Here is a 56,172-nt window from a genome sequence, read left to right as displayed (position 1 = left end):
GCGGCCGGGGTTGCGAGGTTGATCGAGTTCCTGCAGCTCGGCGATGGTGCAGCCGGGCTCCGCCGCCGGCGCCAACGGCTCGTAGTCGCCCTCCTCGGCCCCGATCCGCTTCGACGGCATGCCGAGAACGACGCTGGCCCCCGACGATGCCGCCGCCTCCCAGCGCGCCGCCATGTCGGCGTCGGCTGCGCGAGCGGTGGGCACGAGGATGGCGTCGTACCCGTCGACCGGATCCTCGGCGTCGATCACGGCGACCCGTGTGCCCAGCGCTTCGGCCAGGTCGACGGCGATCGACAGGCCGCCGGGCCCGGTGGTGTCCGGGTCGTAGGCATCACCGTCGGCGGCCTGACCCCCGGCGATGACGACCACGAGTACCAGGGCCACCACGCCGACGAGCATGCCGACACCGCGACGGCTCACAGCTCGACCACCTCGGCCGGGCGGTCCTCGTCCATCGGGGAGGGCGCCCTTCCGGCCGCGATGGCGGCTGCGGTCACGGTTGCACCGCAACTGCCGGCCTGCTCGACGATGGAACGGTCAACGTCGACCGCGCCGAACCAGGCGGCTTCAAAGCTCGTCGTCAACGCTGCGAAGTCATCGGCAACGTCGGCCAGGCCGGCGCTCACGTCGCCACGCAGTTCGCCGGTGGTGCGCGCCCGGCTTCGCGGGACCCGGTTGCGGGCCACCAACTCGGCGACGGTCTGGCGATACGTCGCCAGCAGCGCTTCGCGGTACCGGCGCTCGGCCAGCAACGCCTCGACCTCGGACGCCAGGGCGTCGGGATCGTCGAGTTCCTCGGTGACGATCGTCGGGCCGTCCTCGTCGATCCGATCCCTTTCCGGCAGCGACACCCAACGGCGCACCGCCAGAACGATCAGGGCGATCAACACCACGACGAGCACCCCGATAATGACGTAGCCGACCGCGCTGATTCCGCCGGAGGCCACGTTGGGGTTGTTGACGCTCGGCGACGGCATCCGATCGCCGAGCCAGTCGAAGAACCGTCGAAACGGATCGAGCGCCCGGTCGAGCAGCGACCGTTCGGGAAGCACGCCGGCCAAGGCCTCGCGCACCTCACCTGCGGACGGCGGCGGACCATCGCCGAGCACGCTCACGATGCGGTCCCGTTTGGTGGCGGAAACTCATCGGCCATGCGTGACAGCAGGTCCCAACCCTCACGCCGGCAGCGGAGGTCGACGTAGGTGGTGAGTGCGATCGAAACCGCCACCGTGCTGGCCGCCGCTGTCGCCAGCAGGCCGGCGGCCGCCTTGGGTATCCATTCCCAACCGGTCGGTAGCGTGGTGCCCGCCAACAACTCGACGATGAGATCGACCACGTTGGGCGGCACCGCTGAGAGCAGGGCGGTCAGCAACGTGGAGGCCACGACGACCCCCAAGATGGCAAAGAACCGGGTCTGGGTGAGCGACGCCGACCGGGTGAACCCTCGGAAGCCCGCGTCCTCGACGCCGATCACAGGCCCGATCACCAACAACAGCGTCATCGGGACGAGCACCCCGACACCGCACGCGAGTAACCCGAACCCCAGGGCAACCAGGTGCAACGCCCACGCGCCCGCCCCGCCCCCGAGGCGTCGAAGCGTGCCATCGAGCAGCATTCGCACCGACACCGGCTCACCGGCCAGACGAGCCCGCAACAACAGCCCGGCGTAGATGCCCAACGCCAGGGTGCCCAGCGACAGCCACAGCGATGCGGCGACCGAACCGAGCGCCGACCACCCCGACCCGACGCCGGTGCCGGTCGGATCGTTGTTCAGATCGGCGCTCAGAACGGTGAACATCGTCGCTTGGCGCGCCACCACCTGTGCGAGCAGCGACGGCGGCAACACCAGCACGACGGCCCCGAGAAGCATCGCCGACAGCTCGAGACGAAGAAACCCGAACGCACCGTCCAGCTTCTGGACGAAGTTCATCGGTCCGACGACGAAGCCGACGGTCGTCGGCTCGGAGCCGGTCCGGGGAGGCGCTGCGGACGCGACCCGGCCCGCTTCGGCACTCGTGTCGGTGGTCGGGACCGGAGCGTTCACGCCGTCCAAGTATGGCCGCTGGTCACGACGTTCTCGTCCACCAGGATCACGGCGGTACCTTGCCCGGCATGGGAAGCATCGAACTCAGCGTTGACGTCGCCGCCGACGCACGGACAACGTGGGCCGTGCTGGCCGATGTCGGACACCACCACCGCTGGATGGAGGACGCGGTCTCGATCCGCTTCGAGGGCGAGCAGCGCCGAGGTGAGGGCACCGTGTTCTTCGCCGACACCCGCGTCGGCCCGCTGCGCACCACCGACCGCATGATCATCACCGCCTGGACCGACGAGCGCGAGATGTCGGTCCGCCACGAGGGAGCGGTCACGGGCGAAGGCACCTTCACCCTCGAGCCTCGGGCCGACGGCGGCACGAGGGTGTTATGGCGCGAACGGCTGAACTTCCCGTGGTGGTTCGCCGGGCGTCTGGGTGAGGTGGTGGCCAAGCCGATCCTGGTGTGGGTGTGGCGACGCAACCTGACCAACCTGGCCCGCCTGGTCGACGCCGGCCCCGCCGAGTAAGCGAGACGAAGCCACGAACTTGGGTGGATCATGATCCACCAGGTGAACCAAAGTCCACCCAAGTCGGCGGGCAAGGGCTAGATCGCGCCTACCTTCGCCGACGCTGAGGCGATGGTCAGGCCGAAGAGCAGCACCGCACCGGCGCCGACGATCGCCACCCGGGCGGCGCGTGGCAGGTCGGCCCGGGGGGCGGCGAACAGCACACCGCCGGCGAGGATGCCGGCGGCGAAGCCGCCGAGGTGACCGCCGACGGAGATCGAGCTGCGGAACGCGAACGTGATGATCAGGTTGAGCATCACCAGGCCGCCCAGCCCCGAACTCCACAGGTTGGTGCGCTGGGTGATCTGCAATACGACCAGCGCGCCCATCAACCCGAAACCGGCCCCCGAGGCGCCGACGGTGATGCCGAGCGGGTTGGACAGCCAGACGACGCCCAGAGCGCCGCCCATCAGCGAAGCCGAGTACAGCGCAACAAACCCGGCTTTGCCCAGCCGTTGCTCCAGCGCCGAACCAAACACCCAGATGAACAACATGTTCATGCCCAGGTGGAACACCCCGTCGTGCAGAAAGGCGCCGGTGATGACCCGCCACCACTCGCCCGCCGCCACCGCCATCGTGGCGTCGCCGAAGCGCAACCAGGCATCGGTGCCGCGGGCGTTGCCCGAGAAGATCACCGAGGCGACGAAGGCGGCGACGTTGAGCCCGATGATCACCTTGGTGGCAACGGGGTCGCCCGCCCGACGCACGGGCACCGTGCGCTGGGCTCCGCTCTTCAGGCAGTCCGGGCAATGGAAGCCGACCGAGGCCGACGTCATGCACGAGGGACAGATCGGTTTGTCGCAGCGTTGGCAGGCGACGGCGGCGGCCCGGTCCGGGTGCCGGGTGCAGGTGGCGGTTGCTTCCATGGGTCGCTCCAGCTTGGCGCAACGCCGCTCCCGGCGCCCGTCGGCAGCAACACCGAGCTGAGAGCCGTGCCGGGAAGACCGGCGCTATCTACCCCAGGGGGATTCGTGGGTTTCGGGCATCACCCGGGTCAGCTGGTGTTCCAGCTCGAAAATCCTCAGCAGCGCATCCCGGGCCTCGCCGCTGCTCGGGAGCAGACGGTGCACCTCGTCCACCGAGGTGTAGCCCGCGATCAGGTGGCTGGCCGCCCTGTCCTCCCACGCCTCGGCCAACACTTCAAGCTCGCGGTCGCGCTCGGGATCGTCCTCCAGGTAGTGCTCGGTCATCTCCCGGGCCGCCCACCCCAGCGACACGGCCAACCGGGCCAGGTCCCGCAGCGGCGAGATCGGCTGGCGCAGCTCGTCATAGGGGCGCCCGTCGCCCTCGAAGTTGTGGGGGATCCAACCGCTCGTGGTGCGGCCCATGTTGCCCAGGTGGAGGGCGCCGTGGGTGCGGATGGCGCGACCCAGATCGTCAGCGCCCCGCAGGCGAGCGAGCACGCCCTCCAGCCGGTCGAAGCGGATGCGCCCCGAGCCGAGGCGATACAACGGGGCCAACAGCAGCTCGGCCCAGGCGGCACCGTCGGCCGGCTCGCTGTCGAGCGCCACCGCCAGTGACACGTGCAGCTCGGCTGCGCCCACGCCGATCTGTTCCACCTCGGCTGCGGCGTCGTGGCGGGCCTGGCGGGGCGGGACCCGCAGGTCGAAGAGCTCCTTGAGGCTCTTGGTCGCCAAGTCGAGGCCGTCCATGCGGCTGCGCAGGGCAGGCCGGAGGGTCATGGCCACCTGCCCGCGACGGGTGACCTGATCGACGATCGGCGAGATTCGACCGACCTCGGCCTGGGCCATCGCCGCCGGCAGCTCGATGTCCGGGTTGGGCAGATCGCTCACCTGGCGGTGTGCCTTGAGCTCCCAGCGACCATCGATGAGCACCGTGGGCGAGATGCCGCCCCATGGGCCGATCTTCAGTGCATCCGGGGCGACGGCAACATCGATCACCTCGGGCATCAAGGCCCGCGCCACGCTGAGCGCGCCGGCTCGCCAGGCCATCGCCTCGAAAAGAACCAGCGGTCGACCGTCGAGCTCGATCTCCCCGATGACGGCATCAGGGTCGATGCCGGGCGGCAGCTCGGCGCGTACCGCAACGACCAACCGGAGAAGATCGCTGACATCCCCGGCGAACATGGCGCGGACATCGACCCACCCCACCGTCGGATCGCGCACGATCGATTCGGTGTCGAGCACCTCCACGCCCAGCAGGGTTGCCGCCGAGCGCGACAACCAAGCCTGGCGGCGCAGCCAGGTCGGCAGCACGCGTGCGAGCCCGGATGCGAACCCGGTGTCGACCACGGGCATCAGCGACCGCTGAACGCGGCCTTGCCGGGCCCGTGTCGTCGGAAGGACCCCACGCCGACGGCGGCGTCGTCGGTTTCGAAGACGTCGACGAAGGCCTGCTCCTCCACATCGAGGCCGGCATCCAGGCTGCCCTGTCCGCCATCGTTGATCGCCGCCTTGGCCAGCGCCATGGCCCGCCGGGGCCCGCCCGCCAGCTCGCTTGCCAGCTCCATGGTCCGCTCCCGCAACCGGTCGTGGGCCACCACCTCGTCGACCAACCCGATCCGGTGGGCTTCGGCGGCATCGACCTGGCGCCCGGTGAAGATGAGGTCCTTGGCCCGAGACGGGCCGATCAGACGGGTCAGGCGCTGGGTGCCGCCACCGCCCGGGATGATGCCAAGCAGGATCTCGGGCTGGCCGAATACCGCCCGGTCGGACGCGATCCTCAGGTCGGCGGCCAGCGCCAGCTCGCAGCCACCGCCCAGCGCATAGCCCGACACCTCGGCGATGACGGGGCAACCGAGGGACTCCAGGGCCTGGCCCGCACGACGGAACGAGCGGGCGATGGCCCGCACGGCGTCGCCATCGACCAGCGTGTCGGCACCGCTCGACCTCGCATCGTTCTCGCCGGACTCGTCGCCGGCGGCAGCGACAAACTGATCGATGTCGGCGCCGGCGGCAAACAGCTTGGGTCCGCCGGTCAGCACGACCGCCCCTGGCGGGTCCTGCGCCCACTCGGCGGCGGCGTCAGCCACGGCGTCGAGCACCCGGTTGGACAAAGCGTTGACCTTGCCGTTCCGCAAGGTGGCGATCACCACGTCGTCGTCGGTGCGCACCACCTCGAGGGGAACGTCGTCCGCTTGGGACATGTCATGGGCTCCTGAACTCGGGGACCCCGGAAAGCTACTCCCCCGGTGGGCTCGGGCGGCCACCCGGTCACTCTCTACCGTCGGTCACCACGCCCACCGAATCGGGCGAGTCGACGCCGATTGAGCACAACCAGCCCCGCGCCGACGCCGAACAGCACCGCTCCAACGATCAGAAATCCACGAGGTTCTGCACCGGTGCTCGCCAGCCCCGACCGGCCGGACTGGCCAGGCGTCGACTGATCCAAGCCGCCCGACGCGCCGCCCGGGTACGACTGACCGACTGCGCCCTGGGTGTTGGCCGCCGCGACCGGCTCGGCAACCACGATGGGAACAGGAGGAGGAGTCGGCGTGGCGGTCGGCCGTACAACGACCGCTCCGGTCACCGTTGGCCGGGTGGACGTCTTCTGTGGCACCAGCGACGGGGGCGGTGTCTGCACCGGCGCCGAGCCCGGGCCGGGGAGGCTGGGCGTCGTTGTCGCCTTCGGCACCTCGGGACCGGTGTCGGCTGTGCCGGGCGGCGCGGTGCCTGGCGGCAGGGTCGTACTCGGCGGCGCCGTCGTCGTGGTCGAGGTGGTGGCCACAGCCGCTTCGCACCGCTCGGTCAGCTCGGCATCGATCGCCTCGGAGACCAGCCCACCCATGGCGATCATGGCGGTGTCGGTGAGGTGGTACAGGGTGTAGACGGACACCCACGGGTCGCTTGAGCACGCGTCGTGGCCGATGCTGGGCGTGTAGGTATCCACGTAGTGCACTCGGGCGCCGGCCGCGTCGACCCGCAACTCGATCTCGGCATTGAGCGCCGCCTGCACCTGCCGCAGATCATTCCGCTCGGCGTCGGAGATGAACAACGAGGTCGGCTCGCAACTCTGCTCCCACGTCGATCCGGTCGGGGTGGCAGGAAGCAGGTCGGGGTAGCCGAGTACGAAGATGTCGGCGTTCGGGGCATGGGCGGCCGAATCCTCCATCGCCTGCTGGATGCTGTCGCCGACCGACCCGGCGATTTTGGCCGTCAGCTTGGGCATGCCCGGGCCGCCGTAGGCGTCGCGGCAGTCATCCATCAGTGCACAGATGGCGAGGATGCTGGTGAACCCCAGGTCGTTGCCGCCAATGGTGAAGGTGACCACGTCGGTGGTGTCCGACAACGCATCAAACTGCGGCGGGCTGGAGTCATTCTTGGCGGTGGAGAAGTGCTCGGTCTTGGCCCCGGAACAGCTGACGTCGGTGAAGCTGCCGAAACCCTGATCCTGCTGGATGCGGTTCGGGTAGTTGTAGCCGGTTGAACGGTTGCACTCGCCGGTGGCGTCGGGGAGGCCAACGCCGCTGCTGTAGGAGTCGCCCATCGCCACATACTCCAACGTGGCGGTCGGGTTGCACGGCGCGGCCGCAGCGCCGACGACCAGGCCGAACACGACGACGAGGGCGCCCAGGCCCATCGCACCCAGGCTGCTCAGCATCCGCCACCGCCCGGTTGGCCTCGAACGTCGCGCCGCATCGCTCATGCCGTTCGGTCCCCTCTTCGCGCTCGGCCCTGGTCGACCAGCCTTCGATTCCAACGTCAGTGTGACACCTGTTGCACCCGGCGACAGCGACAAATTGCAACCGGTGAGATTCCTCACTTCCGCCCTTCCCCCTCTCCCCCGCCCTCGGTGAGCGAGTGTTCGGTCAGTCTGGCCGCTCCAGTTCGGCAGGCAGCCGTTCGAGCAGTCGGTCCGCCGCACTCCACGGGTCGGTATAGGCACCTTCGACCTCGGTGCGCAGCGAGGCCCCCCACTCGGTGCGGAGCAGGCGGTCGAGGGCCGCTCCCACCCGACCGGCGGCCACCTCACGCAGGCGTTGGGAGCGGTTCGCCGCCCGGCGCCGGGCCAGCTCTCCGGTCGCCCGCTGGTGGGCGGCGTGGGCGTCGATCGCGTCGACCAACTCGGCCACCCCCTCACCGGTCGTGCCGACGGTGGATACGACGGGCGCCCGCCAGATCGGCTGTGGTTCGGCTCCAGGGCCGTCGTGCTCGTCCGGCCGGGACATCATGCCGGAGATGTTCAGCATCGACTCCAGATCGGTCACCGTTTGGCGGGCGCCATCGCGGTCGGACTTGTTGACGACGAACACGTCGGCGATCTCCATCAGCCCCGCCTTGTTGGCCTGGATGGCATCGCCCCACCCCGGGTTGACCACGACGACGGTCGTGTCGGCGGCGTCGACGATGTCGGTCTCCACCTGACCGACCCCAACGGTCTCGACGACGACCCAATCACGCCCGGTCGCCCCCAGGACGGCGACGGCATCGTTGGTTGCCCCGGCGAGCCCACCGAGGTTGCCCCGGGTCGCCATCGACCGGATGTACACGTCGTCGTCGCCGGCGACGTCGCCCATCCGCACCCGATCCCCCAGGATGGCGCCACCGGAGAACGGACTGGACGGATCGATGGCGAGCACCGCCACCGACCGGTCGCGCCGGAGCAGCTCGCCGCACAGCGAGGCGCTCAGCGTCGACTTGCCCGCGCCGGGCGCGCCGGTGATGCCCACGGTGAAGGCCTGCTCCGGTGCCCCGTCGCCTCTGCCCTGGACCCAGGTGGCCCGGATGAGCGCCGCACCGCTGGGCCCACCCCGCTCGACGATCGACAGGGCTCGGGCGAGCGCCCGGCGGTCGCCGTCGCCGGCCCGCTGCAGCAGTTCGTCGGGGTTGGTCGGCAGTGGGGCCATGATCAGCGGTCCTGGGGCTCTGGGTTGGTCGGGGCGAAGGAGATGAGGGGGCCCGGGTCTCCCAGGCTGCTCAGACCGTCCAGGCAGGTCAAGACCGGGGGTCGGTCGGGCGTGCGCCTCACAGGGTGACGGCGGTGCCGCAGTCCTCGGCCGGCACCCCACACCCGCCCACCAACTCGACCGCGCGAACCTCCGGCACCCGATCGGCGAGGATCCGCTCGATGCCCCCGGAGCGGGCGTCAGGCTGGCCCGAGCATCCTGCGCAGGTTCCGCTCAGCTCCAACTGGACGACACCGGTGGTTTCGTCGACCGACACCAGCCGCAGGTCGCCACCGTCGGCCTGGATTGCCGGTCGAAGCACTCCGATCGTCGCTTCGACCGCTTGTCTCATCGCACTCCAGGAGGTTCGCCTGCCCCGCCGAGAACATCGACAGGAGCCTCGGGCAGCGATCGACGCCGACCGCCAACTCGTGCCAACCTACCGCGGCGAACCGCCGCCCTCGGCCGTGCTCAGCTCGCTCCCCCGCCCCGGTCCCCGACGACAGCGCAGCCATGTGAAAAGCCTCACGACGACCCGAACGATGTCAGCCGAAGACGCCGAGGCGTGGGCGGCGCCGCGCGACGATCTGATGGTGCTCGAGGAGGTGGCCCCGGACGGAACGCTCCGCGACGCCGAGGGCGCCTGGGAGCACTGGAACCGCAGCGTCACGATCCGGCCCACACACGATGACGACCGGGTCGAGCTCACCGAACGGGTGGACTTCACCCCGGCAATCCCGGTCTTCGGCCCGGCCTTCGCCCTCCTGATCGCGTCGAGCTTGCGCAAGGGGCCGCTGCGCCACGGAAAGGTGCCCTGGTGGAGCCCACCGGCGCGCATGGACACCGAGTCGATCGCCGCGCTCACCTCGGCCTGCCTGATCGGCATGTGCGCCGGGTTCCTCTCGACGGTGGTCACCCGGGTGCTCACCTTCGCCGCCGACGATTTCGGAGTCGCAACGGCCGGCCCGCAGTCCGCCGCCCTTGCCGTCATCCGCAGCGGGGTGGTCCTCACCCTGATCGTGTTGGCGCTGGCCGACCGCCAGGGCCGACGGCGCCTGGCGCTCGCCTCGTTGTGGGTGGCGGCAGGCGCCTGCGTGCTCACCGCCTTCAGCCCGGGCCTCGGGGCCTTCACCGGAGCCCAGGTGCTGACCCGCAACCTGTCCGGCGCCGCAGTGCTCCTTGCCAACGTGCTCGTCGCTGAGGAGGTTCCCAGCCGGGTTCGGGCCTACTCGGTCGGGCTGCAGTCGATGTCCTTTGCCCTCGGCGCCGGCGTGGTGCTGTTGTTGTTGCCGTTGGCCGACCTGGGCCTCTGGGGTTGGCGGCTGGTGTGCGGTGGCGCGGTGCTGCTCGTGCCCCTTGTCGTCGCCGTTGCCCGCCACCTCCCGGAGTCGAAGCGTTTCGAGCGCACCCACGACCGGCCCGACAGCGTGACGGCCGAGCGCTTCTCCATGCGACGCCTGTGGATCCTGGTGGCGCTCGGGCTGGCGATCAACGTGTTCGCTGCGCCCGCCAGCCAGCTGCAGGCCGACTACCTCAGGACGGACCGGGGGTACTCGGCCTTGTGGGTCACCCTGTTCATTGTCGCCACCAACACGCCGGCAGGGCTCGGGGTGGTGCTCGGCGGCCGCTGGGGCGACTCCTGGGGCCGGAAACCCGTGGCAGCGATCGGCATGGTCGGCTTTGCGGGCACAGCGGTGATGTTCATGGTCTCGGGTGCGCCGATGTGGTTCGCCTCGCTGGCCTCGGCGGTGGTCGGCGGGCTCTCGGTGGCGACGATCGGCGTGTACGGGCCGGAGATGTTCCCGACCGCCCGGCGGGGGTTCGCCAACGGCCTTCTGTCCGCAGCGGCGTTGGCCGGCGGGTTGGTCGGGTTGCTGGTCGCCGGCCAGCTCGCCGACGCCTGGGGGTACGGGCCGGCGTTCGCGTTGCTGGCGATCGGGCCGCTCGTCGCAGCGGTCATCGTCGTGATGCTGCTGCCCGAGACCGCCGGCGTGTCGCTCGAGGAGCTCAACCGCGACGACCGCAGCCCCCGACCATCGCCGAAGCGCCCGGGTTAGCTTGGCCCTATGAGCGAGACCTTTGACCTGGCCTTTCACTGGGACCCGATGTGCCCCTTTGCCTGGCTGACGTCGCTGTGGATGGACCAGGTGATCGAGCAGCGGGGCCTCAACGTCGATTGGCGCTTCATTTCCCTGCGGATCCTCAATGCCGACGTCGACTACGAGACGGAGTTTCCCCCCGAGTACATCGAGGGTCATGGCGCGGGATTGCGCCTGCTGCGGGTGGCCGCCGCCGTGCGCGACGCCGAGGGGCCGGCCCCGATGCGGCCGTTGTACAAGGCGATGAGCGCGCCGCTGTTCGAGTGTCCGCCGCCGACGGACAACAGGACGATCCCGCCCGCGGCCGAGCCCGACCGGGTGAGGGCCCTGCTCACCGCGTGCGGCCTGTCGCCCGACTACGCCGATGCGCTCTCCGACGACCGCTGGGACGCACTCGTCGAGGCGGATACCGAACAGGCGCTGGCCGCCACGGGTCGGGACGTCGGCACCCCGATCATCCGCTACCGGCCACCGGATGGGCCCGCCTTCTTCGGCCCGGTCATCAGCCGGGTGCCCGACGACGACGAGGCCGGTCCGCTGTGGGATGCCGTGTTGTACCTGGCCGGGTTCCCGGGCTTTGCCGAGCTCAAGCGCAGCCTGCGCGAACGCCCGCAGCTGCCGGTGTATGCACCGGCGCCTGAGGAGCCAGGCGACGGCGACGGTCGCACCGGGTGATGGGCTGGCGTTCGGGCCTCCACGCCAGCGGCCTGCGTGCAGTCGACCGTCGCTCGGTCGGCATCCGCTTGGTCGGCATCCGCCCGGTCGGGTTGACGGCCCTCGTGGTGCTGGCGTTCGTCGTGGCCGCTTGCGCCGGTGACGATTCCGGGCGGGACGCCGCAGGGCCGGCGGGCACCAACGACCGGGTCGAGAGCGTCTCGGCGGGCGCCGCCGCATCCGGCCTTCCCAGCTGGCGCAGCTACGTCGCCACCGGCGGGGACTCGCTGGCTGCGATCGACGTGTTCGAGTCGCCCGGCGGCCAGCCGCTGGCGGCGGTGCCCAACCGCCCTGCCGAGGGCCTCCCGGCCGTGTTCCTTGTGCGCCAACTCGATGTGGCCGACACCGAGGACGGCGGCTGGTATGAGGTGTGGCTGCCGGTGCGACCCAACGGTAGCCACGGCTTCATCCGGGCCGGCGATGTCTCGCTGAGCTACCACGATTACCAACTGCGGGTGAAGCTCTCCGATCACGAGGTGGAGCTGTACACCGCCGGCGTTCGCACCGATACGTTCCCGGTCGGGGTCGGGGAGGACCGCACGCCCACCCCGGGCGGCACGTTCTACACCAAGGAGCTACTCAAGCCGACCAATCGTGGCGGGCCCTACGGCACCTATGCCTACGGGCTATCCGGCTTCTCCAACACGCTGACCGACTTCGCCGGGGGCGACGGGGTGGTCGGGCTGCACGGCACCGATCAGCCCGACTCGGTCGGCCGCGACGTCTCAGCCGGGTGCATCCGCATGCGCAACGACGACATCGAGCAGTTGGTGGAGCGCCTGCCCCTCGGCGTACCGGTCGAGATCATCGCCTGACACGGTTCGGCACCACCCCGCTGCTCTCACCCAGCCAACTCACAACTCGGCACCACCCCGCAACTCGGGAGCCCACACGACCGCCAGACCGACCGCTGCACTCCCCAGTTCGGCACCACCCCGCAACTCGGGAGCCCAGCCGACCGCCAGACCGACCGCTGCACTCCCCAGTTCAGGACTGGGCGGGATGGTCAGCGCTCGAGCCACGCGGCGACACGGGCGGCGACGTCGGCGTTGTCGGCCACCCGGCTCAGCTCGTGACGTCCTCCGGTGATCCACTCGGCGGTCACCGGGCCGGTGACCAAGGCATGCGCAGCCTCGAGTTCGTCGGGGGTTCCGAACGCGTCGCGGTCGCCCGAGACGAACAGCGTGGGCACCGCCACGCCGCCCAGGTGATCGATCCGCAGCCGATCGGGGCGCTTGGGGGGATGGAGCGGATAGGAGACCAGCACCAGGCCGGCGGCGTCGATCGCACCCTCGGCGAGCGCCATCGACGCCATGCGCCCACCCATCGACCGACCCCCGATCACCAAGCGGGACGGGTCGCTCCCCCACTGCGCCGCCGCCCGCTCGACCGCCGTGGCCACCTCGGGGATCAGCTTGGGGGCGCGGTCGGGGAAGCGTCGGCCCTCCAGACGGTAGGCGAAGTCGACCCGGCTGACCGGCAGCGGGTCGACCGCTGCTTCGATGGTGAACAGGCTGGCGTGGTCGGCACCGGACCCGGCGCCGGGGAACAACACCATGCCGTCAACCGACCTGCCGTCCAACGCCCTGCCGTCCAACGCCCTGCCGTCAACCGCCATGCGGTCAGCCGGTGGTTGCCAGCAGCACGCGACGGGCTTCGGACAGGTCGCTGATACGTCCCGCCGCGCCGACGGTTGCTCCGCCATGATCGGGGTGGGCTGCGGTGACGAGCTGCCGGAACGACAGCTGCACCGAGCGGCGGGTGACATCGGCCTCGGGATCGAAACCGAGCACGTGACGGGCCCAGCTCTCCGGATCGGCGAGGGCCTCCAGCTGCGTGCCGTTGCGGCGCCCGGTGACCAGCGCAGCGAAGCCTGCATCGACGTCGCCCGGCCAACGCAAGCCAACCCGGATGGCGGCAAACACCCCCCGTCGGTCCGCCAGCGGCAGCTGCGCCGCCGCATACAGCGCGCACAGCACGTGCTGCTCGGCAGTGCCGGTGTGGTCGTCGATCTCGAACAACAGCCGATCATCGACGACCGACAACCGGTGGTGACAGCGCTGCAGGCCGATCCGGTCGGTCTGGAAGCGGTGGCGCAACCGAGGCTGGGTGACCCGGTGGCCAGCCTCCAATTCGGTGATCAGGTGAAGCTGATCGTCGATCAGGTCGGGGTTGATGCGGTCGGAGAAGTGGGCGACCACGCCGGCGAGCAGCAGCCCGCCCGAACCCGGCGAGGGGTTGGACGGAAGGTGCGACGCACCGAGCGCCACGCGACGGGTGGGGGCATATGGGCGGGAGATGAAGATCTCCTGCTCGGCTAACAGCACCGGGTCAAGCTAACGCGGCCTCGCTCTCCCGAGGATTCGGGCGCGGCCGCTACACCAGACGAACGAGCCGGTCGCGCAGCTGCGCCGATCGGGCGGCAAAGGACTCCAGCGCCGCCTTGAGTTGGGCCGCTTCGTCCACCTCCGCATCCGCCGCGTCCGCATCGTCGACATCCGCTTCACCGTCGCCGGACACAGCGCCAACCTTCCCCTCGATGGTCATGGTGTCGCCATCGCCGTCGCCATCTGGGGATTCGTCCTCGATCGTCGCCGACGTCGTGCGGTCGATCTCGTCGCGCAGGTCGCCCGCCCGCTCGACCAGGTCACGCCACTGTGTGGCATCGAACCCGAAGGGCACGGCCAAGCGGTCCATACGATCGGCTGCCTCGACCACGTCGAGGCGCGCACCGGGGATCTTGGGGTTGTCCTTGAGGCGGTCCACCGCGGCGTAGAGCTGGGTCAACAGGTCCTGCACCTCGGTTCCCTCCGCCTCCTCGAACACCTCGTCCGGGTCGGGCATCGCTTCGAGGATGGCGTCGACCGCCGCCTCGTCACCGACGGCGATGTGCAGGTCGGCCAGGTCGTCCCATCCGGCGGCGATGCCGGCGACCAGCAATGATTCGGCCAGCGAGTCCCGCAGCACCCTCGGCCACTCGCCCACCTCGTAGACGATCTGATCGGTGTCGGCCGCCAGATGGGCCTGGCCGACGCCGAGGTCGTCGAAGGCCTCCTCGACCAGGTGCTCGTCGAGCAGCCCCACCACGAGCTCGGGCCCCTGCCACACCCGATCGATCGAGGACCCACCCAGGGCGGCGTCCAGAGCGGCCCTGTCGTCCCGACTCCATGCGCTGCAGTCGAAGAGGAGCCGGGCGTCGCTCAGCTGCTCCACCGGCGGACGCGGCAGCATGTCGATGTGGTCATCGCCCCGGTCACCGCTCTCGCCGGCGACGCCGTCGGCCTCATCAGCCGGATCGTCCGCCCCGCCAGAGGCATCGTCGGCCTCGGCGGGAAGGTCGTTGGAATCTCGGGAGCCTTGACGTCGACGAAGCACGGGGACGAGTCTTCCAGTCGCGGGCTCTCCGTGCCGCACCGGCGCCGGGCTTCAGCACCCGGCCGTCCTCGCCACTAGATTGGCCGACCATGAGCGACGCACAGGCCCCCGATCGAAACCTCGCAATGGAGCTGGTGCGTGTCACCGAGGCTGCTGCGCTCGCCAGCGCCCGCTGGCTGGGGCGCGGCGACAAGAACGCCGCCGACGGTGCGGCGGTCGACGCCATGCGCATCATGTTGTCGACCGTTCAGATGCAGGGCGTCGTCGTGATCGGCGAGGGCGAGAAGGACGAAGCGCCCATGCTGTTCAACGGCGAGGAGGTCGGCAGCGGCCATGGCGCCGGGGCAGATATTGCCGTCGACCCGATCGACGGCACCACGCTGACCGCCCTGGGACGCCCCAATGCCCTCTCGGTAATCGCCGTGTCCGACCGGGGCTCGATGTTCGATCCGGGCCCGTGCGTGTACATGGAGAAGATCGCCGTCGGGCCGGAGGCCGCCGACGTGATCGACATCACCCAGTCGGCGACCGAGAACATCAACCGGGTCGCCGAGGCCAAGGGCGCCAAGCCCCGCGACCTGACGGTCGTCGTGCTCGACCGGCCCCGCCACGACGACCTGGTGGCCGAGATTCGCACGACCGGCGCCCGCATCCACTCGATCTCCGACGGCGACGTGGCCGGTGCCATCGCCACCGCCTGGCCCACCTCCTCGGTCGACATCCTCTTCGGCATCGGCGGCACGCCCGAGGGCGTCATCTCCGCCGCCGCCATGAAGTGCATGCGGGGCTCCCAGCAGGGTCGCCTGTGGCCCCGCAACGACGCTGAGCGCACCGCAGCGCTGGAGGCCGGTTACGACCTCGACCAGGTGCTCACCCAGGACGACATGGTGCGGGGCGACAACTGCTTCTTCGCCGCTACCGGCATCAGCGACGGCGAGCTGCTCGACGGGGTGAGCTTCTCGCCGGCCGGCGCCAAGACGCAGTCGCTGGTGATGCGCTCGACCTCCGGTACCGTGCGCCTCGTCGAGACCCATCACCGAGCCGACCGCATGCACGTCTAGGAACCTGCGCATCCGGGTACGCGCACGGCGGTGATCGTCACCATCCACGACCAAGGGGAACCGTCATCGACATCGCTCCGTACCGCTACGACCCCTCTCAGCCCGTCGAGCTGTCCCAGTGGGACGGCGACGACGACGGCGGGCTGTCCAAGGACGACACCAAGGACGCCACCGCCGAGCTGTCCGAACGGCTCGTCGAACTCCAGCACCGGCTGTTCGCCCAGAAGGAACACCGCGTGCTCGTCGTCATCCAGGCGACCGACACCGGCGGCAAGGACTCGACGATCCGGCGTGTCTTCGGCCCGCTCAACCCGGCCGGGGTGAGGGTGACCGGGTTCACGAAGCCTTCGGAGGACGAACTGGCCCACGACTACCTGTGGCGCGTCCACCCCCACGCCCCCGGCGACGGGATGATCGCCGTGTTCAACCGTTCGCACTACGAGGACGTGCTCGTCGTGCGGGTACACGACCTGGTGCCCGAGGCCCGGTGGCGCCGCCGCTATCAGCACCTGCGGGAGTTCGAGCGGATGCTGACCGACGAGGGCACCACCGTCATCAAGTTCTTCCTGCACATCACCGCCGATGAACAGCGCCAACGGCTCCAGGATCGCATCGACGACACGACGAAATGGTGGAAGTTCAACCCGGCCGACCTGACCGAGCGCGAGCGCTGGGACGACTACCAGGCCGCCTTCTCGGAGATGTTGTCCCAAACCTCGGACCCGGTCCCATGGTGGGTGATCCCGGCCAACCACAAGTGGTTTCGCGACTACCTGGTGTCGAAGGTTTTGGTCGACACCCTCGAGGGACTGAACCTCACCTACCCGGAGCCGGAAGAGGACCTCACCGGGGTCACGATCACCTGACCATCGAGTGACGCCCGGCGCCAACCGTTCGGCCTGATCGGCGACGGCTCAGCCCACCGCTGCGCCACCAACCGGCATCTCGTCGATCACCGGCCGGTCGTGGTTGAGGTCAGCATCGACCTGCAGCGAATAGGTGCCGTCTTCGCCCAGGTTGGGTTCGCCCATCGCCGCCAGCGCTGTGTGCACCAGCTCGACCACATCGAAACGGCGGTGCATCTCCGTTTTCGCCACCATGTCCTCGATGATCGCGATCACGTGCCCTCGAATCCTGTCGTCCAGGTTGCCGACGCGCTCGGCCAGGTTGAGCTTGCCCCCGCCGTCGGTCTCCACCTCGATGTCGGCCGGATCGGGGGTCTCAACCTCCACGACCAGCGCCAGTGGGCGCTCCACTCGGCTGGTCAACATCAGCGGAAATCGGCCGGTGACGGTGTAGCTCTCCTTCTTGACCGCCAAGTTCAAGCGAAGCGAGAGGTTGAGCTCGACCATGGCCCGGTGGCGGCGAACGGTCGACATCTCGTCGGCGCCCTGCTCGACCGCCTCGATCGACCCGACGGTGGCGGAGCCCCGCACCGACGCCCTGACGACCGCGATCTGCTCGGTCACCTTGATCGCCTTGGGCAGCAACGCCTCCAACCGCGGGCCGATCACCTCGGGCACGAGCACCAGGCGAGCAAATTCGTAACCAAACTCGGCAAAGTCCATCGGTTCGCTGTCCGCCCGTTCGGGCGTGGCGGGCGTAGTAGCCATGGAACTCCTCGGACTGGCGCCGTGCGGGCGGCGAACTGACGCTCACGGTGACTGGCGTCCCATCGTACTGAGTTGTTCGCTCGCCGTACCGGCCCCTCGGTCGACGCGGTCGAGGTCCGCCATCTCGCCTACCCGCCTGACCGAGCGTTCATCAGCGGCAGCTGGAGCGCAACGCGCTCAGACGCCGAGTTCGCCTAGACCCCCAGCTCGGCAGCCTTGGCCTCGATGCCCGCTCGCTCGGCGCCGATCGTGGTCGACTCGCCGTGGCCGGTGTGCACGACGGTGTCGTCGGGCAGCGCCAACAGCCGGTCTCGGATCGACGCCACGATCGTCGGCTCATCGGAGTAGCTGCGGCCGGTCGCCCCGGGCCCACCGCAGAACAGCGTGTCCCCGGTGAACACCACCTCGCTGCCGGCGTCGTAGAAGCAGCAACATCCAGGCGAGTGCCCGGGCGTGTGCATCACGCCCAGCTCGTGGCCGGCCACCTGGAACGATCCGCCTTCGGCCAGCTGACGGTCGGGCGAGTCGTCGGGCCAGACGACGTCCCACAGCATCGAGTCGGCATCGTGGAGCCAGATCGGGGCATCGACGGCGTCGCGCAGCGGCACTGCGGCGTTGATGTGGTCGTTGTGGCCGTGGGTCAACACGATGCCCCGTACCTTGCGGCCGTTCGCTGCATCGACGATCGCCTGGTGATCGTGGGCAGCGTCGAACACCAACACCTCGTGGTCGTCGCCGACCAACCAGATGTTGTTGGTCACCTCCCACTCACCCCCATCGAGCGCGAAGATTCCGTCGGTCGTGATCAGTTCGATGGCCATGTAACCCACCGTAGTGACGGGCTCGCGGGGTGCCCACACCGCACGGCCGACGGCTGACCGACCGAACTCTGTCGCTAGAACGTCGTAGAGCGCGCGATAGCGGCAGAGTTCGTGTTTCCGGTTGGCAGTTAGCGCTTGGTAGCGGCCTCGGCGACCAAGATGCGCACCTCGGCGCGACGCAGGGCGGCCGAGGCCACCTCGTCGTCGGCGTCGGCCCGCAGGGCTTCCTCGGCGCGTTCCTTGGCGCCCCGAGCCCGGGCCAGGTCGACGTCCTCCGCCAGCTCGGCCATGTCGGACAGCACCGCCACCTTGGTGGCACCACCGTCGGTCGGGGTCACTTCGACGAAGCCGGAGTGAACGGCGATCTGGCGCTCGGGCTCGCCGTCAGCGATCACCCGAACGACGCCGGTGGCCAACGCCCCAATCATCGGGATGTGGCCCTCCATGAAGGCGGCGTCACCCTCGAGGGTGCGGGCGATCACCATGTTGGCCTCGCCCGACCACACGATCGCCTCCGGCGAAACCAGCTCGACCTGCATCGCCATGATCAGCCGTTCTTCTTCAGGTCGTCGGCCTTCTTCATGGCATCCTCGGCGCCACCGACGTTGAGAAACGCCTGCTCGGGCAGGTGATCGAGGTCGCCGTTGACCAGCATCTCGAAGCTCTCGATCGTTTCCTCGACCGGCGTGAAGATACCGGGCAGGCCGGTGAACACCTCGGCGACGAACATCGGCTGGGAAAGGAACTTCTCGATCTTGCGGGCCCGGTCGACCGTCACCCGGTCCTCTTCGGACAGCTCGTCGAGGCCGAGGATGGCGATGATGTCCTGCAGCTCGTTGTAGCGCTGCAGCGACTCCTGCACCTGACGGGCCACGTTGTAGTGGCGATCGCCGACGACCTGCGGGTCGAGGATGGTCGAGGTGGACGCCAGCGGGTCGACCGCCGGGTAGATGCCCTTGGCGGCGATGTCGCGGTTCAGCTCGGTCGTGCCGTCGAAGTGAGTGAACGAGGTGAACGGCGCCGGGTCGGTGTAGTCGTCCGCAGGCACGTACACGGCCTGGAGCGAGGTGATCGACTTGCCGCCGGTCGAGGTGATGCGCTCCTGGAGGGCGCCCATCTCGTCGGCCAGGGTGGGCTGGTAGCCCACGGCGGACGGCATGCGGCCCAGCAGAGTGGACACCTCCATGCCCGCCTGGGTGAAGCGGAAGATGTTGTCGACGAACAGCAGCACGTCCTGGCCCTGAACGTCACGGAAGTACTCGGCCATCGTCAGCGCCGACAGCGCAACCCGCAGGCGCACGCCCGGCGGCTCGTCCATCTGACCGAAGCACAGTGCGGCCTTGGTCAGCACCGACTGGTCGGTACCGCCCAGCATGGTCTCGCCCATCTCGATCAGCAGGTCGGTGCCCTCACGGGTGCGTTCGCCCACCCCGGCGAACACGGACACGCCGCCGTGGTTGGAGGCCACGCGGTTGATCATCTCGGTGATCAGCACGGTCTTGCCCACGCCGGCACCGCCGAACAAACCGATCTTGCCACCTTGAAGGTAAGGCGTAAGGAGGTCGAGCACCTTGATACCGGTCTCGAACATCTGGGCCTTCGGCTCAAGGGTGTCGAAGGCCGGCGGCTGGCGGTGGATCGGCCAGCGGTCGGTCGCCTCGATCGAGTCGACGTCGAGCGGTTGACCGATGACGTTGAACACGTGGCCGAGGACGGCGTCGCCGACGGGCACGGTGATCGGGCCACCGGTGTTGCGCACCTCGGTGCCGCGGGTCAGGCCGTCGGTCGGCTTCATGGCGACCGCACGCACGCGGCCCTCGCCGATCTGCTGGGCCACCTCGGCGACGACGGTCACCACCTCGGTGTCACCGCCGATGGTGAGATCGAACTCGAGGGCGGTGTTGATCTCGGGGATCGCCCCGGAGGGGAACTCGACGTCGACCACGGGGCCGGCGATGGCGACGATCCTGCCCGACGGGTGATCGCCTGCAGAGGTGTCGTCGGCTGGGCTGTCGGTTGCGAGGGGCTCGGTTGCGGTCATCGTGGCTCCTGGGTGTTCGTGGGAGAAGGGTGTGTTGGGTGGGTGCGCAGGGTCGCCGGTCGGCGCTGCACTAGCGGTGCGTCTGGTGGTTGAAGTGCTCGTGGGCAACGTGCTCAAAAGACAGGTGCTGGGCGGCCAGGTGATGGGCGGTGTCGCCTTCATCGTCCTGGTCGTCGTTGAGTGCCTCAGCACCGGAGATGATCTCGGAGATCTCGGTGGTGATCGCGTCCTGGCGCACCTGGTTCATCTTGCGGGTCAGGCGCAGGATCATGTCTTCGGCGTTGTCGGTGGCCGACTTCATCGCCCGCTGACGGCTGGCGTGCTCGGAGGCGGCGGCGTCCAACAGCGCCGAGAACAGGCGGCTCTCGACGTAGCGGGGCAAGAGCGCTTCGAGCACCCCGGCGGCATCCGGCTCGAACTCAAAGCCTGCTCGGGCTTGGGCGTCGCCGACCGCGGCGATCGCCTCGCTGGGTTGCAGCGGTAGGAAGCGACGCACCCGCGGCTTCTGGGTGCCGAGGCTGACGAACTCGGTGTAGGCCAACATGATGCGCTCGACGCCCTCTGAGAGGAACATCGCCGCCACCTTGCCCGCCACCTCGCGGGCGTTGCTGTAGACCGGGGTGTCGGAGATGCCCTCGAACTCGGCATCGATCGTGTAGCCGCGGAAGCGGAAGTACGAGCCGGACTTCTTGCCAATGCACACCAGCCGGTACTCACGGCCTTCGGAGCGGGCCGCCTGCACCTCCCGTTCCGCAGCGCGGATGACCGAGGCGTTGTAGGCGCCCGCCAGTCCTCGATCGGAGGCCAGCACGACCACCCCGACCACCTTGGGGTCCTCGTTTTGGCGAAGCAGCGGATGGTCGACCGAGGTGCCCTGCGCGGACAGGTCCTGAATCACCTTGGTGATCTCGGTCGCATAGGGACGGGCCTCGCGGGCCCGCTGCTGCGCCTTTGTCACCCGGGTGGCCGAGATCAGCTCCATAGCCCTGGTGATCTTTTTGGTGTTGCCGACGCTGCCGATGCGGCGTCGCAGCACTCGTTCCTGTGCGCCTGCCATGGATCAGCCGTCCCGCTTGGAAGGCTGGAACGTCGCCTCGTCGCGATCGACGTCCTCTTCGGGCAGGGTGACGTCGGAATCGACCACCCGTGAGTGCTGGTCGCCACTTTCCCCGGCGTCGGGCTCGTGGACGCCCTCGGCACCGGGATCGAACTCGCTAGCAAAGCGGGCGATGGCGGCCTCGAGCGCATCCTCGTCGGGGATCTTGCCGTCGCTGCGGACCCCATCGAGGATGTGGCCATGGCGGGCACGGAAGTATTCGAGCAGCTCGTCGGCGAAGCGGCCGACCGACTCGACCGGAATGTTGTCGAGGTGGCCGCGGGTGCCGGCGTAGAGCACCACCACCTGCTCCTCGACCGGCATCGGCTGGCCGACGCCCTGCTTGAGCAGCTCGGTGAGGCGGTAGCCCCGCTCGAGCTGGGCCTTGGACACGGCGTCGAGGTCCGAGCCGAAAGCGGCGAAGCTCTCGAGCTCACGGAACTGCTGCAGGTCGGACTTGAGCGTGCCGACAGCGGTCTTCATCGCCTTGATCTGGGCGGCGGAACCCACCCGGCTGACCGAGATGCCCACGTCGATGGCGGGCCGCACGCCCGAGCGGAACAGGTCCTCCTGCAGGAAGATCTGTCCGTCGGTGATCGAGATCACGTTGGTCGGGATGTAGGCGGACACGTCGCCGGCCTTGGTCTCGATGACCGGCAGGGCGGTCAGGCTGCCCGCACCGCGCTCGTCGGACAGCTTGGCCGCCCGCTCGAGCAGGCGGCTGTGCAGGTAGAACACGTCGCCGGGGTAGGCCTCGCGGCCCGGCGGGCGGCGCAGCAGCAAAGCCATCTGGCGGTAGGCCTCGGCCTGCTTGGACAGGTCGTCGTAGATCGCCAGGGCGTGGCCGGAGTTGTCCATCCAGTGCTGGCCCATCGCACAACCGGCGTAGGGGGCCAGGTACTTGAACGGCGCCTGATCGGAGGCGGGTGCCACGACGACCACCGTGTACTCCATGGCGCCGGCCTCTTCGAGCCGGGCGACGGTCTGGGCGACGGTGGAGGCCTTCTGGCCGATCGCCACGTAGATGCAGTTCACGCCGAGGCCGGCCTGGTTGAGGATCGTGTCGACCGCAACCGTGGTCTTGCCGGTCTTGCGGTCGCCGATGATCAGCTCGCGCTGGCCACGGCCGATCGGGATCAACGAGTCAATCGACTTGATGCCGGTCTGGAGGGGCTCCCCCACCGGCTGGCGGCCGGTGATGCCCGGCGCCTGAATCTCCATGCGGCGCTGCACGACGTTGGTCAGCGGGCCCTTGCCGTCGATCGGGTCGCCCAGGGCGTTCACCACGCGGCCGAGCATGCCGTCGCCGACCGGCACCGACAGGATCTCACCCGAAGCCCGAACGGCGTCGCCCTCGGCGACCTCGTCGGCCCCGCCGAGGATCACCGCACCGATCGAATCCTCATCCAGGTTGAGCGCCAGGCCCCGCACGCCGCTCTCGAACTCGAGCAACGCGTTGACCGGGCAGTTGGGCAGACCGGCGATGCGGGCGATGCCATCGCCCACCTCGGTCACCCGGCCGACCTGGCTCTCGGTGAGGTCGGGCGTGAAGCCTTCGAGGTTGCTGCGAATGGCGTTGGTGATCTCGGCTGGATCAAAGAGCTGGGTCACTTCTGAGTCTCCTGGTGCTGCGGTGCTTGTGCTGGCGCTCTAGCGGGCGGCGGGCTTGGCGGGTGGGCGGGGGCGGACGGGTGTGCGCCGGGAGGCGCAGGGGCAGTGCCTTAGAACAGCTCGCGCAGCTGAGCCAAGCGGGACCTGACGGTACCGTCGATGACCTGATCACCGATCTCGGCGTGAACACCGCCGACCACGTCGGGGTCGACGAGGAACTTCGGGGCGATCGGGCGGCCGGCGGCCGCCTCGAGAGCGGCGGCCAGGCGCTGCTGCTGGTCGGGGTTGAGGGCCACCGCGGTGCGGATGGTCGTCAACGCCTGTCCGGCGTCGCCGGCGGTGCGCTCGGCCAGCTGCTGAGCGATGGCGCCCAGCTCGTCGGCACGCCCGGCGGCGACGACGGCGGCCAGGGCGGCCAGCGTGGCCGGTGCCACCTTGCCGCCCAGCACGTCGGTGACCACCTTGGTGCGGCGGTCGGCGGGCAGGGCGAGATCGGAGAGGGTGGTGCTGAGCTCGACGTTGTTGTCGATCTCGCGGGCCACCCGGTAGAGCTCGTCGGCCACGACGGCCTCGGCTCCCTCGGCTCGGGCCAGGCCCAACAGGGCTTCTGCGTAGTTCTCGGTGCGGGTGTCGCTCACGTGGTGCTCCTAGGACCTGGCGCCCAATTGGGCGATGTACTGGTCGATCAAGTCGGCCTGAGCGGCGTCGTCAAGCGACTCGCCGACGACGGCCTCGGCGGCACCGAGCGACAGGCGGGCCAGCTCGGCCTGGATGTCGGCGCGGGCCTGACGGCGGGCGATCTCGACGTCGCCGCCACCGCGGTGACGGATCGCCTTGGCCTCGGACTCGCCCTTGGCGATCAGGTCGGCCTCCACCTTGGCGGCGGTCGCTTCGGCGTCGGCGTGGATACGGGCCACCTCACGCTCGCGGTCGGCGAGTGCCGACTTGATCTGGTCCCGTTCGGCCTCGGCGCCCTGACGGGTCTCCGCAGCCTGGTCGAGATCCTGTTGGATCCCGTCGGTGCGCTTGGCCATTGCCCCCTTGATCGCAGGGCCGGCCTTCCACCAGATGATGCCGACGACGATGAAGAACGCGGCCGAACCGCCGAACACCTCTCCGATGTCGTGGGGAAGCCAGTAGCCGTTGCCTTCGGAGGCGAGCAGCAATGCGAGTTGGGTCATTCCAATCCTCAGTTCTCAGAAGGTGCGAGGTAGGTCTCGGCGATGCGCTGGGCGACCGCCGGATCGACGGTGCGTCCGAGCACCTTGGACGCTGCCGTACCGGCGAGCTCGGCCACCTGGGTACGGGCGCCGGACAGGGCCTCGGCCCGCTCGGCATTCAGCTCGGCCAGCGCAGCCGAACGGATCTCGGCGGCGTCGGATTCGGCGGCGGCGGTCAGCTCGGCCCGGCGGGCCTCGCCCCGTGCACGGGCCTCGTCGACGGTGGCCGACGCCTGCGTCCGGGCCTCGGCCAGGGTGGCGTCGTAGTCACGGCGCACCTTCTCGGCCTCCACCTTGGCCCGCTCCGTTCCCTCCTCGTCGGCCAGGCGCTGCTCGTCGCGCTGGCGCATCACGGCGCGCACGGGTGGCAGCAGCACGTACCGCATCAGGATCCACAGCGCCGCAAAAAACAGCGCTCCCCAGAAAAGCTCAGGGCCGGTCGGCAGGACCGGGTTGACCGTCTCCGCAGCTTCCTCGCCGCCTTCGGCGGCCAGGGACAGGATGGTTGCCAGCATTCAGGTACTCCTCACGTGGTGATCGACGAGGCGTTCCGGCGGGGCCAGAACGCGGGTGGTCCTCAGACGAACTTGAGGAGAATGAACACAACGAAGCCGATCAGTGCGAGGGCTTCGGTGAAGGCGATGCCGAGGAACATCGTGGTCTGCACCTGGCCGGCGGCCTCGGGCTGACGGGCGATGGCCTGGACGGCCTGGCCGACCAGGTAGCCGATGCCGATGCCGGGGCCGATGGCGGCAAGGCCGTAGGCCGCACCGGCGCCGGACGCGCCGGCGATGGACTTGGCCTCATCGGCGGTGAAGTCGCCTGGCGTCGCCTGCTGGGCGATTTCGATTGCGTGGTTTGCTGCGTGGGACAGAACGCTCATCTGGGTGTTCTCCTTGTCGGTGGGGCCTGGGGCCCATTTGTTGTGTCCCCGCTGTGCGGAAACAACATCTGTGGTTGGAACGAAACGGGGATCCGGTGGCCTGGTGGCCGGCCGGGGTGGTGATCAGCGGCCCTCGTGGCCGAACCGATCAGTGGGCCGGGTGCAGTGCGCCGCCGATGTACACGCCGGCGAGCAGGGCGAAAATGTAGGCCTGCAGGAAGGACACCATGATCTCGAAGGCGGTGAAGGCGACCAGCCCGAAGAACGGGGCGATCGACAGCGGCACCAGGGCGAACTGCATCGTCTCGGCGAGCAGCAGCGACAGGGTGAGCACCGAGAAGGTGACCAACAGGATGTGGCCGGCGAGCATGTTGGCGAAGAGCCGCACCGCCAGGGAGAAGGGCCGCACCAGGAAGGTGGAGATGAACTCGATCGGCGTCACCAGGAGGTAGAGCGCCTTGGGCACGCCCGGGGGGAACAGTGCGTCCTTGAAGTACTTCAGGCCGTTGTGCTTGACGCCGACGCCGATGAACATCGCCCAGGTCACCATGGCCAGCACGAGCGGGTTGGCCATGCGGGCGTTGGCGGGCATGTGGGAGGTGGGGATGACCTCGAAGATGTTGCCGATGAAGATGAAGAAGAACATCGCCGTGAGCATCGGCAGGTAGCGCATGCCGTCGGGGCCGATCGTCGGCAGGACGATCTGCTTCTCGACGAAGTCGACCGAGGACTCGACGACGTTCTGCACGCCGCGTGGCACCGGGTTCTTGGCGCCCTTCCTGGCGGCGAGCCAGAACAGCACCGTCGGGATGATCACGGCGAGCAGCGAGATGAACGCAATCTTGTTGAACGCGAAGAAGGTGCCTTCGCCGAACCAATCAGGCCAGACGACGATTTCTTCGATCGATGGAAACTCAAGCGCGAACACGGGTAGTGGCTCCTAGGTTCAGGACGTCGCGGTGACGGACTGCTCGGGGTCGACGGGACTGGCGGTGGGGGGTGTGTCGGTGGCGGGTGTAGCGGCGGGCGGTGTAGCTGAGGTGCCGGAGACCGAGTCGGCTGCCGGGTCGAAGGCGTGCACCGTGACCTGTGCCGGGGACTTTCCGGGGCGGGGTTTGATGCCCGGGTAGGCCATCGAGCCGGAGACGTAACGCAGCTCCCAGAACAACAGCCCGAGGTGGGTCACGATCAACACGATGCCGAAGGCGACCGGGTCCAGCCAACCCTGGTCCTTGACCAACAGGACGACGACGAGGATCAGGCCCAACCGGAGGAGATAGCCGAACAGCGCCGCACCGGCCATGACGGCGATCGAGATACGGCCGCCGACCTGCAACATCCAGGCGGACAGCAGGAAGTTGACGACGACCAGGCCCAGCGCCACCGCTGCGGAGATCGCGCCGTTCGTGCCCCAGATGGCAGCGGAGCCGAACAGTGCGATCGGCGCCCAGATCACCGCCCGACGCAGCAGGTCGACAGCGACCTCCATGGCGGGCGATGGGCCCTCCAGGCGGGTCATCAGGCCGGAAGTGTTGTCGCTCACGCCGAAACCTCGGGCTTGGCGACAACCACATCGACGCTGGCGCCGGAACGGGCCGAACTGCGGGCAACGCCGGCGGCGACCATCTCGGTTCGATACGAGTTGATCACCTTGTAGAGCGCACCGCCGAGGCCGTAGACGCCACCGACGATCATGAGGATCGGGGCCCAGCCGAGGATTCCGTCGAGCCACCATCCCAGCGTGGCGAACAACGCCGGGGCGATAACCAAAAGGTATCCACCGTGGCCGCGGTCCATCTGCTCGCTCCAGCGCGCGCCGGACGGTGCCGATGCGCCGCTGGACGGCGTGACCTTGGGAGTCACCTGGAGGAACGACACGGAAGGACTACTCACCTTGGATCGGACGGCGCACGGGGGGGTGCGGGACGGAGGCGACGGCACGGGTGCGCCGACCGGACCGGTGGGGCCGGAAAACCGCATGGATTCAGCTCGTGAATCCGTGCACGAACTCTAGGAAACCAACGCTGGGCACACAAGTTGGCGCGCCACGCCCGCCGGTAAAGCAGGTTGGAGACTGTTCAGAACCTAGTCGTTGCGGGCCGACGTGCGTTCGAGCGCCTCGACGACCCGGTCGGTCTGGGCACGCTGCTCGTGGATCAATCGGATCATCCAGAACCGCAGGTAGCGGCCGAACGAGTAGCGGATGAACAGCGCCGCACCGACGATCACGATGATGTTGCCCAGCCAGAACGTCTGCGAGGCGTAGGCCCGCTGGTCGGCGGCGTCCGATGTCGACATCACCAACAAGATGCCGACGATCGCCATGACGATCGGGATCGCCAGGCCGGCGATCCCCAGCTTCAACGCCCGGGCCTCGGTGTCGGCCGAGGAGCCCGAGAGCTTCAGCTGGGAGATCTCCCGGGTGAACTCCTCGGAGCGTCCGCCCATGCCCCCGCCCCCATCGGTGGCGTCGACCTGGTCGGCGCTGCTTCCGAGGCCCTGAGCATCGTGTTGTGCCATGTTGTCTTCTCTCCTGGTTTCGATCACTGCCCACCGAGGTAGGCACTTGACAACTCCGCCTCGATCGCGGCCGGCTCGCCGACCGCGCGGATCTTTCCGTGCACCATGATGGCGGCCCGGTCCGAGACACCGAGCACCGTTCGGGCGAACTGCTCGACGACCACGATCGACACCCCACCTTCGGCGATGGCGGCGACGACGCCGTACAGTTCCTCGACGATCAGCGGCGCCAGGCCCATCGACAGCTCGTCGAGGATCAGCACCGCCGGGTCGGTGGCCAGGCCGCGTGCCATGGCCAGCATCTGCTGTTCGCCGCCCGACATGGTGCCGGCGACCTGGCTGCGACGCTCACCGAGGCGCTTGAAGCGCCCGTAGGCCACCTCTTCGAGCTCGGACAGCTTCTTGCCGGTGAACGTGGCCATCCGAAGATTCTCCCGAACGGTCAGGTTGGGGAAGATGCCCGTCCCTTCGGGAATCATCGCCAGCCCGGCACGGGCCAGGTCCTCCGCCTTCGACCCGGTGACGTCGCGCCCTGCGATGATCACCTTGCCGGCGGTGGGCGCCATCAGCGCGCAGAGGATGTTGAGCGTGGTCGTCTTGCCGGCCCCGTTGGGCCCGAGCAGGGCATACACCTCGCCCGGTCGAACCGACAGGTCGACGCCGTGAAGCACCTCGATCGAGCCATAGGCGGCGCGGATGCCCTGCAGCTCGATGATGGGCTCGACCGACTCGATCGGCTCCGCCGGTCCGGTGGGAGTGCCAGCCGGTGTCGCCATCATCCGGCCTCCCCGATCGCCGAGCCCAGGTAGGCGTCGAGCACCGCTTCGTTGGACTGAATCTCGGTCGGGGTGCCGCGGGCGATCACCTGGCCGAAGTCCAACACGACGATCCGTCCACACACCCGCATCACCAGCGGCACGTCGTGCTCGACCATCAAGATCGCCATGCCGTCGGCGGCCAACTGCAACAGAAACTCGCCGAAGCGCTCGGTCTCGGCCTCGTCCTGGCCTGAGGCGGGCTCGTCGAGCAACAACACCTTGGGCTGTGTCGCCAGTGCCCGGCCCACCTCCAACAGGCGTGCCATGCCGGTGGAGATCCCGGCGGCTGAATCGTCGGCGACATCGGTCAGCCCCACCTGCTCGAGGATGGTGTCCACCTGTTCGGCGGTGTCCTTGGATCGCAGCTCGGCCGCCATCTGGACGTTCTCGCGCACCGTGAGCGAGGTGAACACCTCCAGCCGCTGAAAAGTGCGCGCCAAGCCGTGCTGGGCCCGGCGAAAGGTGGGCCAGCCGGTCATGTTTCTTCCGTCGAGCGAGACCGAACCCGACGTTGGGGTCAGCATGCCGGTCAAGGCATTGAACGTTGTCGTTTTACCCGCCCCGTTGGGGCCGATCAGCCCGACGATCTGGCCGGCCTCGACGGTCAGGTCGACCTCGCTCACCGCGAGGTTGCCACCGAAGCGCACCGAGATGTTGCGGGCCTCGAGCAGGCTCATGCTGCACCTCCGCGGCCGGCGAGAACGGCCTCTCGGGAGGCGTCCAGCTCGTCCTCGATCAGCCCGATCTCGGCGTCCGCCTCGATGATGTCGCCGCGGTTGAACCCTTGGTGCACCCCGATCAGGTCGGGCGAGGGCGCCACGCGGGTGTCCTCCTCGGTGAGCGGGCCGTAGATGCGCGCCAGCACGGCGCCGACCACACCGGCGAAGGCGACGATCATGACCACCCGCCAGCCGTTGCTCTCGGTGATCGATGCGACCGGCACGGCCACGGCGATCACCGTCGCCACCGCTCCGCCGAGCATCAGCGGCACCCGCTGGGACGGATGCGGGCCTTCGAACAGCAGCGGGGTGAGCGGCGTCACCGCAAACGCCCAAACGACGACCCCGGCGGTGAACTGCCAGCCCGAGACGACGCCGCCGGCCGCCAGCGTCCAGATGGCGACGACGCCGAGCACGCCGAGGATCAGCGCCTCGGTGCGCTCGCCGACCGCGCGAAACCCCACGCCGACCCGGCTCATCGCGCCGCTGGGGTTCTGGCCCAGGCTGATGCCCATCAGGCCGGGGGCAAACGTGGTGAGCTTGGCGATCGAGATGCTGATGGCGGAGAAGTAGCCGACCGCGTTGCCCTTGAAGATCGGCCCGAGGATCGACTGGAAGCCACCGAGCAACATGCCCCCGAAGAAGGCGCCACCGATCAACCCGACGCCACCGACGACGGCGAGCATCGTGACCGCCAAGCTGTTCTCGAAGGAGAACTGGTCGACCCGGGCGGTGCCCGAGAGCAGGGCGCCCCCCAGGCCGGCGATGCCCGCCGACAGCGCAAAGACACTCAGGTTGGTCTTGGTCAGGTTGAGGCCGAGGGTGGCGCAGGCGGCCGGCGAGTCCTTCATCGCCATCAGGCGCCGACCGAAGCTGGATCGGCGCACCGCGACGACGAGGATGCCGACCAGGGTGAAGACCACCGCCGACACGATCATGCGAGCGGTGGCGGTGCTCCACGAATCCCTCAGCGCAGGCACCGACAGGTTGCCCTGGGGCATCACCTTCTGCTGGGACAGCACGAGCTTGGACAACATCAGGGCAAAGGACGCGGTCAGCAGCGCCAGGTAGATGCCGGAAAGCCGCAGGGCGGGCAGCGACACCAGAGCGCCGACCACCGCAGTGACCGCAACGGCGGCGACGACGCCCAGGATCGGATTGTTGACGCCGACATTGCCCATGACGACGGCGCCGATGCCGGCGAAGCTCATCTGGGCAAGCGAGATCTGGCCGGAATAGCCGGCGAGCGGCACCAGCGACAGGGTGACCAGCGCCAGGGCGTAGCCGCCGGCCAGCGAGAGCTGAAACGTGTCGGGCACGATGACGGTCAACATGACCGTGGCCAACGGGAAGAGCACCGCGCCGATCACGGTCACACGCCACGTCGGAATGCGAAACTGGTCGCGGGTGGTCGACAGGCTGTGGCTGCGCTGACGATCGGGCCGGATGAACAACATGACGATGAACAGCACGATCGCCGGCATGGCGGTCTGAAGGTTGGCCAGCGTCCAGCCGGTGGTCCGCTCGAAGCTGGACATCGCCTGCTCGATCACGTTGGAGTCGCCCGCCTTGACGAAGCTTGAGACGTAGCTCTGGGCCAGGCCCAGGACGATGGCGCCGAGGAAGGTGAGCGGCACCGACTTGAGGCGGCCCATCACCGGTGCGGCGTAGGCGTTGAACACCAGCAGCGTGAGGGTGACCGCCTCCAGCGTGCTGATCGGGGCGCCGAGCACCCCGGCGAGCGCGGCCAGGCCGGCGCCGAGGCCCCATGATGCCATCGACGTCAGCCCTGGACGGGCACCGTTCAGCTTGGCGAGCGAGCGGTCGTCGACCACCGCCCGCATCGCGATGCCGGTTCGGGTGTTGTATAGGAACAGGCGCAACCCGATCGCCACCAGGATCGCAGCGACGAAGATGATGATGCGGTGGATGCTGACACCGACGCCGGCGATCGTCACCGGTGGCGTATCGGCGAAGAACTCGGGCACCGATCGCCCGACGGTCGGGTCCCAGATGATCGGCGCCAGGCCGATCAACGCCAGCAGCAGGCTGACCGTGACCACCATCTTGATCAGCTCGGAGGTGCCCTCCAGGCCGCGCATCAACCCCCGCTCGATGATCGAGCCAAAAATCGGGGCGACCACGCCGACCACCAGCAGCAGGGCCAGCCAGGTGGGCAGCCCCCAGGCCTCGGTGAACTGCCAGTAGGTGAACGCCGCCATCATGCCGAACGCCCCGTGGGCGAAGTTGAACACCCCCGAGGTGGTGTAGGTGACGACCAGCCCGGAGGCGGCGATCGCATACAGGGCGGCGGTCACCAGCCCGGCCACCGTGGCGGTGAGGAACTGATTCCACAGGTTGGGCGTCTGGGCCAGCAGCGACACGGTGTTCATCGCCGGGCGATCTCTCTCATCGGTCGGCTCACTCAGTCCACATCGATCTCGACGGTGGAGTTCTTCTCGGGGCAGTAGTAGCCGTCCTCGTTGGCATCCTTGCTGCCGACCTCGGGGAACTTCCGGGCGAACTTGTCGCCGTCGATCGTCATCACGATGACGCACTCCGACGGCGTGTTCTTACCCGGGTTGCCCGGCGAGTGGAGGCCACCGCCGGTCCACTCACCGATGTTCTCCACCTCCTTGCGGACGCACTCGCGGCTGATGATGTGGTCGTCGGACTCGGCGCAGGCGGTGGCCGCCTCGGTGAAGAGCAACCACGACGACATCGACTGGATGCCCAGCGCAGCGGTCTTCGCCTTGGGGTCCACCTCCTTGCGGGCGTCCATCAGCTCCTCGAACTTCTGGATCGCCGGGTAGTCGTCGGCCTCCTCGAACGGCGGGTGGGGAATTCGGATCAGCACGTCTCCCAGCGGGTTCGAGCCCTTTTCGAGGAGCACCGGGTCGTACTGGTTGGCCTCGGCGAACATCGGGATGTCCACCCCGTCCTCCTTCAGCGAGCTGAGGAACAGCCCCGAGTTGCCCGGCTCACCGATGAAGCTGGTCATCGTGGCACCCGAGCCCTTGACGCTCTGGGAGGTGAGCTTGAAGTCCTGGCCCTGCACGGCGTAGGCCACCTCGTCGCCGACCTTAAACGGCTTGCCGAGCTTCTCGAGCACCGCCACGGTCTGATCCTTGACGAACCGGATCGAGTCCAGGTCGCCGTAGGCGATGGAAATGTCCCCGGATTCCTTCGGGTAGGCCTTCGCCAGGTAGCTGAACAGCGAGGCGGGCCGGACATTCGCCGGGTTGGGGACCGCGGCGATGTACGTATCGGTGGCGTCGGCCTTGGCCTTGGTGACCGTGAAGCCGGGCATGTCCAGCTGGCCGCACTCCTTCAGGCTGGGCGAGCCCTCGACCTGCAGGTCGTCGAAGGTGGAGCCGCCGCCGACCATGGCGAACACGTCGTCGCAGGCGGCGGGGATGAACTGCTTCACCTCGAAGAGCTTGCCGTCCAGGTCGACGGTCTCGATCTGCAGGCCGGCGATTCCGCCCTGGGCGTTGCACCAATCCACATAGGCGTTGGAGGCGTCCCACAGCTCGCGCAGCAGGCCCGGCCGCACGTCGGCACCCCGGTCGTTGGCGACGCCGATGTACAGCTTGTCGGTGCCCTGCCCGGCCTCGGACTCCTCGACCTTGCCCTCGCCCGGCCCACACGGGGACTCGATCGAGCCGAAGTTGGCGTCCTCGGCATTGGCACCGCCCGAGCCGCCCCCATCGGCGCTCTGGCCAGCAGCGTCAGTGCCACCTGCGACCTCGGGCATCGACGAACCCTTGGCACCGCAGCTGACGGCGACGAGCAGCAGCGAGACCATCGCCAGCAGCAACGTCGAACGCGCCGTTCGGTTCGACTTCGATGCTCGGCTCATATGCCCTCCTCGTACGAACAGCGCCGGTGACCTCCGACACAGACAGTGCAGCAGCACCGAACGCCGCGCGCAAGATTCCACGCTGAGCGGTCATCGGCCTGTGCCGATGACGCCCCTGGAATTGCCAGCAGCCCCCGGTGACAACCGACATGATGACACGTGACCACCCTGCTCCGGATCATCCGCACCTCGACCCGGGCGGGATCGTTGACGGTGACTGTGCCAGAATCTGACGAGGCGTCAGATTTTCGATCTCGGAGGAACGGCTGATGGCAGACCTGGTGATTCGAGGAGCGCTCATCGTCGACGGAACGGGCGACGAGCCCCGGACGGCCGACGTTGCGGTGACCGACGGGCGCATCAGCGCCATCGGTGAGGTCGGCGAAGCCGGTGACCGCGAGGTGGACGGCACCGGGCTGATGCTGGCCCCGGGGTTCATCGATCCCCACACCCATTACGACGCCCAACTGCACTGGGATCCCACCGCCTCGCCGTCCAACCTGCACGGCGTGACCACGATCGTCGGCGGCAACTGCGGCTTCACCCTTGCCCCGCTGCAGCCCGGCGACGGCGATTATGTGGCTCGCATGATGGCCAAGGTGGAGGGCATGCCCCTCGAGGCCCTCGAGCTGGGCCTCGACTGGGGATGGGAGAGCTTCGGCGATTTCCTCGACCGCCTCGACGGTGCCATGGCGATCAACGCCGGGTTTCTGGTCGGCCACTCGGCGCTGCGCCGGTACGTCGTCGGCGCCGATGGCCAGCGCGAGGCCACAGCCGAGGAGATCGAGGCGATGGCCCAGCTGCTGCGCAGCTCGATCGAGGCCGGCGGGATGGGCTTCTCCACGTCGCTGTCCTTCACCCACTCCGACGGCGACGGCGTGCCGGTGACGTCGCGCTTCGCCAACCGCGACGAGGTGCTCACGCTGACCGCCGTCGTCTCGGAGTACGAGGGCACCTCGCTCGAGTTCGTCATGGACGGCTGTCTCAACGGCTACACCGAGGAGGAGGAGGACTACATCCTCGAGATGGCCCGGGTGGGCAAGCGGCCCCTCAACTGGAACGTGCTCACCGTCGACTCCCGCAAGCCCGACGAGTACCTCCACCAGCTGGAGGTCGGCGCTCGCGCCGCCGAGGAGGGCCATGCCGTCGTCGCACTCACCATGCCCACCCTGCCCGGCATGACCCAGAGCTTTGGCACCCACTGCGGCCTGTGGCTGTTGCCGGGCTGGAAGCACATCATGGGCCTGCCCCTCGATCAGAAGAAGGAGTACCTGGCCCAGAGCGGGGTTCGCCACCTGCTCGCCGAGCTGGCCGCCTCCGAGACCGGGGCGCTGTCCCGGCTGACCACCTTCGCCCGCTTCGAGATCGGCGACACCTTCTCGGAGGCCAACGAGGGCCTGAAGGGCCGTGTGGTCGAGGACATCGCCGCCGAACGGGGCCAGGATCCCTTCGACACGCTGGTCGACATCGTTCTCGAGGACGACTTCCAGACGATCCTGTGGCCGCTGCCCACCGACGACGACGACGCCTCCTGGGAGCTGCGCCGCCAGGTGTGGGACGGCGACGGCGCCATGCTGGGCGGCTCGGACGCCGGGGCCCACCTCGACCGCATGCTCGGCTCCAATTACCCGACCAAGTTCCTGGGCGACACGTTGCGCGGCAAGCGCCTGGTCAGCGTGGAACGGGCGGTGCAGATGATGACCCAGGTGCCCGCCCGCCTGTTCGGGCTGACCGACCGGGGCACGATCGAGGTGGGCAACCACGCCGACCTGGTGCTGTTCGACCCGGCCACGGTCGATTCGGGCCCGATCACGATGCGTTCGGACCTGCCCGGCGATACCGAGCGGCTCTTCGCCGACGCTGAGGGGATCGTCGAGGTCTGGGTCAACGGCGAGTCGACCGTCGTCGACAACGCCGACACCGGGGCGCGCAGCGGCACCCTGCTGCGCGCCGGCGCCGACACGCACACCTCGCCGTTGGTGTGACGGCCACCCCACGTCTGCATCCGGTCGGACGCGCCGCACGGGTGCTCATCGGCCTGCTCGCCCGTCGGGGCGACGAGATCGTCCGCGACGGCCGCCGCCTCGCCCCCGAGATGCGGGCGGTGCTGGCCGTGGCCAAGCGGGTGGCCCCCACCAACGATCGGGACATCGCCCGGGCGCGAATCGACATCCGCCGCTCGGTGATGGTTGGCCCGCCCGTGCCACCCGGCGTGCACACCTGGGAGCGGGACATCCCGGGCCCCGCCGGCGACGTGCGGGTGCGATTCTATCGTGACGCCGACACCGAGCCCGGCGCACCGGCCATCTGCTTCTTTCACGGCGGTGGCTGGGTGGTCGGCGACCTCGACAGCCACGATCCACCCTGCCGGGTGCTGGCGCAGCGGACCGGCGCCGTCGTGATGGCGGTCGACTACCGGCTGGCCCCCGAGGCCCCCTACCCCGCCGCTGTCGAGGACTGCGTGGCCGCCTACGCCTGGTTGACGAAGCATGTGGGAGAGCTGGGCGTGGACGCCGACCGGCTGGCGGTCATGGGCGACTCGGCCGGCGGCAACCTGGCGGCGCTGGTGGCGTTGGCCGCCCGCGACCAGGGCCTGCGGGCACCGGCACTGCAGGTGCTCATCTATCCCGGCTGCGACTTCACCATGGGCCAGCCGTCGATCGACACCTTTTCCGAGGGGTTCATGCTCACCAGCGAGTCGATCCGCTGGTTCCGCAACCTCTACCTGCCCGACTCCGGCGCCTGGCGCGACCCGGCGGTCTCCCCCCTGTTTGCCGACCCGACCGGCGCCGCCCCCGCCCTCGTGTTCACCGCCGGGTTCGACCCGCTGCGCGACGAGGGCCGCGCCTACGCCGCCCTGATGGCGCAGGCCGGCGTGCCCGTCGTCGACCGGTGCTTCGACGACCTCATCCACGGCTTTTACAACATCGGTATCACCCGGGCCACGCTGATGGCCGCCGATGAGGTCAACCGCACCATCGCCGCCGCCCTGGCCGGCAGCCACCCGAGCCTGCAGAGCTGACGACAACTCCCAGCCGGTGGGCAAGACTGGATCGATGCGCTCCACCTCACGTCTGCACCCCGTCGCATCGATCGCCCGCTCGCTGCTCGGCGCCATCTCCGGGCGCAGCGACGAGATCGTCCGAGACGGCCGGCGCCTCGACCCCGAGGTGCAGGCGATGCTGAAGCTGTCCGACCGGGTTTCCCCGCTGGACAACCGCGACGTCGAATCCGCGCGGGCCGACATGGTCCGGGCGGCGATCCTCGGGCCGCGAGGACCGAAGAGCGTGCACTCCTGGGAGCGTGACCTGCCCGGTCCGGCGGGACCGCTGCGGGTGCGGTTCTACCGCGACGCCAACCTCGAGCCGAGCCCACCGGCGATCTGTTTCTTCCACGGCGGCGGGTGGGTGATCGGCGACCTCGACACCCATGACGGACCCTGCCGGGTGCTCGCCGCCCGCTCGGGCGCCGTCGTCATGTCGGTCGACTACCGCCTGGCCCCAGAGGCCCCCTACCCCGCCGCCGTCGAGGACTGCCTGGCCGCCTACGCATGGCTGTCCGAGCACGCGGTCGAACTGGGTGTCGACGCCGGAGCGATCGCCCTGATGGGCGACTCGGCGGGCGGCAACCTGGCGGCGCTGGTCGCCCTCGCCGCCCGCGACCAGGGCCTGCGGGCGCCGGCGCTGCAGGCGCTCATCTACCCGGCCACCGACTTCACGATGTCGCTGAACTCGATCGACACGTTCGCCGACGGGTTCCTCCTGACCAGGGAGTCCATGGAGTGGTTTCGGGGGACCTACCTGGCCGATTCCGGGCGCTGGCGGGATCCGGCCGCCTCGCCGCTGTACGCCGACCTGGCGGGGGTGGCGCCGGCGTTGGTGTTCACCGCCGGGTTCGATCCGCTGCGCGACGAGGGCCAGGCCTACGCCGCCCGTCTCGCCGACGCCGGGGTGCCGGTCATGTCGCGGTGCTTCGACGAGCTGATCCACGGCTTCTACAACGTGGCGATCACCCGGGCGAGCGTCGCCGCCTACGAGGAGGTCGACGACGCCGTCGGCCATGTGCTGCACCATGGCCTGGCTGTTTCGCCACGGTGAGCCAACCGCCACAGTGAACCAACCGCCTCAGGGCGCCAGCGCGTCGTCCGGTCGCCCGGCGTCGACATGGTGGGCGTCGTCGACCGTTGCGTCCCCCGATGGCGACTGAATCGCCGGCTCGGCGGGAACTTGCGGGCCGTTGCGGCGCCGTTCCCAACGCAGCGAGGCCGATGGCCCCAGCACGCTGAACAGCGCCAGCAGCAGGGCGGCCACGCCGATCGGCACGATCGCATCGCCCCGACCCGTGAACACCGGGATGAGCACAAAACCGGACAGCAAGGCGGTCCATCCCCACAGGATGAACACGGCCCGGCGGTGCCCATGGCCCAGGTCGACCAGGCGGTGATGGAGGTGCTTGCGGTCGGCGACCGACACCCCGCTCCGGCCCACGGTCCGGCGCACGATCGAGAACACGGTGTCGATGATCGGCACGCCGAGGATGAACAGCGGCACGAGCAACGGGGCGAAGAAGAACCAGGCCTGGCCGGAGAACGGGTCGTCGGAGTTGCCGCCGACCGAGATCGTGGCCGTGGCCATCGCCGCACCGAGGAACAGCGCCCCGCCGTCACCCATGATGATCCTGGCCGGATGCACGTTGTAGGGCAGAAACCCAAGGCACACACCGAGCACGATCACGGCGATCAGCGGGCCGACGTTGCCCGGGTCGAGCACGCCGTTGCGTGACAGTGCGAACGAATAGGCGAGGAACGCCGCAGCGGCGATGGCGGTGATGCCGGCGGCCAGCCCGTCCAGCCCGTCGATCAGGTTGATCGCGTTGGCCATGCCGACGACCCAGACGACGGTCAGCAGCGCGGACAGGTCAGGCGACAGCACCAGCAGATCGAAAAACGGCACCCGGAAGAACAGCAGGCTCAGGCCCGACAGCGACAGCACCGACCCGGCCAGCACCAGCCCGGCCACCTTGGCGGGCGCCGACAGCGTGCGGACGTCGTCGGTCAGCCCGGTGGCGAAGGCGACGGCGCAGCACAGTGCGGCACCGGCCATCTCGGTGCCCGACAGCGTCGACTCGAAGCGGCCGAGCAGCGTGGACACGCCGAGCGCCACCGCAAAACCGATGAACATCGCCAGCCCGCCGAGGGCCGGCATCGGGGCGGTGTGCACCGTCCGCTCGTTGGGCTCGTACACCAGCCCCACCCGCAGGCAGAACCGTCGCACGAGGGGCACGGTGGCGGCGGTCACCCCGAAGGCGACCGCCAGCACGACCAGGTAGGCGAGCACTCAGCTCACCCCGACGCGTCTCACCCGGGGACCCAGCGTCACCCAATAAGGCCCGGGTACACGGGAAAGCGGGCACACAGCGCGGCGGTGCGTTCGGCAACCTCGGCCTGGACGGCCTCGTCCTCGGGCGCCGACAGCACGGCGGCGATCAGCTCGGCGATCTCGGGCATCTCGTCGGTGCCCATCCCCTGGGTGGTGACCGCCGGGGTGCCGATGCGCACGCCGCTGGTGACGAACGGCGAACGGGGGTCGTCGGGCACGGTGTTCTTGTTCAGCGTGATGCCCGCCGCGTCGAGCGACGCCTGGGCCACCTTGCCGGTCAGCTCGGCGTCGAAGGGGCGCAGGTCGACCAGCAACAGGTGGTTGTCGGTGCCGCCCGACACCAGGCGGAAGCTCTGCTTGGCCAGCGCCTCGGCCAGCGCCTCGGCGTTGGCGACGATGGCGGCGCCATAGTCGGCGAAGGTGGGGTCGGCCGCCTCGCGGAAGGCTACCGCCTTGGCGGCGATCACGTGCTCGAGCGGCCCACCCTGAAGGCCGGGGAAGATCGCCTTGTCGATCGCCTTGGCGTACTCCTCGCGGCACAGGATGGTGCCGCCTCGGGGCCCCCGCAGCGTCTTGTGGGTGGTGAAGGTGACGATGTCGGCCACCGGGACCGGGTTGGGATGGACGCCCGCAGCGATCAGCCCGGCGATGTGGGCAGCGTCAAACATGAACAGCGCCCCGACCTCGTCGGCGATGTCGCGGAAGATCTGAGGATCGATCTGCCGGGGGTAGGCGGTGGCGCCGGCGACGATCATCTTGGGCCGGTGCTCGAGGGCAAGGTCGCGAACCGCGTCGTAGTCGATGCGCTCGTCGGAGGGCGTCAACCCGTACCCGACGAAGTTGTAGAACAACCCGGAGATGTTGACCGGGCTGCCGTGGGTGAGGTGGCCGCCGTGGTCCAGGCTCATGCCCAGCACGGTGTCCCCCGCCTGGAGCATCGCCAGGTACACCGCCACGTTGGCGTTGGCACCCGAGTGGGGCTGCACGTTGGCGTGCTCGGCGCCGAAGAGCGCGCACACCCGGTCGCGAGCCAGGTCCTCGATGTCGTCGACGATCGCGTTACCGCCGTAATAGCGCTTCTTCGGGTAACCCTCGGAGTACTTGTTGGTCAGCACCGTGCCGGTGGCCGCCATCACAGCCGGCGACGCAAAGTTCTCCGATGCGATCAGCTGCAGGCCGGTCTGCTGGCGATCGAGCTCGGCGGCCAGCAGCTGCTCGATCTCGGTATCTGGGCTTGAGGGCCATCCCACGTCGTGGTGCTCCTTGTTTGAAATGTACGAATGGTTCGAAACTGGGCGCGGCGTCAGCCGGGCAGCTCGTCGAGCTTGGCCACCCGGGCGCTGTGTCGTCCGCCCTGAAACTCGGCGGTCAGAAACGCCTCCAGGGCCTCGACGGCCACCTGGTGACCGACCAGGCGGGAGCCGATGCAGAACACGTTGGCGTCGTTGTGCTCACGGGCCAGACGGGCCGAGGTGACGTCGTGCACCGTGGCCGCACGAACGCCGGCGACCTTGTTGGCCGCGATGGCGATGCCGATGCCCGAGCCGCACACGCCGACGCCCAGTTCGGATTGCCCGGACGTGACGGCCCTGCCGATCGCCGCCCCGAAGTCCGGGTAGTCGCAACGCTCCTCGGAGTGGGTCCCGACGTCGTTCACCTCGTGGCCGAGGCCACGCAGCAGCTCGGCGAGGCCTTGCTTCAGTTCGAACCCGGCGTGATCGGCGCCAACGGCAATACGCATGGCTGCATCGTACGGGCACAACCGGGCCTGGGGCGAGCGCAGCAGCACGGGCGGTGACCACCCCGGTTGTGCCCGGCGGCGGCGCTGCGACACGCTACGGCGATGGCAGCGTTCCCCGTCCCGCCCGGGATCGACCCCCACACCCCGGTGCTCGTCGGCGTCGGCCAGCACGTGCAACGCACCGACGAGGGCGCGCCGGAGCTGTCGCCGGTGCAGCTGATGACCGAGTCGCTGCGCACCGCGCTGGCGGACACCGGCGCCGATTCACCGGGCTCGCTGGGCGCTTCGATCGCGTGGCTGGCCGCCGTGCCCGCCCTCACCTGGCGGTACGCCGATGCCGCCCGGCCGGTCGCCGATGCCCTCGGCGCCCGCTCGGCGACCACCGCCACCTGCGCGATGGGGGGCCACTCCCCCAACTATCTGCTCGGCGCCGCCGCCCGCGCAATCGCAGCCGGGCACCTCGACCTGGCTGCCGTCACCGGGGGTGAGGCCGGCCAGGCCCGCGTGGAGCATCGGCGGGCGGGTGTTCAACCCGACTGGGGCACCCAGCCGGGCGACCTGGCGCCCGACGAGGTCGTCGGCCCGGTCGAGATGGAGATGGCCCACCCGGCCGAAGTGGCCCACGCCCTGTACCTGCCCACCCAGATGTACCCACTGTTCGAGACCGCGCTGCGCGCCGCCGCCGGCCGCAGCATCGCCGACCACCAGGCTCACATCGGGCGGCTCTGGGCCGGTTACGCCGCCGTGGCGGCCGGCAACCCCAACGCCTGGGATCGCACCGCCTACAGCCCGGCCGAGATCGTCACCCCCGGCCCGGGCAACCGCTGGGTGGGGTGGCCCTATACCAAGCACCTCGTCTCCAACTCACAGGTCGACATGGGCGCCTCGGTCGTCGTCGCCTCCGCGGCGGCGGCCGCCGCCGCCGGGATCCCCACCGACCGTTGGGTGTTCATCCACGCCGGAACCGACGCCGTCGATCGGCTGGCCTCCGAGCGCTCCTCGTTCACCGGCTCACCCGCCATGAGGATCGCCGGGGGCAGGGCCCTCGACCTGGCCGGCGTGTCGGTCGACGAACTCGACTTCGTCGACCTGTACTCCTGTTTTCCGTCGGCGGTGCAGCTGGCCGCCGCCGAGCTGGGCATCGCCACCGACCGCTCGCTGACCACCTGGGGCGGTCTGTGCTTCGCCGGTGGGCCGTGGAACAACCCGGTGACCCACGCGCTGGCAGCGACGGTCGACGCCCTCCGGGAACACGGCAGGGGCACGGCGCTGGTAAGCGCCAACGGTGGCATCGTCCACAAGCACAGCTTCTGCGTGCTCGGATCCGAGCCTCCGCCACACGGCTTTCGCTGGGAGTCACCCCAGGCCGAGGTCGACGCTGCCGACATCGCCGTCCCGGTGGAGTTGACGCCGGGCGGAACGGCGACGATCGAGGCCTACACCGTGATGCACGACCGCACGAACCGGCCCGAGCGGGCCCACGCCGCCGTTCGCCTCAACGACGGGGCGAGGGCCTGGGCGCTCAGCGACGATGCCGACACGATGGCCGAGCTGATCGCCGCCGAGGGGGTCGGCCGCATCGTCCACGTCGATGATGGGCGGCTGCGCCTCGCCTCCTGAGCGGGGCGCGTCAGAGGATCTCGAACGAGTCGAGGAAGTCGGCATGGGCGTCGGCGTCGTCGACCTCGCCGACGGCGATCGCCTGGTACAACACCTGGCCGTCGACGACAAAGATGGCTTCCCCACGCCCCTCGGCCCCGCCCTGGGTGATCGAGAAGTCGAAGCGGCGGCCCGGCCGGCCGTCGACCTCGATGTCCTCGCTCTCGCCGAGTTCGGCGCCCTGCACGTTGGCGACCGCACCGTCGACCGCACCGTCGAGTACCTGATCGGCGTCGTCGTTCACCGGCGCGTCAGCGGGGTAGGTGATCGCTGCAGCGGTGTACTCGCTGGTTGCAGCGGAGGCGACCTGCAGCGGCACCTCGATCGTCTGACCGCCCGGAAGCTGAACGGGGGTGGGCTGGGCGGTCGGCTCGGAGGGGAACGTCACTGCGTAGTCGCCGTCGGGCGAGGTGAACTCGAATCCGTCGACACCCGAGGCCCTGGTGGTCGATTCGGTGTTGTCGGTATCGGCCTTCTCGTCGGAGTCGTTGCCGCACGACGCACCCAGCAGAGCGACGACCGCCACCAGCGAGGCCCCCGCTGCCATGCGACGGGAGCGGGACCGGGTTGGGCGATCGTTGTCAGGGGTGCGCTGGAACATGTGTCCTCCGTGTGGGTGGGGTGTCGGGGGCTCGTACCCGCTGGGACACGCCCGAAACCTTGATGCAGCGCTCAGGCGGCTCCGGCCAGCTTGGAGTTGAGGCTGCCCTCGTCGCCGAAAAGCTCGATGCGCCACCGTTCGACCAACTTGTCGGTGTCACGGTCGTTCGGGTGGAACCCGCGCCGGTCGTACTCCCGCAGTTGGCTCCACAGCGCCCGGTTGAGGATGGGCGAGGACCTCACACGCTTCCAACTGGCCCGCAGCTCACCGGGCCGGTAGGTGCGTTTGTCGCCCGCCACCGAGCCGAGCACGGCGAGCCCCATGAACAGAACGAAGCTGAACCTGGCGGCCTTCATCGTCCAGATGCGCATGCGTTCGGTGCCGCCGACCGCCCGATAGACGTCGAAGGCCACCGCCTTGTGCTCGGACTCCTCCAACGCATGCCATTCGAACAGCTCGCGCACCACCGGGTGACCCATCTGTTGGCGGGTCTCCTCACAGGTCAACACATGCTCGGCGAGCGTTGCGGTGAAGTGCTCCAGCGCAGCGGTGCCCGCCAGGTTCGACTTGGCCGAGGCCACCTTGTAGCGGGTGGCGAGCCCGCGCTTGGTGATGCGGTCGAAGATCCGGGTCGGGTAGCCCAGCTCGGCCAGGCGTTCGTTGAACGCCCGGTGCTCGCGCCCGTGGATCGATTCCTGACCGATGAAGCCGGCCACCTGACGCTTGAGTTCGGGATCCTCCAGCTGGGAGCGGACGTCGCGCACCGAACGGACGAAGAAGTCCTCGCCCTCGGGAAACACCGACGACAGTGCGGCGATGAGGTGCCCCGAGATCAGGTCGCCGTCCTGGGCGAAGTAGCGGGGAACCTCCTGGAGTGCCTCGTCGAAGGAGACGCGCCGGGTGGGCACCCGCCGGGGTTCCGCGCTCGACCGGCCTGGTCCATGGGTGTTGGCTGCACGGGTGGAGGACATACCCCCATACTAGACAAATTTGAGGCTTTCGGTCAATCTCTCAACTAACGCCTCGTGGCGCTCTTACCCGTCGTCGGTGCGAAGACGCTCGGTCAGCGTCATCATCACGCGCTCCTCGGCCTTGGGCATCTCGGTCAGCAGCTGTCGAAACTGCCGGGAGTTGAACCGCAGCAAACGCATGTCGCTGGTGGCGACGACCGACGCCGTGCGAGGACGGTGATCGATCAGCGCCATCTCCCCCACCATGTCGCCGGCGGACAGCACGGCAACCTCCTCGTCGCGTACCCGCACCGACGCCGTCCCCTCGACGATCACGTAGCAGTCGACGCCGGTATCGCCCTGATCGATGACGACCGCACCCGACCCGACGGTGAGCTCGCCGGACAGGCTGGCCACCCTCGCCAGCTCGTCGGAGGTGAACCCTTCAAAGAACGCGACGCTCGACAGGTAGTCGGCGCTTTCGGCGGGCTTCTTCCAAAAACTCATGTTCCCCTCCCGGAATCAGCCTGGAGGCTACTTCACGCTTCCCCGCCACAGGTCACCGATTGCCGCAGCACTGATCGGGCCGTTGCGCAGCACGCGCGGTCCGTCCGACCCGCTGCGCACGGCAACTCCGCTGCGCTCCGACCAGCCACCGGCCGCCGCCGGCACCTCGACCACCGTCGAGGCCGTGCCGTGAAGCGGCCCCCCGTCAACGACCAGCGACGCCTCGCTCAGCGCAGCCCACGCCTCGATCAGCGCCGACAGGGGCCCGAGGCGCACCAGCGGCTCCCCGCCGGCCGGGTTTGCCGACGTGACCGCCAGCGGGCCCACCGCCTCGGCCACACGGCGCACCAGCTCGTGATCCGGGCACCGGACACCGATCGTGCCCGAGGCGCTCACCACCGGCGCCGGAGCGCCGGTGGCTGCGGGCGCCACCAGGGTGAGCGGCCCGGGCCACAAGGCCGACGCCAGGCGGGTCAACGCCTCGCCGGGCCGGTCGAACAGCTCCAGCCCCTGGGCCGGGGAGGCGACGAGCACCGCCACCGGCTTGTCGGGGTCCCGCCCCTTGATGCGGGCCAGCGCCTCGACGCCGCCGATGCCGGAGGCGAGCACCGCCAGCCCGTACACCGTGTCGGTCGGGATCAGCACCGTTCCGCCGGCGACGAGCACCTCGGCGACGAGCGCCACCGCCGCCTCGAGATCGATATCGTCGCCACCCGACGGATCGGCGACCACGCTGATCACCCGGGCCGCCACGCTCATGTGGTCGACATCGCCCGGCGGGCGGCCAGGGTGCGGTCACGCCCGGCGAGATCGGGGTGGACGGCCACGTCGCCCAGGCCCACCTCCTGCGCCAGCGCGGCGGCCGCGACACCCTGGTCGTCGCCGATCTCGACGACGAGCGCGCCGCCCGGGCGCAGCCAGCGCGCCGCACCGGCGATGATCAACCGCAGGTCGTCCAACCCGTCCGTCCCGGCGCGCAGTGCCGCTGTCGGCTCCCAGTCCGCAACCGTCGGTGGCAGGGGCGCGTCGTCGGGCACGTAGGGCGGGTTGGACACGACCAGGTCGACCGAGCCCTCGAGCGTCGGATCGAGCGCCTCCCACCACGACCCCTCCGCCAGCCGCACCCGCTCGGCCCCCGCCCCCAGCCCGGCCAGGTTGGCCCGCGCCAGGGCCATGGCGTCGCTCGAGCGCTCGGTGGCGATCACCTGCACGCGCGACCGCTCAGCGACCAGCGACAGCGCAATCGCGCCGGTCCCCGTGCCCAGGTCGACGGCGAGCGGGGTGCGGCGTCCCGCGTCGATCGCACGGTCCAGCTCACCCAGCGCCACCTCGACCACCGCTTCGGTCTCCGGTCGGGGGATCAGCGCCCGGGCGTCGGTCGCCAGGTCGAGCTTGCGGAAGGCCCAACGCCCCAGCACGTACTGCAGCGGTTCGCCACCCACGCGGCGGGCAACCATCGCGTCCAGACGACCGACCTGACCGACCGTGACCGGACGGACCGCCTCCAGCGCCTGCTCGGCCGGATCGAGCCCGGTCGCCTCCTCGAGCAGCCACACCGCCTCGACCCGGGCGTTGTCAAGGCCGGCCGAGGTCAAGCGGGCCTGGGTCTCCGCCCGGAGCTCGGCAAGGGACATGGTCGGCCCCGCCGGCCCAGCGTCGGACGGCCCAGCGTTGGGCGGCTCGGTGTCGGTCACGTCTCGGAGGTGAGCAGGCGGGCCCGCTCCTCGGACAACAGGGGGTCGGACACCAAGTCGAGCTCACCGGCCAGCACCTTGTCGAGCGAGTACAGGGTGAGGCCGATGCGATGGTCGGTCACCCGGTTGTCCTTGTAGTTGTAGGTACGGATCTTCTCCGAGCGCCCGCCGCCGCCGCCCTGGGCCCGCTTGGCGCCGGCGGTCTCCGCGTCCTGTTCGGCCCGGCGCAGCGCCAACAGCCGGCTGCGCAACACCACCATGGCCCGCTCGCGGTTCTGGGTCTGGCTCTTCTCGTCCTGCATGGCGACGACCAGCCCGGTCGGCTCGTGGGTGATGCGCACCGCCGACTCGGTCTTGTTGACGTGCTGGCCGCCGGCGCCCGACGCCCGGTAGGTGTCCACCCGCAGCTCGGAGGGGTCGAGGTTGACCTCGACCGCGTCGGCCTCGACCAGCGCGGTGACCACCGCCGAGGAGGTGTGCACGCGGCCTTGGGCCTCGGTGACCGGTACCCGCTGCACCCGATGCGGTCCGGCCTCGAACTTCAGCCGGCTCCAGGCGTCCGGCCCGCTGATGCGCACCAGCGCGCCGGTCAGCCCGCCCAGGTCGGACGCGTCGGCGCTGATCACCTCGAAGCGCCAGCCGTGAGCGGCCGCCCACGTTCGGTACATGTCGAGCAGCTCCCGTGCGAACAGGTTGGCCTCCTCGCCCCCCTCGGCACCGCGCACCTCGAGCAGCACCGGCCGGCCGGCGTCGGGATCCTTGGGCATCAGCTGTGCCCGCAGGTCCTCCTCCGCCACCGTCACCGCCGCCTCGGCGTCCCGGGCCATCTCGGCCAGCTCCGGGTCGCCGCCGCCCTCGGCAATCAGCTCCCTCGCAGCGGCCAGCTCACCCTCGGCCTCCCGCCAGGCGTCGATCGAGGCGACGATGGGCTCCAGCTCGGAGTGGCGCTTGGCCAGCGAGATCTGGCGCTCCCGATCGTCGTACACCGCCGGATCGGCCAGGCGCATGCCCACGTCGCCGTACTCGCGCGTCAGGGCATCGAGGCGGGCGCTGCTGAGCTGTGACACCCGAACAGGTTACCGGTGCCCGGCGACGGGCTCCCACGGCGGCACGACCGCCACGATCTCGGGTTCGGTGAGCGCCAGCGCCGCCACCCGGCGCGTGCTGGGCACGATGTCGTTCGGTGGCAGGGCCAGCACCAGACGCGCCGACGCGTCGGTCTGGGCGGCCAGCTCGAGCGCTGCGGGCACCAGGTCGGTGTCGACACCGGTCGAGCACACGACGATCAACGCCCGGCCGTCGACGTCGTTCCCGACGGCCGCCGCCGGGGCCGACGCCCTCAGGCCGCGGCGCACCCACAGGCCGGGAAGGGCCGCCAGCTCGGCTGCGCCGATCACACCGGGATCGGCGATCAGGGACGTGCGAAGCCAGCGTTCGCGAGCCAGCCGGGCCATCGGGTGGGTGGCGTTGGCGTGGGCAGTGTTGCCCATCGTGCGGGCCAACCGCACCAGGTCGGCCGCCCGCTCCAGGGCGTCGCGACGGGACAGGTCGGACTGGGCGACCGCGGAGAGCTCCTGGTCGAAGCGGCCAACGCCGATCGCCAGGCTGGGCACGCCGTCGGTCACGGTGATGCGGGCCACCTCGAGCCCGGCCACCTCGCCGAGGATCATGCCCGGCTCGGCACAGGGCTCCAGCCCCACGTCGCGCAACAGTTCGACAAGCTCGTCGGCCTCGACCCCGGGCGCGGCGGGGACGTCCGGCGCCGGTGCGGCGGTCACCTCGACGACATCGGTGCCCTCGACGACCCACACCCGCACGTCGGGTCGAAACAGCCCACCGATCCGCGCCAGTTGGGCCCCGATGGTGCGGGCGTCGCCCCCGTCCAGACCGAAGCGGTCGTCGGCCGCGGGGGACGACCCGGCGAGACCCGGATCGTGGTCGACCGGGTGTTCGTCGACCGGCACGGTCGGGTCGAGCACCAGGTCCACACGGGCCAATGCCTGGGCGTTGTCAGCGCCGTCGAAGCGCTTGGCCGCCCAGGACAACGCAGGGCCCAGGCTGCGGCGGCTGGGCCGGCCGATCAGCACGGCTACCCGATCAGCGCTCGCCAGGGCCGCGCCGTCGGCCAGGCCCTCGCCTTGGTCGACGTCGACCGTCAGGCCGAGGTGTGCCCCGGCAATGGCCCGCAGCTTGGCGGCGCGCAGTGCGCCCAGGCGGTCGCCCGACACCTGCCCGGAGGAGGTGCCTACGACTTGGAGTCCTCGGCACCGGCTGCATCGCCGGAGCGGGCGCGGCGGCCGTAGCGACGCTCGAAGCGCTCGACGCGACCGGCGGTGTCGACGATCTTCATCTGGCCGGTGAAGAAGGGATGGGAGTACGAGGAGATCTCCACCTTCGCCAACGGGTAGTCCTTCCCGTCGGAGAACGTCACCGTCTCGGTGGTCGCAATCGTCGACTGGGTGATCCAACGCTCGCCCGAGGAGTTGTCGTGGAACACGACCTGGCGGTACTCGGGGTGAATGTCTGGGCGCATAGCGATGTCCTGAAGGGTTGAAGGGTGCTGTGGGTGGAGAAACCTGTGGGCGGGCAAACGATCGCCCGGAAGCCCAACAGCGCTCAGCGACGCTAGCGGGCCGGGCCGCCCTTTGCGACTCAGCGGCCGGTGCGCCCGCTCATCGGGGCACCGCTGCGAGCAGCGCCGCGTTGTCGGGGGTGGCCTCGATCGCCTCGACCAGCCACTCCAGCCCGGCGAGCGGCGAACCGCTCTCGTTGAGCGCGGTCAGGTGACGGCGAAGGGCCCGCACCTGCTCGGCGGTCGACTCCTCGACCAGCTCCGCCAGGTGGCGGGTGGCGGTCTCCTCCACCTCGAGGGCGGGGAAGACCTGCCAGTCGGCGGCCCGCCGGTTAAGGTGGACCTCCATGTTGGCGGTGCCGGCGAACTCGGCCCACACCAGGTCGTCGGCGGCGGTCGCCGCGTCCGAACGGAGGGTGGCCAGGATGGTCAGCGAGCCCGGCTCGTTCAGGCTGCGGGCCGCACCGAGAAAACGCTTGGGGGGAAAGAGGGCGGCCGAGTCGATGCCGCCGGGCAGCGTGCGCCCGCTGGGTTGGCCGACCGCCGAGTAGGCCCGCACCAGGCGCGTGATCCCGTCGAGCAGGATCACGACGTCGTTACCCAGCTCGACGAGCCGCTTGGCCCGCTCGAGCGTCAGCTCCACCACGTGGGTGTGCTCCTCGGGCGGTCGCTCGAAGCTGGAGGCGATCACCTCGCCCCGGGTCAGCTCGCCGAGACCGGTGATCTCCTCGGGCCGCTCGTCGATGAGCAGCATCATCACGTGGGCGTCGGGGGTGGCCGCTTCGATCGCCCGCGCCAGGCTGGCCAGCACGGTGGTTGCCCCCGAACGGGGCGGTGCCACGATCAGTCCCCGCTGCCCCAGGCCGATCGGGGCCAGCAGATCGATCGCCCGCGCGGTGGCGTCGTCGGAGTCGTCGCCCAACGTGAGGTCCACCCGCTGGTGGGGGTACACCGGGGTGAGGTCGTCAAAGCGCGGCCGCTGACGGGCCTGCTCCGGGTCGAGGTCCATCACCTTGTCGACCCGCAACAACGCCGGGTTTTTCTCTCGCCCGCCGGCCGGACGGTAGGCGCCGGTGACGTGGTCGCCCTTGCGAAGGCCGTTCTGGCGGACCATCTTGGCCGAGATGTAGACGTCCTCCCGGGAGGGCAGGTAGCCCTTGACCCGCAGAAAGCCGTAGCCCTCGTCGCGCAGGTCGAGGAACCCGGCCACCTCGACCGGCTCACCCTCCCACTGGGCGTCGTCCTCGTCGCGGTTGCGGCCACGCCGGCGCCCGCGACGGCGGCGGTTGCCGTCGTCGTCCTCGTCGTCCTCGGCCTGGGGTGCCCCGCCATCGGCCCGGTTACCGTTGACGTCGTCGGCGCCGTTCCCCTGCTCGACCCTGCCCTGACCGTCCCTGGGCTGGTCGTCCCTGCCCTGATCGACCTTGGGCTGCTCGACCTTGGGCTGCTCGCCCTTGGTCCGGCTGTCGCCGTTGGCCTGATCCTCGGCGTTGGGCCGACCACCGGCCGGTGCCCGGGCGCCCCGCCGCTGTGATGCGTTGCCGCCCGATCGGTCGTTGCCTCGTCCGCCGGCGGCCTGGCCCGCTTGGGAGCGGTCGTCCTCGTCGGCGCTCGCCTCGTCGCTGGAAGCTGCCGCCGTCGAAGCGGGTGCCTTCGACGGAGCGCCGTCGTCGGAGGCGTCGTCCTTCGTCGGGTCGGCCTCGACCGGTGGGGCCTCGTCGACACCGGCCAGCCGCAGGATCAGGTCGACGATGTCGGCCTTCTTGGCCCGAGCGGGCGGCTTGGTGCCGAGCGCCGTGGCGATCGTGACCAGCTGGGCGCGGTCCTTGCCTTCCAACTTGGAGCGTTCCAGGTCGATCGAATCGTCCGCCATGTGGGGGATCCTCTTCATCGGGCGTCGAGCCACTCAGGGCGATTCGACACAACGTTCGCCCTCGCCGGGCGTCGTTTTCGGGTGAATCTGGCCGATGATGGAAGCGGACGCCACGGTGAAGTCACCAGCCTCTTCCAAGGAAGCGGTCGTCGCTCATCTTCGGCTCGGTGCAACCATCGTAGCGAGCACCCCCACTGCGATCACAAGCCTGCCGACGGTTCAGGCGTCGTCGGGCTCCGGGGCCTGGTCATCCGCCTCGGGGTGCAGCGACACCCACGAGTTCTTGGGCTCCTCCGGGTCGAGGTAGACCCGGATCGGGCCGTCGTCGTCGCCCTCGCGGGCCTCCTGCACCACCGGCGGCCGAGTGCGCTCACGGCCGTAGACGATTTCCTCAAGGGCCATCCCGGCGTTGAGAAACGCCGCCGACACCGCACCCTTCCGGGCTCGGCTGGGCAGCGCCGGCGCCTCGTGGCTGTCGGCCTCGTCGTCGAAGGTCGGCATCCAGTCGTCGTCGAAGGGCTCATCATCGAGCGGGCCGTCCGCAAATGCCCCCTCGTCGAACGACCTGGCTCGCGACTCGTCGGTCGACAGGTCGGACAGGTCGTCCATCCCCCCGCCGGCGTGCTCCTCGGGGTCGCTCACGGCGCCACCGAAGCGGTCGCCGAGGCCCCGGCCGGATCGACGGGCTGCGGCTCGCGCTGCAGCAGCTCGGCCATGAGTCGATGGCCGGCGAGCACGGGCTCGTCGGCCACGCCGGGCTCGCTGTAGGTACCCCCGGCGCCGTCCTGGGCCGAGTCGACCAGCAGGTACGGCACCGGCTCGGTCGTGTGGGTCTTCAGCGCCACCGGCGTCGGATGGTCGGGCAACAGCAACATGCGCCACGGCCCGAGAGCGTCGAGACGCTCGACCAGGTCGGTGAGGATCCGACGGTCCCAGTTCTCGAGCGCCTCGACCTTGGCGGCGACATCGCCGGCGTGACCGGCCTCGTCGGTCGCCTCGACATGGATGACGAACAGGTCCTTGCCGGCCTCGAGCCCTGCCAGTGCCGCATCGCGCTTCGCCTCGTAGTCGGTGTCGTACCAGCCGGTGGCCCCCTCGACCTCGACGACCTCCATGCCCGACAGCACACCCAGGCCGCGCACGAGGTCGACGGCGGTCACCATGCCCGCCGAGACCCCCCACCGGCCGGCGAAGTCGTCGAGGGCGGGCTGGGTGCCCTGACCCCACAGCCACACATGGGTCGCAGCCAGTTCGGGAAACTCGGCCAGCACCTCGGCCGAGGTGTCCATGATTCGTCGAAGCTCGTCGGCTCCCGGACCGGTCGGCCACTGCAGCGCCTTACCGGACAGGTCGTGGGGCGGGATGCACTCGGCGTCCAACCAGTCGTCGGGGGCGACCATGATGTGGCGGTACTGCACGCCGGGCGTGAAGCCGAGGTGGCCATCGGTGTCGGGCACCGGCCCGCCGAGGCGCTCGTCGAGGGCGGCCATCGCCGCCGCCGCGATCTCGGAGTCTGGGTGACCGCCGGCGAAGTCGACCATCTCGGTGGCGTCGTCGTTCAACACGACCAGGTTGGCGCGGAACGCGATCTGTCCCTCGGGCAGCACCATGCCCAGCGCAGCGGCCTCGATCGGCGCGCGTCCGGTGTGAAACTGGCGTGGGTCGTAGCCCAACAGCGACATGTTGCCGACGTCGCTGCCCGGCGCCATGCCCTCGGGGATCACCGCCGCCTGCCCCACCGTTCCCCGGGCGGCGAGGCGGTCGAGGGTAGGGGTGTGCGCAGCCTCGAGCGGGGTCAGACCGCCCAGTTCGGGCACCGGGTGATCGCTACAGCCGTCGGGAACACACACCACGTACTTCATCTGTTCACACTCCCGCCACAGCTCGCGTCACGGCGCTGTCTCTCCAGTTCCATGTCACCGTTCACACTCCCGCCACAGCTCGCGTCACGGCGCTGTCTCGCCAGTTCCATGTCACCGTTCACACTCGCGTCGCGGTTCGATCCAACCAATCGCATCGGCCCATCATCGCCCATCGTCGGCGTGCGCACGCATCAGGTTCTGCACGTCGGCCAGATCGGCCGCCACCGCGTACGCGTGCTCGGGACGCTCCAGCAGGTCGGCAAGCGCCTCGGGCAACTCGGGGCGCACCCCGGTGGCCGCCTCGACCGCATCGGGAAACTTGGCCGGATGGGCGGTGGCCAGCGCGACGATCGGCACGCCGGGGACCCTGCGGGCCTCGGCCGCACGCAGACCGATGGCGCTGTGCGGTTCGACCATCAGCCCGCGTCGATGCCAGGCCGCCATTTCCTCGTCCACCTCGTCCTCGCTCACCCGCACGCCATCGAAGTAGTCGGTAATGGTCCCGTGCACCTCGGGGAGCACGCGGTATTCGCCGTCGGCGGCGAAGGCCGCCATCGTCGCAGCACACGCCCCACCGTCGCGGCTGGTCGCCTCAAAGAGCAGGCGCTCGAAGTTGGACGACACGCCGATGTCCATCGACGGGCTGGAGGTTGCAACCACGTCGGCCGCCACCATCGCCCCCCGGTCGAGGAAACGCACCAGGATGTCGTTGCGGTTGGAGGCGACGATCAGTCGTCCGACCGGCAGGCCCATCGCCTGGGCCGCCCACCCGGCGAACACGTTGCCGAAGTTGCCGGTCGGCACCGCAAAGCTCACCGGCGCGCCGTCGGGAGACACCGCCAGATGTGAGGTGACGTAGTAGACGATCTGGGCCATCACCCGCGCCCAGTTGATCGAGTTGACCGCACCCAGGTTCACCTCGGTGCGAAACGCCTCGTCGGCGAAGGCGGCCTTGACCAGGCGCTGGCAGTCGTCGAAATCGCCTTCGACCGCCACCGCATGCAGGCTGGGGTCGGCCAGCGTGGTCATCTGGCGGCGCTGCACCTCCGACACGCGCCCGTCGGGGAAGAGGATGAACACCTCCACCGCGTCGGAGTGGCGACAGCCCTCCATCGCCGCCGATCCGGTGTCCCCCGAGGTGGCACCGAGCACGGTCAGCCGCTCGCCGCGACGCCGCAGGGCCACGTCGAAGAGCCGGCCGACCAGCTGGAGCGCCACGTCCTTGAATGCCAGGGTCGGGCCCCAGAACAGCTCGGTCAGGTACAGCCCGTCGCCCAGGTTGCGCACCGGGCACACGTCGGGATGGTCGAACACCGCGTACGTGTCGGCGACGAGAGCGTCGAACTCGGCCCGCTCGAACTCCCCGGCGACGAACGGCCACATCACCTCGGCCGCCACCTCCGCATACGGGCGACCGCGCAGCCGGTCGAGGGGAGGCAGCTGCGGCCAGCGCTCGGGCAGGTACAGCCCGCCGTCGGGGGCCAGGCCGCCCAGTAACACGTCAAAGAAGCCCTGGGGTTCGGCGCCGCCCCGGGTCGAGACGTACCTCATCGGTTCCACCTCCCGGTTCACTCGGCCACCACGCGCAGTACCGAGGCCACCCGGGCGACCGTGTCGAGGCGCCGCAGATCGCTCAGGCAGGCCTGCACGTCGCGTTCGGTGGCGTCGTGGGTGATGAAGACGATGCGGGCGTCGTCGCCGAGACCCTCCTGTTCCATCGAGCGGATCGACACGCCGTGCGAGCCGAACACCGAGGCCACCTCAGCCAACACGCCGGGTCGGTCTCGCACCTCGACGTTGACGTAATACGGGCTGGACAGGTCGTCGACGCTGCGCAGCTGCGCCTTGGCCAGGTGCCCTACCGAGGCGTGGGTGCCCCGGGCCAGGTTGGCCGCAGCGTCGATCACGTCGCCGAGCACGGCGGACGCCGTCGGTCCTCCGCCGGCGCCCCGGCCGTAGAACATCAGGTTGCCCACCACGTCGCCCTCGACGAACACCGCGTTGTAGCTGTCGCGCACGCCGGACAGCGGGTGGTCGGCGCTCACCATCGCCGGATGCACCCGGGCGGCGATCGACCCGTCGTCGAACCGCTCGCAGATTGCCAACAGCTTGATCGTGTAGCCGAGGCGCCGGGCGAAGCTGATGTCGGCGGCGGAAACATCGGAGATGCCCTCGTGGGCGACGTCGCCCGCCACCACCCGGGCGCCGAAGGCGATCGAGGCGATGATGGCCGCCTTGGCGGCGGCGTCAAAGCCTTCGACGTCGGCGGTCGGGTCGCGCTCGGCGTAGCCCAGGCTCTGGGCGCTGGCCAGCGCGTCGGCGTAGCTCACGCCCTCGGTATCCATCTGCGAGAGGATGTAGTTGGTCGTGCCGTTGACGATGCCCATGATGCGGCTGATCGGCTCGCCGACCAGCGACTCGCGCAACGGCCGGATGAACGGGATGCCACCGGCGACCGCCGCCTCATAGAGCAGGTCCACACCCGCCGCCTCGGCGGCGTCGGCCAGCTCGCTACCCACGTTGGCCAACAGTTCCTTGTTGGCGGTGACCACCGGCTTGCCGGCCGCGAGCGCCGTAGCGATCAGTTCCCGAGCCGGCTCGATGCCCCCGATCAGCTCGACGACCAGGTCGACGTCATCGTCGCTCACAACCCCGGCGGCGTCGGTGGTGACGATCTCAGGGTCGAGGGCCACGCCGCGTTCCCTCGACATCGACCGGACCGCCACGCGGCCCACCCGCAGCCGGATGCCGGTGCGGGCCTCGATCGCGTCGCCGTGCTCGTCGATCAGCCCGATCAACGCCGCCCCGACGTTGCCGGCGCCCAGAACGCCCACGGTGATCTCGGTCGGACGGGCGGCGGTGGACTCGACTGCGATGGGGCTCACGGGCTGCCACGCTACCGGCCGAGGGCGCCGACGTCCGAAGCGGTTTGGCCAACGGCCTCACAGCCGGTGGGCGGTCAGCCCACGTCGGTGGCCAACAGGTCGTCCATCGTTTCCCGGCGCACGACCAGGCGCGCCTGGCCGTCGGCGACGAAGACGACCGGAGGGCGCAGCACTTTGTTGTAGTTGGAGCCCATCGAATGCCCGTAGGCGCCGGTGACCGGGGTGGCGATCACGTCGCCCACCGCCAGGTCGGCGGGCACCGCACCGTCGACGACCAGCTTGTCCCCCGACTCGCAGTGCTTGCCCACCAGGGTGACCGTGCGAGGCCGCTCCGCCGCCACCGCCCGGGGCAGGAAGGTCTCGTAGCCCGATCCGTACAGCACCGGCCTGGGGTTATCCGACATCCCGCCGTCGACCGCCACGTAGGTGCGCACGCCGGCGATCTCCTTGATCGTCCCCACCCGGTACAGGGTGATCGCTGCGGCTGCAGCGATCGACCGGCCGGGCTCGGCCGACACCGTGGCCCGGATGCCCGCCTCGTCGCACGCCCGGTGGATGCCGTTGGCCCACTGGGTGATCGTCGGCGCCTCTTCCCCGGCCACGTACGGCACACCCAACCCGCCGCCGACGACGAACTCGGGCAGGTCCCATTCACCGACGATCGGGCCGAGCATCGCCAGCGCATCGGCGAAGTTCTCCGCCGAGAACACCTGCGATCCGATGTGCACGTGGATGCCCATCAGCTCCATCGCCGGGCTGGCGGCGGCCCGGGCCAGCGCGCCCGCCGCATCGCCGGCGGCGAGCGGGAAACCGAACTTGGAGTCGGGCACCCCGGTGGCCACCTCGTCAAGGGTGTGCACCTCGATTCCGGGGTTGGTCCGGATCAGCACCGCAGGGGACGGGGCGCCGCCTGCGACCAGCGCCTCGATCCGGTCCAGTTCGTCGAAGCTGTCGACGACGATGCGACCCACCCCGTCGCGCATCGCCAGGTTCAGCTCCGCCTCGGACTTGTTGTTGCCGTGCATCACCAGCGACGCAGCCGGCACACCGGCGGCCCGGGCGACGTGGTACTCCCCGCCGGTGGCGACGTCGATCGTCATGCCCTCCTCGTGCACCAGCCGGGCCATCGCCCGACACAGAAACGCCTTGGATGCATACGCCACCCGGCCGTCGAACGCCGCCATCGCCTCGCGGCAGCGCTCCCGCAGGTGGGCCTCGTCGTAGACGAACAGCGGGGTGCCGAACTCCTCGGCCAGGTCGAGAACGTTGCACCCACCGATCAGCAGCGTCCCGTCCCCGTCGACCTCGGCGGTCCGTGGAAGCAGCTGGGGTGGCACCGGGCGGGAACGGTCGGTCGGCGACGGGTTCGATTGCACCCGGTCAGTTTGCCCGCCGGCCGGCGTCGACCCCGAAGTCGTTCCGACCATGGCCCATCCCTGAGCTACGATGCACCCGCTCGAAGCATGCTTTGAGACCCCGCTCCCGTAGCTCAGGGGATAGAGCATTGGCCTCCGGAGCCATGTGCGCAGGTTCGAATCCTGCCGGGAGCAC

At 69.7% G+C, this 56,172-nt stretch carries 57 protein-coding genes and 1 tRNA gene (1 of these 58 only partly in view); 11 read left to right on the top strand and 47 right to left on the bottom strand.

All coding sequences use genetic code 11. The features are described from left to right. The 3 genes in view from PKD89_RS06695 to PKD89_RS06685 are tightly spaced (each overlapping or abutting the next) and all read right to left on the bottom strand, a layout consistent with a single transcriptional unit that may run on beyond the window. On the bottom strand, window positions 1–420 hold the 5' end (the start) of the coding sequence (locus PKD89_RS06695; protein ID WP_289011975.1) for a DUF4350 domain-containing protein. It extends 717 nt beyond the left edge of the window; the window shows 420 of its 1,137 coding nt (coding positions 1–420); the start codon lies at window positions 418–420; the stop codon falls past the left edge of the window. Next, on the bottom strand, window positions 417–1,115 hold the full coding sequence (locus tag PKD89_RS06690; RefSeq protein WP_289011976.1) for a DUF4129 domain-containing protein: 699 nt from the start codon (window positions 1,113–1,115) through the stop codon (window positions 417–419). Before PKD89_RS06690 ends, PKD89_RS06695 begins: the two co-directional genes overlap by 4 nt. After that, window positions 1,112–2,044, bottom strand: a complete 933-nt coding sequence (locus tag PKD89_RS06685; RefSeq protein WP_289011977.1) for a hypothetical protein — start codon at window positions 2,042–2,044, stop codon at window positions 1,112–1,114. Before PKD89_RS06685 ends, PKD89_RS06690 begins: the two co-directional genes overlap by 4 nt. 68 nt (window positions 2,045–2,112) lie before the next feature. Between PKD89_RS06685 and PKD89_RS06680 the strand changes: the two genes are divergently transcribed. Then, window positions 2,113–2,562 carry an SRPBCC family protein gene (locus tag PKD89_RS06680; protein ID WP_289011978.1) on the top strand — a complete coding sequence of 150 codons (450 nt, stop codon included), beginning with the start codon at window positions 2,113–2,115 and terminating at the stop codon, window positions 2,560–2,562. A 77-nt stretch (window positions 2,563–2,639) separates the two neighbouring features. Here the strand turns inward: PKD89_RS06680 and PKD89_RS06675 are convergent, their stop codons facing one another. From PKD89_RS06675 to PKD89_RS06650, 6 genes are all read right to left on the bottom strand, one after another. Then, window positions 2,640–3,467 carry a rhomboid family intramembrane serine protease gene (locus tag PKD89_RS06675; RefSeq protein WP_287379626.1) on the bottom strand — a complete coding sequence of 276 codons (828 nt, stop codon included), beginning with the start codon at window positions 3,465–3,467 and terminating at the stop codon, window positions 2,640–2,642. An 84-nt stretch (window positions 3,468–3,551) separates the two neighbouring features. Continuing rightward, window positions 3,552–4,859 (bottom strand): hypothetical protein, encoded by a 1,308-nt coding sequence (locus PKD89_RS06670; RefSeq protein ID WP_287391643.1) that lies wholly within the window; start codon window positions 4,857–4,859, stop codon window positions 3,552–3,554. After that, a complete protein-coding gene (locus PKD89_RS06665; RefSeq protein ID WP_287379629.1) occupies window positions 4,859–5,707 on the bottom strand; it encodes an enoyl-CoA hydratase/isomerase family protein in 849 nt (282 codons plus the stop codon). Before PKD89_RS06665 ends, PKD89_RS06670 begins: the two co-directional genes overlap by 1 nt. A 74-nt stretch (window positions 5,708–5,781) precedes the next feature. Then, window positions 5,782–7,161 (bottom strand): SGNH/GDSL hydrolase family protein, encoded by a 1,380-nt coding sequence (locus PKD89_RS06660; RefSeq protein ID WP_289011979.1) that lies wholly within the window; start codon window positions 7,159–7,161, stop codon window positions 5,782–5,784. Window positions 7,162–7,369: 208 nt separating this feature from the next. Then, a complete protein-coding gene (gene meaB / locus PKD89_RS06655; protein ID WP_287391640.1) occupies window positions 7,370–8,407 on the bottom strand; it encodes a methylmalonyl Co-A mutase-associated GTPase MeaB in 1,038 nt (345 codons plus the stop codon). Window positions 8,408–8,525: 118 nt separating this feature from the next. After that, window positions 8,526–8,798 carry a NifU family protein gene (locus tag PKD89_RS06650; protein ID WP_287379632.1) on the bottom strand — a complete coding sequence of 91 codons (273 nt, stop codon included), beginning with the start codon at window positions 8,796–8,798 and terminating at the stop codon, window positions 8,526–8,528. Window positions 8,799–8,988: 190 nt separating this feature from the next. Between PKD89_RS06650 and PKD89_RS06645 the strand changes: the two genes are divergently transcribed. The 3 genes from PKD89_RS06645 to PKD89_RS06635 are packed head-to-tail and all read left to right on the top strand — an operon-like array spanning window position 8,989 to window position 12,074. Beyond that, window positions 8,989–10,503 carry an MFS transporter gene (locus tag PKD89_RS06645; protein ID WP_289011980.1) on the top strand — a complete coding sequence of 505 codons (1,515 nt, stop codon included), beginning with the start codon at window positions 8,989–8,991 and terminating at the stop codon, window positions 10,501–10,503. Window positions 10,504–10,512: 9 nt separating this feature from the next. Further along, a complete protein-coding gene (locus PKD89_RS06640; protein ID WP_289011981.1) occupies window positions 10,513–11,220 on the top strand; it encodes a hypothetical protein in 708 nt (235 codons plus the stop codon). After that, complete coding sequence (locus PKD89_RS06635; RefSeq protein ID WP_289011982.1) at window positions 11,220–12,074, top strand: L,D-transpeptidase; 855 nt, start codon at window positions 11,220–11,222, stop codon at window positions 12,072–12,074. Before PKD89_RS06640 ends, PKD89_RS06635 begins: the two co-directional genes overlap by 1 nt. A 191-nt stretch (window positions 12,075–12,265) precedes the next feature. Here the strand turns inward: PKD89_RS06635 and PKD89_RS06630 are convergent, their stop codons facing one another. From PKD89_RS06630 to PKD89_RS06620, 3 genes are read right to left on the bottom strand one after another with little or no spacing between them, the layout of a single operon-like run. Then, on the bottom strand, window positions 12,266–12,877 hold the full coding sequence (locus PKD89_RS06630; RefSeq protein WP_289011983.1) for an alpha/beta family hydrolase: 612 nt from the start codon (window positions 12,875–12,877) through the stop codon (window positions 12,266–12,268). 4 nt (window positions 12,878–12,881) lie between these two features. Next, on the bottom strand, window positions 12,882–13,586 hold the full coding sequence (locus PKD89_RS06625) for a hypothetical protein (protein ID WP_287379636.1): 705 nt from the start codon (window positions 13,584–13,586) through the stop codon (window positions 12,882–12,884). Window positions 13,587–13,635: 49 nt separating this feature from the next. Beyond that, complete coding sequence (locus tag PKD89_RS06620) at window positions 13,636–14,634, bottom strand: hypothetical protein (protein ID WP_289011985.1); 999 nt, start codon at window positions 14,632–14,634, stop codon at window positions 13,636–13,638. A gap of 89 nt (window positions 14,635–14,723) precedes the next feature. Here PKD89_RS06620 and glpX point away from each other — a divergent pair, with 89 nt between their 5' ends. Both glpX and PKD89_RS06610 read left to right on the top strand, forming a co-directional pair. Further along, window positions 14,724–15,695 carry a class II fructose-bisphosphatase gene (gene glpX, locus PKD89_RS06615; RefSeq protein ID WP_289011986.1) on the top strand — a complete coding sequence of 324 codons (972 nt, stop codon included), beginning with the start codon at window positions 14,724–14,726 and terminating at the stop codon, window positions 15,693–15,695. A 65-nt stretch (window positions 15,696–15,760) separates the two neighbouring features. Further along, window positions 15,761–16,561 (top strand): PPK2 family polyphosphate kinase, encoded by an 801-nt coding sequence (locus PKD89_RS06610; RefSeq protein WP_324332339.1) that lies wholly within the window; start codon window positions 15,761–15,763, stop codon window positions 16,559–16,561. 48 nt (window positions 16,562–16,609) lie between these two features. Here PKD89_RS06610 and PKD89_RS06605 read toward each other — a convergent pair whose 3' ends face one another. The 18 genes from PKD89_RS06605 to PKD89_RS06520 all read right to left on the bottom strand — a co-directional run bounded on the left by PKD89_RS06605 (window position 16,610) and on the right by PKD89_RS06520 (window position 32,899). Beyond that, window positions 16,610–17,308 (bottom strand): hypothetical protein, encoded by a 699-nt coding sequence (locus tag PKD89_RS06605; RefSeq protein ID WP_289011987.1) that lies wholly within the window; start codon window positions 17,306–17,308, stop codon window positions 16,610–16,612. 194 nt (window positions 17,309–17,502) lie between these two features. Further along, on the bottom strand, window positions 17,503–18,129 hold the full coding sequence (locus PKD89_RS06600) for an MBL fold metallo-hydrolase (RefSeq protein ID WP_289011988.1): 627 nt from the start codon (window positions 18,127–18,129) through the stop codon (window positions 17,503–17,505). Window positions 18,130–18,257: 128 nt separating this feature from the next. Beyond that, window positions 18,258–18,674, bottom strand: a complete 417-nt coding sequence (atpC, locus tag PKD89_RS06595) for an ATP synthase F1 subunit epsilon (protein ID WP_289011989.1) — start codon at window positions 18,672–18,674, stop codon at window positions 18,258–18,260. A 2-nt stretch (window positions 18,675–18,676) separates the two neighbouring features. After that, window positions 18,677–20,170 (bottom strand): F0F1 ATP synthase subunit beta, encoded by a 1,494-nt coding sequence (atpD, locus tag PKD89_RS06590; protein ID WP_289011990.1) that lies wholly within the window; start codon window positions 20,168–20,170, stop codon window positions 18,677–18,679. Between the two features lie 70 nt (window positions 20,171–20,240). Beyond that, entirely contained in the window at window positions 20,241–21,227 is a 987-nt protein-coding gene (locus PKD89_RS06585) for a F0F1 ATP synthase subunit gamma (protein ID WP_289011991.1), read from the bottom strand. A 3-nt stretch (window positions 21,228–21,230) separates the two neighbouring features. Beyond that, window positions 21,231–22,877, bottom strand: coding sequence for a F0F1 ATP synthase subunit alpha (gene atpA / locus PKD89_RS06580; RefSeq protein WP_289011992.1), 1,647 nt, complete (start codon window positions 22,875–22,877; stop codon window positions 21,231–21,233). 110 nt (window positions 22,878–22,987) lie between these two features. Beyond that, entirely contained in the window at window positions 22,988–23,515 is a 528-nt protein-coding gene (gene atpH, locus PKD89_RS06575) for an ATP synthase F1 subunit delta (protein WP_287379645.1), read from the bottom strand. Window positions 23,516–23,524: 9 nt separating this feature from the next. Beyond that, window positions 23,525–24,058: a hypothetical protein gene (locus PKD89_RS06570; RefSeq protein WP_287391622.1), complete on the bottom strand. Its 534-nt coding sequence runs from the start codon at window positions 24,056–24,058 to the stop codon at window positions 23,525–23,527. A gap of 8 nt (window positions 24,059–24,066) precedes the next feature. After that, window positions 24,067–24,612, bottom strand: a complete 546-nt coding sequence (gene atpF / locus PKD89_RS06565) for a F0F1 ATP synthase subunit B (protein WP_287379647.1) — start codon at window positions 24,610–24,612, stop codon at window positions 24,067–24,069. Between the two features lie 62 nt (window positions 24,613–24,674). Further along, complete coding sequence (atpE, locus tag PKD89_RS06560) at window positions 24,675–24,947, bottom strand: ATP synthase F0 subunit C (protein WP_425591233.1); 273 nt, start codon at window positions 24,945–24,947, stop codon at window positions 24,675–24,677. 181 nt (window positions 24,948–25,128) lie between these two features. Beyond that, the gene (atpB, locus tag PKD89_RS06555) at window positions 25,129–25,908 is read right to left on the bottom strand and encodes a F0F1 ATP synthase subunit A (protein ID WP_287391620.1); all 780 of its coding nucleotides are present in this window, start codon (window positions 25,906–25,908) and stop codon (window positions 25,129–25,131) included. Window positions 25,909–25,926: 18 nt separating this feature from the next. Continuing rightward, window positions 25,927–26,523, bottom strand: coding sequence for an ATP synthase subunit I (locus PKD89_RS06550; RefSeq protein ID WP_289011993.1), 597 nt, complete (start codon window positions 26,521–26,523; stop codon window positions 25,927–25,929). Beyond that, the gene (locus PKD89_RS06545) at window positions 26,520–26,873 is read right to left on the bottom strand and encodes an AtpZ/AtpI family protein (protein ID WP_287379651.1); all 354 of its coding nucleotides are present in this window, start codon (window positions 26,871–26,873) and stop codon (window positions 26,520–26,522) included. The genes PKD89_RS06550 and PKD89_RS06545 overlap by 4 nt, the downstream gene beginning before the upstream one ends. A gap of 192 nt (window positions 26,874–27,065) precedes the next feature. After that, window positions 27,066–27,500, bottom strand: coding sequence for a hypothetical protein (locus PKD89_RS06540; protein WP_289011994.1), 435 nt, complete (start codon window positions 27,498–27,500; stop codon window positions 27,066–27,068). A gap of 23 nt (window positions 27,501–27,523) precedes the next feature. Beyond that, window positions 27,524–28,276 carry an ABC transporter ATP-binding protein gene (locus PKD89_RS06535; RefSeq protein ID WP_289011995.1) on the bottom strand — a complete coding sequence of 251 codons (753 nt, stop codon included), beginning with the start codon at window positions 28,274–28,276 and terminating at the stop codon, window positions 27,524–27,526. Continuing rightward, window positions 28,276–28,995, bottom strand: a complete 720-nt coding sequence (locus PKD89_RS06530; protein ID WP_289011996.1) for an ABC transporter ATP-binding protein — start codon at window positions 28,993–28,995, stop codon at window positions 28,276–28,278. The genes PKD89_RS06535 and PKD89_RS06530 overlap by 1 nt, the downstream gene beginning before the upstream one ends. Further along, window positions 28,992–31,430: an ABC transporter permease subunit gene (locus PKD89_RS06525; protein ID WP_289011997.1), complete on the bottom strand. Its 2,439-nt coding sequence runs from the start codon at window positions 31,428–31,430 to the stop codon at window positions 28,992–28,994. The genes PKD89_RS06530 and PKD89_RS06525 overlap by 4 nt, the downstream gene beginning before the upstream one ends. A 32-nt stretch (window positions 31,431–31,462) precedes the next feature. Then, on the bottom strand, window positions 31,463–32,899 hold the full coding sequence (locus PKD89_RS06520) for an ABC transporter substrate-binding protein (protein WP_324332329.1): 1,437 nt from the start codon (window positions 32,897–32,899) through the stop codon (window positions 31,463–31,465). A 269-nt stretch (window positions 32,900–33,168) separates the two neighbouring features. Between PKD89_RS06520 and PKD89_RS06515 the strand changes: the two genes are divergently transcribed. Genes PKD89_RS06515 through PKD89_RS06505 form a run of 3 tightly spaced genes read left to right on the top strand, consistent with a single transcriptional unit; the run spans window position 33,169 to window position 36,996 of the window. Next, window positions 33,169–34,884, top strand: a complete 1,716-nt coding sequence (locus tag PKD89_RS06515; RefSeq protein ID WP_289011217.1) for an N-acyl-D-amino-acid deacylase family protein — start codon at window positions 33,169–33,171, stop codon at window positions 34,882–34,884. Next, a complete protein-coding gene (locus PKD89_RS06510; RefSeq protein WP_324332328.1) occupies window positions 34,881–35,921 on the top strand; it encodes an alpha/beta hydrolase in 1,041 nt (346 codons plus the stop codon). Before PKD89_RS06515 ends, PKD89_RS06510 begins: the two co-directional genes overlap by 4 nt. A gap of 34 nt (window positions 35,922–35,955) precedes the next feature. Beyond that, window positions 35,956–36,996: an alpha/beta hydrolase gene (locus PKD89_RS06505; protein WP_289011220.1), complete on the top strand. Its 1,041-nt coding sequence runs from the start codon at window positions 35,956–35,958 to the stop codon at window positions 36,994–36,996. A 27-nt stretch (window positions 36,997–37,023) separates the two neighbouring features. On the opposite strand, the gene PKD89_RS06500 is transcribed toward PKD89_RS06505, so the two are convergent. From PKD89_RS06500 to rpiB, 3 genes are read right to left on the bottom strand one after another with little or no spacing between them, the layout of a single operon-like run. Next, complete coding sequence (locus PKD89_RS06500) at window positions 37,024–38,235, bottom strand: glycosyltransferase family 4 protein (protein WP_287379661.1); 1,212 nt, start codon at window positions 38,233–38,235, stop codon at window positions 37,024–37,026. 38 nt (window positions 38,236–38,273) lie between these two features. Next, window positions 38,274–39,527: a serine hydroxymethyltransferase gene (gene glyA / locus PKD89_RS06495; protein WP_287379662.1), complete on the bottom strand. Its 1,254-nt coding sequence runs from the start codon at window positions 39,525–39,527 to the stop codon at window positions 38,274–38,276. A gap of 53 nt (window positions 39,528–39,580) precedes the next feature. Continuing rightward, a complete protein-coding gene (gene rpiB / locus PKD89_RS06490; RefSeq protein ID WP_287379663.1) occupies window positions 39,581–40,018 on the bottom strand; it encodes a ribose 5-phosphate isomerase B in 438 nt (145 codons plus the stop codon). 102 nt (window positions 40,019–40,120) lie between these two features. Here rpiB and PKD89_RS06485 point away from each other — a divergent pair, with 102 nt between their 5' ends. Next, window positions 40,121–41,638: a hypothetical protein gene (locus PKD89_RS06485; protein ID WP_289011221.1), complete on the top strand. Its 1,518-nt coding sequence runs from the start codon at window positions 40,121–40,123 to the stop codon at window positions 41,636–41,638. Between the two features lie 10 nt (window positions 41,639–41,648). On the opposite strand, the gene PKD89_RS06480 is transcribed toward PKD89_RS06485, so the two are convergent. The 14 genes from PKD89_RS06480 to lysA form a co-directional block, all read right to left on the bottom strand. Next, window positions 41,649–42,278, bottom strand: coding sequence for a hypothetical protein (locus PKD89_RS06480; RefSeq protein WP_287379665.1), 630 nt, complete (start codon window positions 42,276–42,278; stop codon window positions 41,649–41,651). A gap of 71 nt (window positions 42,279–42,349) precedes the next feature. After that, window positions 42,350–43,249 carry a metal-dependent hydrolase gene (locus PKD89_RS06475; protein WP_289011222.1) on the bottom strand — a complete coding sequence of 300 codons (900 nt, stop codon included), beginning with the start codon at window positions 43,247–43,249 and terminating at the stop codon, window positions 42,350–42,352. Between the two features lie 63 nt (window positions 43,250–43,312). Continuing rightward, window positions 43,313–43,735, bottom strand: coding sequence for a cyclic nucleotide-binding domain-containing protein (locus PKD89_RS06470; RefSeq protein WP_287379667.1), 423 nt, complete (start codon window positions 43,733–43,735; stop codon window positions 43,313–43,315). 27 nt (window positions 43,736–43,762) lie between these two features. Further along, the gene (locus tag PKD89_RS06465) at window positions 43,763–44,494 is read right to left on the bottom strand and encodes an L-threonylcarbamoyladenylate synthase (RefSeq protein WP_289011223.1); all 732 of its coding nucleotides are present in this window, start codon (window positions 44,492–44,494) and stop codon (window positions 43,763–43,765) included. Continuing rightward, window positions 44,491–45,429 carry a peptide chain release factor N(5)-glutamine methyltransferase gene (gene prmC / locus PKD89_RS06460; protein ID WP_287391599.1) on the bottom strand — a complete coding sequence of 313 codons (939 nt, stop codon included), beginning with the start codon at window positions 45,427–45,429 and terminating at the stop codon, window positions 44,491–44,493. The genes PKD89_RS06465 and prmC overlap by 4 nt, the downstream gene beginning before the upstream one ends. After that, on the bottom strand, window positions 45,426–46,496 hold the full coding sequence (gene prfA / locus PKD89_RS06455) for a peptide chain release factor 1 (RefSeq protein ID WP_287379670.1): 1,071 nt from the start codon (window positions 46,494–46,496) through the stop codon (window positions 45,426–45,428). Before prfA ends, prmC begins: the two co-directional genes overlap by 4 nt. Window positions 46,497–46,505: 9 nt before the next feature. Further along, window positions 46,506–47,657 carry a hypothetical protein gene (locus PKD89_RS06450; protein WP_289011224.1) on the bottom strand — a complete coding sequence of 384 codons (1,152 nt, stop codon included), beginning with the start codon at window positions 47,655–47,657 and terminating at the stop codon, window positions 46,506–46,508. A gap of 17 nt (window positions 47,658–47,674) precedes the next feature. Further along, window positions 47,675–47,962: a type B 50S ribosomal protein L31 gene (locus PKD89_RS06445; protein WP_287379672.1), complete on the bottom strand. Its 288-nt coding sequence runs from the start codon at window positions 47,960–47,962 to the stop codon at window positions 47,675–47,677. Between the two features lie 139 nt (window positions 47,963–48,101). Beyond that, window positions 48,102–49,874, bottom strand: a complete 1,773-nt coding sequence (gene rho / locus PKD89_RS06440) for a transcription termination factor Rho (protein WP_287379673.1) — start codon at window positions 49,872–49,874, stop codon at window positions 48,102–48,104. Window positions 49,875–50,093: 219 nt separating this feature from the next. After that, complete coding sequence (locus PKD89_RS06435; RefSeq protein ID WP_287379674.1) at window positions 50,094–50,516, bottom strand: hypothetical protein; 423 nt, start codon at window positions 50,514–50,516, stop codon at window positions 50,094–50,096. Continuing rightward, complete coding sequence (gene apgM, locus PKD89_RS06430; RefSeq protein WP_289011225.1) at window positions 50,513–51,736, bottom strand: 2,3-bisphosphoglycerate-independent phosphoglycerate mutase; 1,224 nt, start codon at window positions 51,734–51,736, stop codon at window positions 50,513–50,515. The genes PKD89_RS06435 and apgM overlap by 4 nt, the downstream gene beginning before the upstream one ends. 162 nt (window positions 51,737–51,898) lie before the next feature. After that, window positions 51,899–53,287 (bottom strand): threonine synthase, encoded by a 1,389-nt coding sequence (gene thrC, locus PKD89_RS06425; protein WP_289011226.1) that lies wholly within the window; start codon window positions 53,285–53,287, stop codon window positions 51,899–51,901. A gap of 17 nt (window positions 53,288–53,304) precedes the next feature. Then, entirely contained in the window at window positions 53,305–54,621 is a 1,317-nt protein-coding gene (locus PKD89_RS06420; RefSeq protein WP_289011227.1) for a homoserine dehydrogenase, read from the bottom strand. Window positions 54,622–54,695: 74 nt separating this feature from the next. Beyond that, entirely contained in the window at window positions 54,696–55,997 is a 1,302-nt protein-coding gene (lysA, locus tag PKD89_RS06415; protein ID WP_289011228.1) for a diaminopimelate decarboxylase, read from the bottom strand. 102 nt (window positions 55,998–56,099) lie between these two features. Between lysA and PKD89_RS06410 the strand changes: the two genes are divergently transcribed. After that, window positions 56,100–56,171: transfer RNA gene (locus PKD89_RS06410), tRNA-Arg, on the top strand. Window position 56,172 lies beyond the last annotated feature (1 nt).

The sequence above is a fragment of the Candidatus Neomicrothrix sp. genome, from assembly GCF_035329545.1.
Lineage (GTDB): Bacteria > Actinomycetota > Acidimicrobiia > Acidimicrobiales > Microtrichaceae > Microthrix > Microthrix subdominans.
This window is presented reverse-complemented; position numbering and strand designations above follow the sequence as displayed.

What these genes read in the sequence shown, in the direction of transcription:
- PKD89_RS06680 (WP_289011978.1), top strand. Translation starts at nt 2,113, where the DNA reads ATGGGAAGCATCGAACTCAGCGTTGACGTCGCCGCCGACGCACGGACA.
- PKD89_RS06675 (WP_287379626.1), bottom strand. Translation starts at nt 3,467, where the DNA reads ATGGAAGCAACCGCCACCTGCACCCGGCACCCGGACCGGGCCGCCGCC.
- PKD89_RS06670 (WP_287391643.1), bottom strand. Translation starts at nt 4,859, where the DNA reads ATGCCCGTGGTCGACACCGGGTTCGCATCCGGGCTCGCACGCGTGCTG.
- PKD89_RS06665 (WP_287379629.1), bottom strand. Translation starts at nt 5,707, where the DNA reads ATGTCCCAAGCGGACGACGTTCCCCTCGAGGTGGTGCGCACCGACGAC.
- PKD89_RS06660 (WP_289011979.1), bottom strand. Translation starts at nt 7,161, where the DNA reads ATGCTGAGCAGCCTGGGTGCGATGGGCCTGGGCGCCCTCGTCGTCGTG.
- meaB (WP_287391640.1), bottom strand. Translation starts at nt 8,407, where the DNA reads ATGGCCCCACTGCCGACCAACCCCGACGAACTGCTGCAGCGGGCCGGC.
- PKD89_RS06650 (WP_287379632.1), bottom strand. Translation starts at nt 8,798, where the DNA reads ATGAGACAAGCGGTCGAAGCGACGATCGGAGTGCTTCGACCGGCAATC.
- PKD89_RS06645 (WP_289011980.1), top strand. Translation starts at nt 8,989, where the DNA reads ATGTCAGCCGAAGACGCCGAGGCGTGGGCGGCGCCGCGCGACGATCTG.
- PKD89_RS06640 (WP_289011981.1), top strand. Translation starts at nt 10,513, where the DNA reads ATGAGCGAGACCTTTGACCTGGCCTTTCACTGGGACCCGATGTGCCCC.
- PKD89_RS06635 (WP_289011982.1), top strand. Translation starts at nt 11,220, where the DNA reads ATGGGCTGGCGTTCGGGCCTCCACGCCAGCGGCCTGCGTGCAGTCGAC.
- PKD89_RS06630 (WP_289011983.1), bottom strand. Translation starts at nt 12,877, where the DNA reads ATGGCGGTTGACGGCAGGGCGTTGGACGGCAGGGCGTTGGACGGCAGG.
- glpX (WP_289011986.1), top strand. Translation starts at nt 14,724, where the DNA reads ATGAGCGACGCACAGGCCCCCGATCGAAACCTCGCAATGGAGCTGGTG.
- PKD89_RS06605 (WP_289011987.1), bottom strand. Translation starts at nt 17,308, where the DNA reads ATGGCTACTACGCCCGCCACGCCCGAACGGGCGGACAGCGAACCGATG.
- PKD89_RS06600 (WP_289011988.1), bottom strand. Translation starts at nt 18,129, where the DNA reads ATGGCCATCGAACTGATCACGACCGACGGAATCTTCGCGCTCGATGGG.
- atpC (WP_289011989.1), bottom strand. Translation starts at nt 18,674, where the DNA reads ATGGCGATGCAGGTCGAGCTGGTTTCGCCGGAGGCGATCGTGTGGTCG.
- atpD (WP_289011990.1), bottom strand. Translation starts at nt 20,170, where the DNA reads ATGACCGCAACCGAGCCCCTCGCAACCGACAGCCCAGCCGACGACACC.
- PKD89_RS06585 (WP_289011991.1), bottom strand. Translation starts at nt 21,227, where the DNA reads ATGGCAGGCGCACAGGAACGAGTGCTGCGACGCCGCATCGGCAGCGTC.
- PKD89_RS06570 (WP_287391622.1), bottom strand. Translation starts at nt 24,058, where the DNA reads ATGACCCAACTCGCATTGCTGCTCGCCTCCGAAGGCAACGGCTACTGG.
- atpF (WP_287379647.1), bottom strand. Translation starts at nt 24,612, where the DNA reads ATGCTGGCAACCATCCTGTCCCTGGCCGCCGAAGGCGGCGAGGAAGCT.
- PKD89_RS06540 (WP_289011994.1), bottom strand. Translation starts at nt 27,500, where the DNA reads ATGGCACAACACGATGCTCAGGGCCTCGGAAGCAGCGCCGACCAGGTC.
- PKD89_RS06535 (WP_289011995.1), bottom strand. Translation starts at nt 28,276, where the DNA reads ATGGCGACACCGGCTGGCACTCCCACCGGACCGGCGGAGCCGATCGAG.
- PKD89_RS06530 (WP_289011996.1), bottom strand. Translation starts at nt 28,995, where the DNA reads ATGAGCCTGCTCGAGGCCCGCAACATCTCGGTGCGCTTCGGTGGCAAC.
- PKD89_RS06525 (WP_289011997.1), bottom strand. Translation starts at nt 31,430, where the DNA reads ATGAACACCGTGTCGCTGCTGGCCCAGACGCCCAACCTGTGGAATCAG.
- PKD89_RS06520 (WP_324332329.1), bottom strand. Translation starts at nt 32,899, where the DNA reads ATGAGCCGAGCATCGAAGTCGAACCGAACGGCGCGTTCGACGTTGCTG.
- PKD89_RS06515 (WP_289011217.1), top strand. Translation starts at nt 33,169, where the DNA reads ATGGCAGACCTGGTGATTCGAGGAGCGCTCATCGTCGACGGAACGGGC.
- PKD89_RS06505 (WP_289011220.1), top strand. Translation starts at nt 35,956, where the DNA reads ATGCGCTCCACCTCACGTCTGCACCCCGTCGCATCGATCGCCCGCTCG.
- rpiB (WP_287379663.1), bottom strand. Translation starts at nt 40,018, where the DNA reads ATGCGTATTGCCGTTGGCGCCGATCACGCCGGGTTCGAACTGAAGCAA.
- PKD89_RS06485 (WP_289011221.1), top strand. Translation starts at nt 40,121, where the DNA reads ATGGCAGCGTTCCCCGTCCCGCCCGGGATCGACCCCCACACCCCGGTG.
- PKD89_RS06480 (WP_287379665.1), bottom strand. Translation starts at nt 42,278, where the DNA reads ATGTTCCAGCGCACCCCTGACAACGATCGCCCAACCCGGTCCCGCTCC.
- PKD89_RS06475 (WP_289011222.1), bottom strand. Translation starts at nt 43,249, where the DNA reads ATGTCCTCCACCCGTGCAGCCAACACCCATGGACCAGGCCGGTCGAGC.
- PKD89_RS06470 (WP_287379667.1), bottom strand. Translation starts at nt 43,735, where the DNA reads ATGAGTTTTTGGAAGAAGCCCGCCGAAAGCGCCGACTACCTGTCGAGC.
- PKD89_RS06465 (WP_289011223.1), bottom strand. Translation starts at nt 44,494, where the DNA reads ATGAGCGTGGCGGCCCGGGTGATCAGCGTGGTCGCCGATCCGTCGGGT.
- PKD89_RS06445 (WP_287379672.1), bottom strand. Translation starts at nt 47,962, where the DNA reads ATGCGCCCAGACATTCACCCCGAGTACCGCCAGGTCGTGTTCCACGAC.
- rho (WP_287379673.1), bottom strand. Translation starts at nt 49,874, where the DNA reads ATGGCGGACGATTCGATCGACCTGGAACGCTCCAAGTTGGAAGGCAAG.
- apgM (WP_289011225.1), bottom strand. Translation starts at nt 51,736, where the DNA reads ATGAAGTACGTGGTGTGTGTTCCCGACGGCTGTAGCGATCACCCGGTG.
- thrC (WP_289011226.1), bottom strand. Translation starts at nt 53,287, where the DNA reads ATGAGGTACGTCTCGACCCGGGGCGGCGCCGAACCCCAGGGCTTCTTT.